Annotated in this window: 55 protein-coding genes and 1 pseudogene (2 of these 56 only partly in view); 37 read left to right on the top strand and 19 right to left on the bottom strand. The window is 66.3% G+C overall.

The genetic code is table 11. The annotated features are described in order from the left end of the window. The 10 genes from B0E47_RS10520 to B0E47_RS10475 all read left to right on the top strand — a co-directional run. On the top strand, positions 1-258 hold the end of the coding sequence (locus tag B0E47_RS10520; RefSeq protein WP_077514190.1) for an enoyl-CoA hydratase/isomerase family protein. 549 nt of this gene lie to the left of the window's left edge; 258 of the gene's 807 nt are visible here — the last part of the coding sequence; its start codon lies beyond the left edge, outside the window; it ends in the stop codon at positions 256-258. After that, positions 255-773, top strand: a complete 519-nt coding sequence (locus tag B0E47_RS10515) for a cupin domain-containing protein (protein WP_077514189.1) — start codon at positions 255-257, stop codon at positions 771-773. The genes B0E47_RS10520 and B0E47_RS10515 overlap by 4 nt, the downstream gene beginning before the upstream one ends. A 102-nt stretch (positions 774-875) precedes the next feature. Beyond that, positions 876-2,864 (top strand): acetyl/propionyl/methylcrotonyl-CoA carboxylase subunit alpha, encoded by a 1,989-nt coding sequence (locus B0E47_RS10510; RefSeq protein ID WP_077514188.1) that lies wholly within the window; start codon positions 876-878, stop codon positions 2,862-2,864. A gap of 147 nt (positions 2,865-3,011) precedes the next feature. Next, positions 3,012-3,905, top strand: a complete 894-nt coding sequence (locus B0E47_RS10505) for a hydroxymethylglutaryl-CoA lyase (protein WP_077514187.1) — start codon at positions 3,012-3,014, stop codon at positions 3,903-3,905. Positions 3,906-3,970: 65 nt separating this feature from the next. Continuing rightward, positions 3,971-4,774: an SDR family oxidoreductase gene (locus tag B0E47_RS10500; RefSeq protein ID WP_217318920.1), complete on the top strand. Its 804-nt coding sequence runs from the start codon at positions 3,971-3,973 to the stop codon at positions 4,772-4,774. A gap of 21 nt (positions 4,775-4,795) precedes the next feature. Then, a complete protein-coding gene (locus B0E47_RS10495; RefSeq protein ID WP_217318919.1) occupies positions 4,796-5,821 on the top strand; it encodes a hypothetical protein in 1,026 nt (341 codons plus the stop codon). Positions 5,822-5,956: 135 nt separating this feature from the next. After that, positions 5,957-7,219, top strand: a complete 1,263-nt coding sequence (locus B0E47_RS10490; protein ID WP_254422901.1) for an amidohydrolase family protein — start codon at positions 5,957-5,959, stop codon at positions 7,217-7,219. After that, on the top strand, positions 7,216-7,704 hold the full coding sequence (locus B0E47_RS10485; protein ID WP_077514183.1) for a GNAT family N-acetyltransferase: 489 nt from the start codon (positions 7,216-7,218) through the stop codon (positions 7,702-7,704). Before B0E47_RS10490 ends, B0E47_RS10485 begins: the two co-directional genes overlap by 4 nt. A gap of 9 nt (positions 7,705-7,713) precedes the next feature. After that, on the top strand, positions 7,714-8,316 hold the full coding sequence (locus B0E47_RS10480; RefSeq protein WP_077514182.1) for a YdeI/OmpD-associated family protein: 603 nt from the start codon (positions 7,714-7,716) through the stop codon (positions 8,314-8,316). A gap of 13 nt (positions 8,317-8,329) precedes the next feature. Next, on the top strand, positions 8,330-8,905 hold the full coding sequence (locus tag B0E47_RS10475) for a GNAT family N-acetyltransferase (protein ID WP_077514181.1): 576 nt from the start codon (positions 8,330-8,332) through the stop codon (positions 8,903-8,905). A 78-nt stretch (positions 8,906-8,983) separates the two neighbouring features. Here the strand turns inward: B0E47_RS10475 and B0E47_RS10470 are convergent, their stop codons facing one another. Both B0E47_RS10470 and B0E47_RS10465 read right to left on the bottom strand, forming a co-directional pair. Further along, positions 8,984-9,382 carry an RcnB family protein gene (locus B0E47_RS10470; RefSeq protein WP_077514180.1) on the bottom strand — a complete coding sequence of 133 codons (399 nt, stop codon included), beginning with the start codon at positions 9,380-9,382 and terminating at the stop codon, positions 8,984-8,986. A 177-nt stretch (positions 9,383-9,559) separates the two neighbouring features. Next, positions 9,560-10,045 (bottom strand): RcnB family protein, encoded by a 486-nt coding sequence (locus tag B0E47_RS10465; RefSeq protein ID WP_254422894.1) that lies wholly within the window; start codon positions 10,043-10,045, stop codon positions 9,560-9,562. Positions 10,046-10,251: 206 nt separating this feature from the next. On the opposite strand from B0E47_RS10465, the gene B0E47_RS10460 reads away from it, so the two are divergent. The 10 genes from B0E47_RS10460 to B0E47_RS10415 all read left to right on the top strand — a co-directional run bounded on the left by B0E47_RS10460 (position 10,252) and on the right by B0E47_RS10415 (position 22,142). Continuing rightward, a complete protein-coding gene (locus tag B0E47_RS10460; RefSeq protein WP_077514178.1) occupies positions 10,252-11,019 on the top strand; it encodes an SDR family NAD(P)-dependent oxidoreductase in 768 nt (255 codons plus the stop codon). Positions 11,020-11,132: 113 nt separating this feature from the next. Continuing rightward, complete coding sequence (yeiP, locus tag B0E47_RS10455; protein WP_077514177.1) at positions 11,133-11,696, top strand: elongation factor P-like protein YeiP; 564 nt, start codon at positions 11,133-11,135, stop codon at positions 11,694-11,696. A gap of 164 nt (positions 11,697-11,860) precedes the next feature. Beyond that, complete coding sequence (locus B0E47_RS10450) at positions 11,861-13,960, top strand: FUSC family protein (protein WP_077514176.1); 2,100 nt, start codon at positions 11,861-11,863, stop codon at positions 13,958-13,960. Positions 13,961-14,023: 63 nt separating this feature from the next. Further along, complete coding sequence (locus B0E47_RS10445) at positions 14,024-15,058, top strand: amidohydrolase family protein (RefSeq protein WP_077514259.1); 1,035 nt, start codon at positions 14,024-14,026, stop codon at positions 15,056-15,058. After that, positions 15,055-15,573 (top strand): hypothetical protein, encoded by a 519-nt coding sequence (locus B0E47_RS10440; RefSeq protein ID WP_077514175.1) that lies wholly within the window; start codon positions 15,055-15,057, stop codon positions 15,571-15,573. Before B0E47_RS10445 ends, B0E47_RS10440 begins: the two co-directional genes overlap by 4 nt. Before the next feature lie 55 nt (positions 15,574-15,628). Further along, complete coding sequence (kynU, locus tag B0E47_RS10435; protein ID WP_077514174.1) at positions 15,629-16,909, top strand: kynureninase; 1,281 nt, start codon at positions 15,629-15,631, stop codon at positions 16,907-16,909. A 236-nt stretch (positions 16,910-17,145) separates the two neighbouring features. After that, entirely contained in the window at positions 17,146-18,582 is a 1,437-nt protein-coding gene (locus B0E47_RS10430) for a glycosyl hydrolase (RefSeq protein ID WP_077514173.1), read from the top strand. Positions 18,583-18,760: 178 nt separating this feature from the next. Beyond that, on the top strand, positions 18,761-19,606 hold the full coding sequence (locus B0E47_RS10425) for an SDR family oxidoreductase (RefSeq protein ID WP_217318918.1): 846 nt from the start codon (positions 18,761-18,763) through the stop codon (positions 19,604-19,606). 6 nt (positions 19,607-19,612) lie between these two features. Continuing rightward, positions 19,613-21,175 carry a GMC family oxidoreductase gene (locus tag B0E47_RS10420; RefSeq protein WP_077514172.1) on the top strand — a complete coding sequence of 521 codons (1,563 nt, stop codon included), beginning with the start codon at positions 19,613-19,615 and terminating at the stop codon, positions 21,173-21,175. Between the two features lie 124 nt (positions 21,176-21,299). Beyond that, entirely contained in the window at positions 21,300-22,142 is an 843-nt protein-coding gene (locus tag B0E47_RS10415; RefSeq protein WP_077514257.1) for an SAM-dependent methyltransferase, read from the top strand. Positions 22,143-22,163: 21 nt separating this feature from the next. On the opposite strand, the gene B0E47_RS10410 is transcribed toward B0E47_RS10415, so the two are convergent. Continuing rightward, entirely contained in the window at positions 22,164-23,348 is a 1,185-nt protein-coding gene (locus tag B0E47_RS10410) for a serine hydrolase (protein ID WP_077514171.1), read from the bottom strand. A gap of 245 nt (positions 23,349-23,593) precedes the next feature. On the opposite strand from B0E47_RS10410, the gene B0E47_RS10405 reads away from it, so the two are divergent. From B0E47_RS10405 to B0E47_RS10395, 3 genes are all read left to right on the top strand, one after another. Further along, entirely contained in the window at positions 23,594-24,325 is a 732-nt protein-coding gene (locus B0E47_RS10405; protein ID WP_077514170.1) for a class I SAM-dependent methyltransferase, read from the top strand. Between the two features lie 159 nt (positions 24,326-24,484). Then, on the top strand, positions 24,485-26,491 hold the full coding sequence (locus B0E47_RS10400; RefSeq protein WP_168171048.1) for a M48 family metalloprotease: 2,007 nt from the start codon (positions 24,485-24,487) through the stop codon (positions 26,489-26,491). A 169-nt stretch (positions 26,492-26,660) separates the two neighbouring features. Further along, positions 26,661-27,953, top strand: coding sequence for a Xaa-Pro peptidase family protein (locus B0E47_RS10395; RefSeq protein WP_077514168.1), 1,293 nt, complete (start codon positions 26,661-26,663; stop codon positions 27,951-27,953). Between the two features lie 76 nt (positions 27,954-28,029). On the opposite strand, the gene B0E47_RS10390 is transcribed toward B0E47_RS10395, so the two are convergent. From B0E47_RS10390 to B0E47_RS10380, 3 genes are all read right to left on the bottom strand, one after another. Next, positions 28,030-28,872: an endonuclease/exonuclease/phosphatase family protein gene (locus B0E47_RS10390; RefSeq protein ID WP_077514167.1), complete on the bottom strand. Its 843-nt coding sequence runs from the start codon at positions 28,870-28,872 to the stop codon at positions 28,030-28,032. 98 nt (positions 28,873-28,970) lie between these two features. After that, positions 28,971-30,938 (bottom strand): M61 family metallopeptidase, encoded by a 1,968-nt coding sequence (locus B0E47_RS10385; RefSeq protein ID WP_077514166.1) that lies wholly within the window; start codon positions 30,936-30,938, stop codon positions 28,971-28,973. 428 nt (positions 30,939-31,366) lie between these two features. Then, positions 31,367-31,717: a hypothetical protein gene (locus B0E47_RS10380; protein ID WP_077514165.1), complete on the bottom strand. Its 351-nt coding sequence runs from the start codon at positions 31,715-31,717 to the stop codon at positions 31,367-31,369. Positions 31,718-31,905: 188 nt separating this feature from the next. On the opposite strand from B0E47_RS10380, the gene B0E47_RS10375 reads away from it, so the two are divergent. The 5 genes from B0E47_RS10375 to B0E47_RS10355 all read left to right on the top strand — a co-directional run bounded on the left by B0E47_RS10375 (position 31,906) and on the right by B0E47_RS10355 (position 37,586). After that, positions 31,906-32,589 carry an SDR family NAD(P)-dependent oxidoreductase gene (locus B0E47_RS10375; RefSeq protein WP_077514164.1) on the top strand — a complete coding sequence of 228 codons (684 nt, stop codon included), beginning with the start codon at positions 31,906-31,908 and terminating at the stop codon, positions 32,587-32,589. 197 nt (positions 32,590-32,786) lie between these two features. Further along, positions 32,787-33,563 (top strand): class I SAM-dependent methyltransferase, encoded by a 777-nt coding sequence (locus B0E47_RS10370; protein WP_168171047.1) that lies wholly within the window; start codon positions 32,787-32,789, stop codon positions 33,561-33,563. A 115-nt stretch (positions 33,564-33,678) separates the two neighbouring features. Further along, complete coding sequence (locus B0E47_RS10365) at positions 33,679-34,227, top strand: peroxiredoxin (RefSeq protein ID WP_077514162.1); 549 nt, start codon at positions 33,679-33,681, stop codon at positions 34,225-34,227. Between the two features lie 200 nt (positions 34,228-34,427). Beyond that, on the top strand, positions 34,428-36,119 hold the full coding sequence (locus B0E47_RS10360; protein ID WP_077514161.1) for a D-aminoacylase: 1,692 nt from the start codon (positions 34,428-34,430) through the stop codon (positions 36,117-36,119). Between the two features lie 321 nt (positions 36,120-36,440). Then, positions 36,441-37,586 (top strand): membrane dipeptidase, encoded by a 1,146-nt coding sequence (locus B0E47_RS10355; protein ID WP_077514160.1) that lies wholly within the window; start codon positions 36,441-36,443, stop codon positions 37,584-37,586. 38 nt (positions 37,587-37,624) lie between these two features. On the opposite strand, the gene B0E47_RS10350 is transcribed toward B0E47_RS10355, so the two are convergent. The 5 genes from B0E47_RS10350 to B0E47_RS16865 form a co-directional block, all read right to left on the bottom strand. Further along, the gene (locus B0E47_RS10350; RefSeq protein ID WP_077514159.1) at positions 37,625-38,551 is read right to left on the bottom strand and encodes an alpha/beta fold hydrolase; all 927 of its coding nucleotides are present in this window, start codon (positions 38,549-38,551) and stop codon (positions 37,625-37,627) included. Between the two features lie 209 nt (positions 38,552-38,760). Continuing rightward, the gene (locus tag B0E47_RS10345; protein ID WP_077514158.1) at positions 38,761-39,171 is read right to left on the bottom strand and encodes a DUF1801 domain-containing protein; all 411 of its coding nucleotides are present in this window, start codon (positions 39,169-39,171) and stop codon (positions 38,761-38,763) included. Then, positions 39,168-39,581 (bottom strand): VOC family protein, encoded by a 414-nt coding sequence (locus B0E47_RS10340; RefSeq protein ID WP_077514157.1) that lies wholly within the window; start codon positions 39,579-39,581, stop codon positions 39,168-39,170. Before B0E47_RS10340 ends, B0E47_RS10345 begins: the two co-directional genes overlap by 4 nt. 29 nt (positions 39,582-39,610) lie before the next feature. After that, entirely contained in the window at positions 39,611-40,075 is a 465-nt protein-coding gene (locus B0E47_RS10335; RefSeq protein ID WP_077514156.1) for a helix-turn-helix transcriptional regulator, read from the bottom strand. A 176-nt stretch (positions 40,076-40,251) separates the two neighbouring features. Continuing rightward, positions 40,252-40,452, bottom strand: a complete 201-nt coding sequence (locus tag B0E47_RS16865; protein WP_139351425.1) for a hypothetical protein — start codon at positions 40,450-40,452, stop codon at positions 40,252-40,254. 113 nt (positions 40,453-40,565) lie between these two features. Between B0E47_RS16865 and B0E47_RS10330 the strand changes: the two genes are divergently transcribed. Next, positions 40,566-41,432: a hypothetical protein gene (locus tag B0E47_RS10330; RefSeq protein WP_139351424.1), complete on the top strand. Its 867-nt coding sequence runs from the start codon at positions 40,566-40,568 to the stop codon at positions 41,430-41,432. A 99-nt stretch (positions 41,433-41,531) separates the two neighbouring features. On the opposite strand, the gene B0E47_RS10325 is transcribed toward B0E47_RS10330, so the two are convergent. Continuing rightward, a complete protein-coding gene (locus tag B0E47_RS10325; RefSeq protein WP_254422893.1) occupies positions 41,532-41,738 on the bottom strand; it encodes a hypothetical protein in 207 nt (68 codons plus the stop codon). A gap of 333 nt (positions 41,739-42,071) precedes the next feature. Between B0E47_RS10325 and B0E47_RS10320 the strand changes: the two are divergent. Next, a pseudogene (locus tag B0E47_RS10320) lies at positions 42,072-42,440 on the top strand (polymer-forming cytoskeletal protein); the annotation flags it as partial. Further along, the gene (locus B0E47_RS10315) at positions 42,437-42,793 is read left to right on the top strand and encodes a hypothetical protein (protein WP_077514153.1); all 357 of its coding nucleotides are present in this window, start codon (positions 42,437-42,439) and stop codon (positions 42,791-42,793) included. The pseudogene B0E47_RS10320 and the gene B0E47_RS10315, both read left to right, overlap by 4 nt. Before the next feature lie 52 nt (positions 42,794-42,845). On the opposite strand, the gene B0E47_RS10310 is transcribed toward B0E47_RS10315, so the two are convergent. The 4 genes from B0E47_RS10310 to B0E47_RS10295 form a co-directional block, all read right to left on the bottom strand. Further along, positions 42,846-44,849, bottom strand: a complete 2,004-nt coding sequence (locus B0E47_RS10310; RefSeq protein ID WP_077514152.1) for a toll/interleukin-1 receptor domain-containing protein — start codon at positions 44,847-44,849, stop codon at positions 42,846-42,848. Positions 44,850-44,944: 95 nt separating this feature from the next. Then, positions 44,945-46,420 carry a D-serine ammonia-lyase gene (locus B0E47_RS10305; RefSeq protein ID WP_254422892.1) on the bottom strand — a complete coding sequence of 492 codons (1,476 nt, stop codon included), beginning with the start codon at positions 46,418-46,420 and terminating at the stop codon, positions 44,945-44,947. A 47-nt stretch (positions 46,421-46,467) separates the two neighbouring features. Then, positions 46,468-47,718 (bottom strand): DUF6596 domain-containing protein, encoded by a 1,251-nt coding sequence (locus tag B0E47_RS10300; protein WP_077514150.1) that lies wholly within the window; start codon positions 47,716-47,718, stop codon positions 46,468-46,470. Positions 47,719-47,720: 2 nt separating this feature from the next. Further along, positions 47,721-48,068, bottom strand: coding sequence for a YciI family protein (locus tag B0E47_RS10295; protein ID WP_077514149.1), 348 nt, complete (start codon positions 48,066-48,068; stop codon positions 47,721-47,723). A gap of 50 nt (positions 48,069-48,118) precedes the next feature. Here B0E47_RS10295 and B0E47_RS10290 point away from each other — a divergent pair, with 50 nt between their 5' ends. Together B0E47_RS10290 and B0E47_RS10285 are read left to right on the top strand one after the other, a co-directional pair. Beyond that, positions 48,119-49,321: a hypothetical protein gene (locus tag B0E47_RS10290; protein WP_139351423.1), complete on the top strand. Its 1,203-nt coding sequence runs from the start codon at positions 48,119-48,121 to the stop codon at positions 49,319-49,321. A 76-nt stretch (positions 49,322-49,397) separates the two neighbouring features. Then, entirely contained in the window at positions 49,398-51,341 is a 1,944-nt protein-coding gene (locus B0E47_RS10285) for a CocE/NonD family hydrolase (RefSeq protein ID WP_077514147.1), read from the top strand. A 122-nt stretch (positions 51,342-51,463) separates the two neighbouring features. Here B0E47_RS10285 and B0E47_RS10280 read toward each other — a convergent pair whose 3' ends face one another. From B0E47_RS10280 to B0E47_RS10270, 3 genes are all read right to left on the bottom strand, one after another. Beyond that, positions 51,464-52,756, bottom strand: coding sequence for an MFS transporter (locus B0E47_RS10280; RefSeq protein WP_254422891.1), 1,293 nt, complete (start codon positions 52,754-52,756; stop codon positions 51,464-51,466). 5 nt (positions 52,757-52,761) lie between these two features. Further along, a complete protein-coding gene (locus B0E47_RS10275; protein WP_077514145.1) occupies positions 52,762-53,103 on the bottom strand; it encodes a hypothetical protein in 342 nt (113 codons plus the stop codon). A 122-nt stretch (positions 53,104-53,225) separates the two neighbouring features. Further along, a complete protein-coding gene (locus tag B0E47_RS10270; protein WP_077514144.1) occupies positions 53,226-53,789 on the bottom strand; it encodes an isochorismatase family protein in 564 nt (187 codons plus the stop codon). A 226-nt stretch (positions 53,790-54,015) separates the two neighbouring features. On the opposite strand from B0E47_RS10270, the gene B0E47_RS10265 reads away from it, so the two are divergent. From B0E47_RS10265 to B0E47_RS10250, 4 genes are all read left to right on the top strand, one after another. Next, entirely contained in the window at positions 54,016-54,915 is a 900-nt protein-coding gene (locus B0E47_RS10265) for a patatin-like phospholipase family protein (protein WP_077514256.1), read from the top strand. 86 nt (positions 54,916-55,001) lie between these two features. Next, positions 55,002-55,340, top strand: a complete 339-nt coding sequence (locus tag B0E47_RS10260) for a hypothetical protein (protein WP_077514143.1) — start codon at positions 55,002-55,004, stop codon at positions 55,338-55,340. A 5-nt stretch (positions 55,341-55,345) separates the two neighbouring features. Next, complete coding sequence (locus B0E47_RS10255) at positions 55,346-55,756, top strand: DUF2231 domain-containing protein (RefSeq protein ID WP_077514255.1); 411 nt, start codon at positions 55,346-55,348, stop codon at positions 55,754-55,756. 9 nt (positions 55,757-55,765) lie between these two features. Then, on the top strand, positions 55,766-55,901 hold the 5' end (the start) of the coding sequence (locus B0E47_RS10250) for a M90 family metallopeptidase (RefSeq protein ID WP_254422890.1). Its footprint extends 722 nt past the window's final position; 136 of the gene's 858 nt are visible here — the first part of the coding sequence; the start codon lies at positions 55,766-55,768; its stop codon lies off the right edge, out of view.

Below are 55,901 nucleotides of genomic sequence, written 5' to 3'. Positions count from 1 at the left end.
TCCGCCAGCGAGCTGGACGAAGCGATCGAGCGCCAGTTGTACCTGCTGGCCAAGGCCGGCCCGCTGGCGCAGCGCGAAGCGAAACAGCTGGCCTTGCGCATCGGCGGCGCCGATCCGGTGCACGCCGAGCGCATCGACAGTGTCAACGCCGAACTGATCGCCCGCCTGCGCGTGTCACCGGAAGGCCAGCACGGCCTGGGCGCCTTCCTCGACAAGCGTGCGCCGGCGTGGGTCGCCGCCGCCCGGAACCTGCCATGAGCGGGCCCATCATCAACCTCGATCAGATCGAACTGCGCTCGGTCGATCCAGCCATGGTGCCCACCGGCAAGAACGCCGCGGACTACGACATCCGCTGGGGCGAGATCGCCAGCCGCATCGGCGCGCGCAAGCTCGGCTACAACCTCACCGTGGTGGCGCCGGGCAAGCGCAACTGCCCGTTCCACAACCACCGCGTGGAAGAAGAGCTGTTCTTCATCCTCGAAGGCAGCGGTGAACTGCGCTACGGCGATGCGCGCCACCCGCTGCGCGCCGGCGACCTCATCGCCTGCCCGCCCGGCGGTCCGGAAACCGCGCACCAGATCATCAACACCGGCGACGTCGAGCTGCGCTACCTGGCAATTGGCACCAACGAAGCGCCGGACATCTGCGAATACCCGGACTCCGGCAAGTACCTCGTGTTCGACGACAGCCTGCGCGACGCGGACGGCACGCCGCGGAAGTTCCGGGTGCTCGGGCGGCAGGAACAATCGCTCGATTACTGGGATGGCGAATAGCCGCCGCGCGCACCATGATGCTGCGCCGCGCAGCGGCGGCAACACCCCAATCTGTTAGCTTTGACGGCTTTGCATCGACACGAACGGTTCCAGGGATCCTGCATGTTCGAACGCGTACTGATAGCCAACCGCGGCGAGATCGCCTGCCGCGTGATCCGCACCTGCCGCCGCCTCGGCATCCACACCATCGCGGTGTATTCGGAAGCCGACCGCGACGCGCAGCACGTGCGGCTGGCCGACGAAGCGTGGCCGATCGGCGGGCCGCTGCCGGCCGAATCCTATTTGCGCATCGAGGCTATCCTCGATGCTGCGAAAAAGAGCGGCGCCCAGGCCATCCACCCCGGCTACGGCTTCCTGTCCGAAAACACCGCCTTCTCGCGGGCCTGCCAGGACGCCGGCATCGTGTTCATCGGCCCCGATCCCGAGAGCATCGAGGCGATGGGCTCGAAAGCTGCGGCCAAGCAGCTGATGGCCAGACACGATGTACCGCTGGTGCCCGGCTACGACGGCGACAACCAGGACAACACCTTCCTCGCCAGCGAGGCGCACAAGGTCGGCTACCCGCTCATCATCAAGCCCTCGGCCGGTGGCGGTGGCAAGGGCATGCAGGTCGTGCGCTCGGACGCCGAATTTCCCGAAGCACTGGAAACCGCACAGCGCGTGGCCAAGGCCGCCTTCGGCGATGCCTCGATGTTGCTGGAGCGCTACATCGAGCAGCCGCGCCATATCGAGTTCCAGATCTTCGGCGACCGCCACGGCAACATCATCCACATCGGCGAGCGCGAATGCTCGGCACAGCGCCGCTACCAGAAGGTGCTGGAGGAAACTCCCTCGCCCTTCCTCACCCCCGACAAGCGCGCCGCGATGGGCGAGGCCGCCGTGGCGGCAGCCCGCGCGGTGAACTACGTGGGCGCGGGCACGGTGGAATTCATCGTGGGGCCGGCCGGCGATTTCCATTTCATGGAGATGAACACGCGCCTGCAGGTGGAGCACCCGGTCACCGAGCTCACCCACGGCGTGGATCTGGTGGAATGGCAGTTGCGCATCGCCCACGGCGAACCGCTGCCGCTCACCCAGCAGCAGGTGATCTCGCACGGCCATGCCATCGAAGTGCGCCTGTACGCCGAAGATCCCGACCAGAATTTCCTGCCCGGCTCCGGCAAGCTGCAAACCCTGCGCCTGCCCGCACCCTCGCCCCACGTGCGCCTCGACGGCGGCGTGATCGAAGGCGACACGGTGACGATCTTCTACGACCCGATGATCGCCAAGCTGATCGTGTGGGACGAGGATCGCCCGAAAGCGCTGCAGCGGATGCGCGAAGCGCTGGCCGCCAGCGAAATCATCGGCCCGAAATCGAACATCGGTTTCCTCGAACGACTGGTGCGCCACTCCGCCGTAGTCGAAGGCCGCATCGATACCGGCTACCTCGATCGCCATCTCGAAGAATTCCTGGTCGGCGACGCGTCGCCGAGCGACGAGGTGCTGTTCGCCGCCGCCACCGCCGCGCTGCTGCGCGACGAGTCGCATGTGACCACCGCCGCGGCCGATCCGCATTCGCCCTGGTCGAGCGCCGATGCCTGGCGCATCGGCCACGCCGGCAAGCGCATCGTGGCGCTGACCTGGCGCGAACAGCGCTTCGAGATCGAGGCGCGCGGCCACGCTGGCGACTACCGGCTGCAGTACGGCGACACCGGCTGCGAGGTGCACGGCGCGCACCTGCTCGACGACAGCCTCAGCGCCCGCTTCGACGGCGAATCGCGCCGGGTGCCGATGCGTAGCGACGCCGCCCACGTCCTGCCGCACGACGCCAACGGCCAGCGCTACAGCTTCAGCCGCGCCGCCGCGTTCGCGTGGGAGTCCAGCGATACCGCCGGCGGCAACCAGGTGATCGCGCCGATGCCCGGCCGCATCGTGCTGGTGAAAGCCAAGGCCGGCGACGTGGTCGAGCAAGGCCAGGAACTGCTGGTGATGGAAGCAATGAAGATGGAACTGGCCTTGAAGGCACCGCGCGCCGGTACCATCGAAAGCATGAACGCCACGCAAGGCGAATTCGTCGAGGCCGACGCCGTGCTGGTGCGCTTCGCCGACTGAGCTTTTGAGCCCCTCTCCCCATGGGAGAGGGGTTGGGGTGAGGGTTCGGTTCCGCGCGAACGTCCACGCAGGCCCCGCACCCTCATCCGCCCCTTCGGGGCACCTTCTCCCAAGGGGAGAAGGATCTTGTGTCCTTCGGAGCTTTTCATGACCAACCACGTCCGCATCGTCGAAGTCGGCGCCCGCGACGGCCTGCAGAACGAGAAGACCCTGCTGCCGGCCGAGGTGAAGATCGCGCTGATCGACCGGCTGTCTTCGACCGGCCTCAAGACGATCGAGGCGACCAGCTTCGTCAGCCCGAAGTGGGTGCCGCAGCTGGCCGATGCGGCCGAAGTGTTCCGCGGCATCCGCAAAGTGCCGGGCGTGAGCTACCCGGTACTGGTGCCGAACCTGCAGGGCTACCAGCGCGCGCGAGAGGTCGGTGCCACGGAAATCGCGGTGTTCAGCGCCGCGTCGGAGGCGTTCAACCGCAAGAACATCAACGCCTCGATCGACGAGTCGATCGAGCGCTTCATCCCGGTAATCGAACAAGCCCAGGCCGACGAGGTGAAAGTGCGCGGCTATGTCTCCACCGTGCTCGGCTGCCCGTACCAGGGCGAGGTGCCGGTCGGCGACGTGGTGCGCGTGGCGCGCCGGATGCACGAGCTGGGCTGCCACGAAATCTCGCTGGGCGACACCATCGGCGTCGGCACGCCGGCGAAGGCGCGCGCGATGCTGCACGCGGTGGCCCAGGAAGTGCCAATGACGGCGCTGGCCGTGCACTTCCACGACACCTACGGCCAGGCGCTGGCGAACATCCTGGCCTGTCTGGAGGAAGGCGTGCGTGTGCTCGACAGCTCGGTTTCCGGCACCGGCGGCTGCCCGTATGCGAAGGGTGCGACCGGCAACGTGGCCAGCGAAGACGTGGCCTACATGTTGCACGGCATGGGCATGGAGACCGGCATCGACCTCGACCTGCTGGTTGCCACCGGTGCGTGGCTGGCCGCGCAACTGCACAAGGAAACCGCCAGCCGGGTCACCCGGGCGCGCACAGCGACTTGAGCCGCGCCAGGGTTGTTGCCGCCCGCGCCGGCAGACCGGGGCTGATCGAATCGAGGGGAATGATGATGCTGATATTGATCACCGGCGCTGCCAACGGCATCGGCGCGGCGATTGCCGCGATGGCCGCCAGCCAGGGCCACCGGGTTGTCGCCGCCGATCGTGATGGCGAGGTCCTGCGCGCACGCTGGCGCGAGCAGCCCGGCGTGCAGTGCGAAGTGCTGGACGTGACGGATGCCGCGGCATGGACGGCCTTGGTCGCCCGGATCGAGCGCGACATGGGTGCCCTGGACGTGCTGATCAACGTGGCCGGCGTGTTGCGCAGCGGCCAGGCCGGCGAGCTGAAAACCGAGGACATCGACCTCACCCTCGACGTCAACGTGCGCGGCACGATCTACGGCAGCAACACCGTCGCCGCGGTGATGAAACCGCGCCGGCGCGGCCACATCGTCAACATCGGCTCGGTCGCCTCGCTGTACGCCACACCGGGCACCACGATGTACGCGGCCAGCAAATTCGCCGTGCGCGGCTTCAGCATCGCGGCGGCCGGCGACCTGCGCCCGCACGGCATCGCCGTCACCCTGTTCGGCCCCGGCCCGGTCAAGACCGCGATGCTGGAACAACAACGTGGCGACGACGATGCCGCGCTGACCTTTTCCGGCTCCCGCGCGCTGAGCCCCGAGGAAGTGGCCGCGGCGATCCTCGGCCCGGTGCTGCGCAAGCGCCCGGTGGAATATTTCCTGCCGTTCCGCGACGAGGTGCTGGGCAAGATCAGCAACGCCTTCCCCCGCTTCTTCCTCAGCCAGCTCGACAAGGCGCGCCTGCGCGGCAAGCGCAACTTCTCGTCGCCGAACTATCGCCAGGAGCCATGATGAATCCGATCACGCATTTCGATGCGCGCGCGCAATGCCGCCGGCCAGCAGACCCGAGTCGAGGACACCCGTGCCGCCGCGCTCGATTTCCGCCGGCACATACTGGCCGGGCCCAAGGTGCGCTACTTCGAATCGTTCGACCTGATCAAGCTGATCTATCCCGCCCGCTACGGCCTGCGCAATGCCTATTCGGCGGAGCGGCTCAACGAATACCTGCACATCCACAACCGCCTGTTCGTGGTGCAGTACGACACGCCGGACGGCGTGAAGACCCTGCTGGTTTCGCCGTCCGACCACGAGCGCGGCGGCGAGACGCCGTTCTTCCGCCGGCTGCAGGACCGCACGCCGAAATTCATCGTCGATCGCGTGGTCACCCGCTACGCCAGCGTGCCCGGGGTGCTTGCGCGCATCGGCCTGAAGAACACCGACATCGACTACATCACTTACGACCACCTGCACACCCAGGACGTGCGCCGCTGGCTGGGCAGCGAGGGCCAGTCAGCCATGCTGCCCAACGCGAAACTGCTGGTGCACCGGCGCGAGTGGGACAACGCGCAGGATCTCAGCCCCTACCAGCGCGACTGGTATTGCCCGCACGGCGTGGCCGGCATCGACGCGAACAAGGTGATCCGCTTCGACGGCAGCGTGATGCTCGGCGACGGCATCGCCCTGGTGCACACGCCCGGCCACACCGAAGGCAACCATTCGATCGTGGTCAACACCGACGAGGGCCTGTGGGTGATCAGCGAGAACGGCATCAGCGTGGACGCCTACGCGCCGCAGCACTCCACGCTGTGGGGCGTGGCGAAGTACGCCAGGGCGATCGGCAGCGAGGTGATCATCAACGGCAACACGCTGGAAAACTCGGTCGACCAGTACATCTCGATGGTGCAGGAGCTGACCATCGCCGGCCCGTCGCAACGCGATCCGCGTTATCCCAACATGTTCCCGTCTTCCGAACTCACGCCGTTCTGGCTGTTCCCCGGCACACGGCCCGGCTTCCAGGTGAAACACGCCGTGCATGGCCGGCTGAGCCGGCCGGGTTGAGCGGCCCCGCCGCGGATCATCGACACCCGGCGCGGACTGGCTAGAATCGGGTTTCCCTCCGATCCGGAACCGGCCATGCGCAAGGCATCGAAAGGCTTCGCCGCCCTGCTCCCGCTGCTGTGCCTGCTGCTGTCGATGGCGGCGCACGGCACCGACACCACGGCGAAGGGCGACTGGCTGCTGCTGCCCGAACGCGTGTGGACCGCCGACGGCGACGCCGCGCACAGCGGCTGGGCGGTGCTGGTGCACGACGGCGCGATCGCCGCGGTGGGCCCGGCCGCATCGATCCAGGCACCGGCCGGCACGCAACGCGTCGAACTGCCCGGTGCCACGCTCACCCCCGGCCTGATCGACCTGCACTCGCACCTGTTCCTGCATCCGTACAACGAGACGCTGTGGAACGACCAGGTGCTGACCGAGCCGCAGGATTACCGCACGCTGGAAGCCGCCGCCCACGCGAAGGCCACGCTGATGGCCGGCTTCACCGCCCTGCGCGACCTCGGCACCGAGGGCGCGGGCTTTGCCGACGTGTCGATCCAGCGTGCGATCAACGAAGGGCTGATCCCGGGGCCGCGGATGTTCGTCGCCACCCGCGCCATCGTCGCTACCGCCAGCTATGGGCCGGGGCCGCGCGGCTTCCGTCCGGATCTCGACCTGCCGCAAGGCGCGCAGCCGGTCAGCGGCGTGGATGCGGCCATCGCCGCGGTGCGCGAGCAGGCTGCGCGCGGCGCCGACTGGATCAAGCTGTATGCGGACTATCGGGTTGGGGCGGGCGGTGAAACCGCGCCCACCCTCAACCCGGCGGAACTGAAGGCGATCGTCGACACGGCGCACCAGATCGGTCGCCCGGTTGCGGCGCACGCGGCCAGCGATGCCGGCGTGCGCATGGCGGTCGAGGCTGGCGTGGACACCATCGAGCATGGCTACGGTGCCAGCGAGGCGACCTTCCGCCTGCTCAAGCAGAGGGGCGTGGCCTATGAACCCACGCTCACCGCGGTCGACGCCACCTCGGAGTATTTCCAGCACTACGTGCCGGGCAAGAGCGAGCCCACCGAGCGCATGCGCGAGGCCGAGCGCGCGTTCCGCACCGCGCTGAAAGTCGGCGTCACCATCGGCAACGGCAGCGACGTGGGCGTGTTCGCGCACGGCACCAACTGGCGCGAACCCGCGGCGATGGTACGCGACGGCATGACCCCGGCGCAGGCGCTGCACGCGGCCACCGACGTGGCGGCGAAGATCCTGCGCCAGTCGCAGCACTTCGGCCGCATCGCGCCCGGCATGGCGGCCGACCTCGCCGCGTTCAGCGGCGATCCCAGCACGCAGATCGACGCTCTCAAGAAACCGGTCTTCGTGATGAAGGCCGGCGTTCCCTACCGCACTCCCGACATGACCCCATGACTGAAACCTTCCTGATCCGCCTGATCGAGCCATCCGACAACGCAGCGATGGCCGCGATTATCCGCAGCGTGATGCCCGAGTTCGGCGCCGACGGTCCCGGCTTCGCGATCCACGACACCGAGGTCGACACGATGTACCAGGCCTATGCGCAACCGCGTTGCAGCTACTTCGTGGTCGAGCGCGACGGCATGGTGATCGGCGGCGGCGGCGTGGCGCCACTGGAAGGCGGCGAGCCGGACGTGTGCGAGCTGCGCAAGATGTACTTCCTGCCTGCGGCCCGCGGCATCGGCGCGGGCACGGCGATGATGCAGCGCTGCCTCGACGCGGCGCGCGCGCACGGCTTCAAACGCTGCTACCTGGAAACGCTGACCGGCATGGATGCGGCGCAGGTGCTGTACAAGCGCAGCGGCTTCACCGCGCTGTGCAGCGCGATGGGCGGTACCGGCCACCACGGCTGCGACCGCTACTTCATCCGCGAACTGTGAGGTGACGCGATGGAGAACCACGATCCCCGCATCGATGCCTATATCGCGAAATCCGCCGAGTTCGCCCGGCCGATCCTGGAACACCTGCGCGCGCGGGTGCACCAGGCCTGCCCCGAGGTGGAGGAAGGGATCAAGTGGAGCATGCCGTTCTTCAGCTACAAGAGCGCGCCGATGTGCATGATGGCCGCGTTCAAGCAGCACTGCAGCTTCGGTTTCTGGCTGTCGAAGGAAGTCACCGGCGGCAGCGACGAGGACGGCATGGGCCAGTTCGGCAAGCTCGCCACGCTGAAGGACCTGCCCTCGGACAAGCAGCTCGCCACCCACCTGAAGAAGGCGATGGCGCTGAACGAGGCCGGCGTGAAGAAGGCGCGGCCGAAGGCCGCCGCGAAACCCGCACCGACGCTGCCGGACGACCTGTCCACCCTGCTCGCCCAACGGCAGCACGCCGCCGCACGCAGGGCATGGGAGGGCTTCCCGCCCGGCGCGCAGCGCGAATACGTCGCGTGGATCGCCGAGGCGAAAACCGACGCCACCCGCCAGAAGCGCCTCGCCACCACCCTGGAGTGGCTGGCCGAAGGCAAGCGGCGCCACTGGAAGTACGAAAAATGCTGAAGGCCATCGCCCGATGATCCGCATCGCCCGCGACGAGGACGCCGACGCCATCCACGCGATCTACGCGCCTTCGATCACCGACGGCGTAGCCACGTTCGAGACCGCACTGCCCGGCGTGGCGACGATGCGCGAACGCATCCACACCCGGCTGCAGCACTACCCGTGGCTGGTGTGGGAAGAAGCCAGCGAAGTGCTGGCCTATGCCTACGCCGGCCGCTTCCGCGAACGCGCCGCCTACGACTGGATTGCCGAAACCTCGATTTACGTGCGCGCCGATGCTCACCGCCGCGGTATCGCGCGCCGGCTTTACGGCGTGCTGCTGGACACGATGCGGTTGCAGGGCATCAATCAGGCCGTCGGTGTGATCACCCTGCCCGGCACCGTCAGCGTGGCGATGCACGAAACGATGGGCTTCTCCGCCGCCGGCGTATGGCGGCAGTGCGGTTACAAGCTCGGGCAATGGTGGGACGTGGGTGTATGGCAGAAAGAACTGCGGCCTGCCGCGTCCCCGCCGTACCCGGTGACACCTTTCCCGGAAATAATCGGATCAACCGCGCTGCAACGCTTGCTGACCGCTCCGCCGGGCTGATCCCATGAAAGGACAGGCCCGCCATGGGCGGGCCTGTCGTCAGTACTCACCGTACCGGCGAGCTCGCACATTCACGCATCAATGATTCGCAAGGATGCTCGCGATGATGCCGGTGGTGATCGCGACCAGCAGGAAGTCCCCATTGTCGCTGCGCACATAGCGATAGCCGCGCGGTGGCTGGCGCAGGTGATGGCTGCGCCAGTCGGTCACCACATAGGAACCGCCACGGTACTCGGCCGGCACATGACCGCCCCGCTTGTACCAGCCCTCGTGGCGACCACGGTCGTACATGCCGCTATAGCTCCGGTTGTGGCCGTGATTACTCCGATTCTGACCGTGATTACCGCGATCCTTGCCCTGGTCCTGATGCTGTTGCTGGTCGCGATAATCCTGAGCTGACGGCTGCGCCATCGCAGAGGCCGCGGAAAACATCAACAATGCGCCACAGACCACCCACATACTCCGCTGCTTGTTCATGACTCTTCACCTCTTGGATGGACAAGAGCCGGGAAGCGGCTCTTGCCGGGATGCGTTCGGAGAACTCCGAGGGACTGGCGATCTCGAAAGATCGCCAGTCCTGCTCGCACTATCCGTGTTGAGAAGCCTTGCGCGCGTGAATGTTTCCGTGAAACGATTTCACATCGGGTTTCGGTATCAGTGCGAAAGCAGGATGTCGGCGATGACGCCGCTGGCAATCGCAACCAGCAGGAACTGGCCGTCGTCACCGCGTACATAGCGATAACCATATGGCGGCTGGCGCAGGTGATAGACCTGCCAGTCCTCGACCACGTAGCGCTGGTCACGATATTCGACCGGAATGTATCCGCCACGCTTGTACCAGCCCTCGTGCCGGCCACGGTCGTGCCTCACGTAATAGCCGCGGTCACGGTCGTCATGATCGCGCCAGTCGCGGTTATCGCCCCGGTCGCCACGGTCATGCCAGTCGCGGTCATGGCCCCGGTCGCCACGATCATGCTTGTCACGCTTGTCACGCTTGTCATGCTTGTCGTGATCACCGTGGTCGCCGTGCCAGCCCTGGTCGTCCTGCTGGCCGTGATCGTATTGCGGCGACGGGCTGGCCGCCGCCGCGGTCGCGACGCACAGCAGGCCACCGGCAAGAAGGATCAGGTATTTTTTCATTGGCATGTCTCCTCGAAAAGCGGAACGTCGGCCGTGCTGCCCGGCAGCAAGGGTTTGCGTTGCTGAAGCCTAGCAAGCTTTCCTGAACGACGGCGGTCGAACAGCCCGCAAAACTGAACGACGCCCGTCAAGACAGATCGGCAAGCCGGAGCGCGGCGGGTGGGCGGCTCCGCTACTATGTGCGTTTTTCGGCCCCGGGATACCCAATGCAGTTGAATCAGGTCAAGGCGATCATCACCGGCGGCGCCTCCGGTCTCGGCCACGCGGTGGCGCAGCACTTCGTCGCCCACGGCGGCCAGGTCGCGCTGTTCGATGTCAACGACGAGAAGGGTCATGCCGCCGCGAAGGAACTCGGCGACGCCGCGCGCTTCTTCCGCACCGACGTCACCTCCGAGGACGGCGTGGCCACCAATGCGGCCGCCGCACACCACGCGATGGGTGGCCTCAACGTGGTGATCAACTGCGCCGGCATCCTCGGTGCCGGCCGCGTGCTGGGCAAGGACGGCGCGATGCCGCTGGCCACCTTCTCCGGCACCGTGATGGTGAACCTGGTCGGCAGCTTCAACGTGGCCAAGGCCGGCGCAGCGTTGATGCAGGCCAACGATGCCGGCGAAGACGGCGAGCGCGGCGTGATCATCAACACCGCCAGCGTGGCCGCCTACGAAGGCCAGATCGGCCAGGCCGCGTACTCCGCCTCCAAGGGCGGCGTGGTCGGCATGACCCTGCCGATGGCGCGCGAACTGGCGCGCTTCGGCATCCGCGTGGCGACGATCGCGCCGGGCATCTTCTGGACCCCGATGGTCGACGGCATGCCCGAAGCCGTGCAGCAGTCGCTGTCCGCCTCGATCCCGTTCCCGTCACGCCTCGGCCAGCCGAACGAATACGCCAGCACCGTCGCCTTCATCCTCGGCAACCGCTATATCAATGGCGAGACGATCCGGCTGGATGGCGCGGTGCGACTTCAACCCAAGTAAGCGAGGAGTGAGTGGAGAGGAGTGAGAGGTGAGAGAAAGCTCGCCTCATGCCGCTTCACCGCACGCCTTTGCCCTTCTCTCACTTCTCACTCCTCTGAACTCACTCCTGACTTATGAAAGCTTCCGACGTCAAGAAAGGCAACGTGGTCGAACACGACGGCACCGTCTACCAGGTGCGCGACATCGAGCGCAGCTCGCCCAGCGCGCGCGGCGGCAACGTCACCTTCCGCTTCACCCTGTATTCGATCCCGGGCGGTCGCAAGTTCGACCTCAGCCTGCGCGCCGATGACGAGTTGCGCGAGATGGACCTGGTGCGCCGCGCGGCGAACTTCTCGTACATGGACGGTGAGGCATTCGTGTTCATGGATGCCGAGGATTACACCCAGTACCTGCTGTCGCCCGAGCTGGTTGGCGACAACGCCGGCTACATCGTCGAAGGCATCGAGGGCTATTACGTGCAGGTGATCGACGAGGCGCCGGTCGGCCTGCAGGTACCGAGCAGCGTGATCCTGACCGTGGTCGACACCGCACCGGAAATGAAAGGCTCCAGCGCCACCAAGCGCAACAAGCCGGCCAAACTCGACACCGGCATCGAGGTACAAGTGCCCGAGTACATCAGCAACGACGAGAAAGTGTGGGTGAACACGCTTACCGGCGAGTTCGCCGGCAGGGCTTGAAAGCCGGAGGGTGAGTGGAGAGGAGTGAGGAGTGAGTAAAAGCCCGGCTCGCTCCACCTCATCCCTTCACTCACGCCTCATATCTTCCCGGGCAAGGAGCGCAAGCCCAGCGCTTCTCTCACTCCTCACTCCTCTCCACTCACTTCTCGCCCTTCGTTCCCCCCATGCCCTCCAGCGACTATTCGCTACGCGCCCATGCGATCGAAAGCCTGACCGTCATCAAGCGGCCGGACGTACCGTTGCGGGTGGTCGTGCGCAATACCGCCGCGGTGGTGCTGCCGTTGGGCATCGGGCTGGCCATGGGCTATCCGCAGATCGGGCTGGGCGTGGCGGCCGGTGCGCTGGACACGATGTTCTCCGATCAACCCGGACCGTATCGGCAGCGCCTGCGGCAACTGTTGCTGGCGTCGCTGGCCGCGGGCCTCGCCGCGCTGGTGGGTTTTCTGATCGGCGGCCACTTGCTGCCGATCCTGATCGCCACCGCCGCCTGCGGTTTCTTCGGCGGCATGCTGGTGGTGTTCGGCGTAGACACCGCGCGGGTCGGCATGACCAGCATGATCCTGCTGGTGATCACCGCGTCGACGCCGACCTCGTTGCACGAAGCGCTCGGCGGTGCCGCGCTGATCTTCGGCGGCGGCCTGCTGCTCACCGTGTTCTCGCTGGCGGCATGGCCGTTGCAGCGCTACTGGCCCGAACGCCAGGCACTGGCGAACGTGTACGCCGGCCTCGCCGTGCTGGCCCGGCAACAGGCGCATGACGACACCGATGTGCCGGCGCTGACCGAAGCGATGACCACGTTGCAACAGACCCTGCTGGGTCGTCACCGCGCCCACGGTCGCGCGATGGAAGCATTCGGCGTGCTGCTGGAACTGGCCGAACGGATCCGGCTGGAGCTCACCGCGATGACCGAGCTGCACGCCGATCCAACCACCCATGCGATGTTTCGCGACGACGCCGCACGCGTGCTGGCGGCGATCGCCGACGCGCTGAAGCAGGGCGAGTCGCCCGAGCAGGCCAGTCACGCGCTGCGGACCCTGCGCGCCAGCGAACAGGCGCTGTTCGGCAGCGACGGTCCCGCCGGTGGCCTGGCCGCGCACATCCACGCCCTCGCGGGCCAGCTGGCCGCGGCGGTGCGCAACGCCGACTGGGCCGGCAGCCGCGGCGAACTGCGTGCCAGCGCGGCGGAAACCCACTTGCCCAAGGCGCTGCGCAGCGGTTCGACCTGGGCCACTTTGCGCGCCAACCTCACGCCGCGCTCGGTGGCCTTCCGCCACGCCGTGCGCATGGCGGTCTGCCTCAGCGCCGCGCTGTGGATCTCGCGCCTGCTGCAGCTGCCGCACGGCTACTGGCTGCCGATGACGGCGGCGATCGTGCTGCGGCCGGACTTCGCCGCCACCTTCAACTTCGGCCTGCTGCGCGTGCTAGGCACCGTGCTCGGGCTGGTGCTCACCACCGTGCTGCTGCACATCACGCCGAACGAGCCGTGGGCGCATCTGGTGCTGATGACCCTGCTGTGCATGGCGTTCCGTTACCTCGCCACCGCGCACTACGGCTTCGCGGTGGCGGCACTGACCGGCACCGTGGTGATCCTGCTGTCGTTCGAGGGCGTCAATTCCGGTGCGGCGGTGTCGGACCGGGTGATCAACACCGCGCTCGGCTGCGGCATGGCCCTGCTCGCCTACGTGGCATGGCCGACCTGGGAACGCGGCCGCGCGCGCGCCGCGCTGGCGGTGATGCTGGATGCCTATGCCAGCTACCTGCGCGCCTTGGCGCAACCCGGCCAGGCCGGCGCCCAGCGCGACACCCGCACCGCCGCACGCACCGCACGCACCAACGCACAGGCCTCGATCGACCGCATGCGCACCGAGCCGGCCACTCCGCCGGAACTGCTGGCGCTGGGCCGCGCCCTGTTCACCAACGGCAACCGGCTGGCGCGCACCGCGATGACGCTGGAAGCCCTGCTCGACGACCTCGCCACGCTGCCCGCGCAGGACGAGATCAACCGTTTCATAGGGTACGCCGCCGATGCCCTGCAGACGATCGCCACAGCACTGCGCGAGCAGCGCGCGATGGCTACCTTGCCGGAACTGCGAGCCATGCAACGCACCCTGGTCAGCAGGATGCACGGCGCCGAAGACCATGCCACCAGGGAGTTGCTGGTGCGGATCAGCGATCGGCTGGTCGACAACATCGACACGCTGGCCCACGTGACGAACCGCAATCGACAGGAACTGGCTGGCGCGATGGATCCCTCCGCGGCGTAAATCGGTGCGGGTCATGTGCAAGCGCAACGCGACGGCGCTGCGCAGAGGTTTTACACTGCGCGGATGCTCAAGATCGATACCCACGCGCACATCCTGCCCCGTGACTGGCCGAACCTGGCCGCCAAGTACGGCGACGACCGCTTTCCGGTGATGACCCATACCGACGGGCGCCACCGCATCTACAAGGACAGCAAGTTTTTCCGCGAGGTGTGGGACTCGGCCTTCGACCCGCAGACGCGGATCGACGACTACGCCCGTTTCGGCGTCGACGTGCAGGTGATCTCTACCGTGCCGGTGTTGTTCTCGTACTGGGCGCCGGGTTATCAGGCGCTGGAATTGCATCGCCACCTGAACGACCACATGGGTACGATGTGCCGCGATTACCCGCGCCACTACGCCGGCATCGGCACCGTGCCGCTGCAGGCGCCGGACCTGGCGATCCGCGAGCTGGAGCGCTGCATCGACGAACTCGGCCTGCAGGGCGTGCAGATCGGATCGCATTGCGGCGACTGGAACCTGGATGCGCCGGAGCTGTTCCCGTTCTTCGAGGCCGCCGCCGATCTCGGCGCCGCCGTGCTGGTGCACCCGTGGGACATGATGGGCATGGCCAGCATGCCGAAGTACTGGATGCCGTGGCTGGTCGGCATGCCGGCCGAACAGTCGCGCGCCGCCTGCTGCCTGGCCTTCGGCGGCGTGCTGGAACGGCTGCCGAAACTGCGCGTGATGCTGGCCCACGGCGGCGGCAGCTTCCCGTCGACGATCGGCCGCATCGAGCACGGCTTCAAGATGCGCCCGGACCTGGTCGCCACCGACAACCCGCGCAACCCGCGCGACTACCTGCAGCGCTTCTACTTCGATTCCTGCGTGCACGACGATCAGGCGCTGCGCTATCTGCTGGATGTGACCGGCGTCCGCCAGGTGATGCTCGGCACCGATTATCCTTTCCCCCTGGGCGAGCAGGAACCCGGCAGCGGCATCGAGGCACTGCGCCTGGACGAGGCTGAGCGTGCCCGGCTGTTCCATGGTACGGCGCTGGAATGGCTGGGCCTGCCCAGACATCGCTTTGTCCCCGACATCTCTTCACCGGAGCCAGCATGAAACTTCTTCGCAGCGCCACCCTGGCGATCGCCCTTGCCACCAGCATGCTGACCGGCGCGGTACACGCCGCCGACGTCAGCATGGGCGACGGCAACATCACCTTCGCCACCCCGGACAGCTGGCTGGCGATCATGCAGACCCAGGGCGAGCCGGAGGCCCAGGTATTCCAGGTGCCCGACCCTTCGCCCACCGGCAAGAACAGCCTGGCGCGAGTCACGGTGACCGTGCAGCACGTGCCTGACATCAGCAGCTTCCACCAGTTCATGGCCGAGGCCACCGCCAAGGCGCTGGTGCTGCCCGGTTACAAGGCGGTCACCGCACCGCCCGAGCCGAACAGCAATCTCTACACGGCGCAGGAAAACGGCGTCCAGTTCAGCTATACCGAGCACTACTGGTTCAAGCGCGGCTACGCGATCCAGTTGCGCTGCATGCGCCCCAGCCAGAGCCAGGCGGGTGCCGCGTGGAAGGCGGAGTTCGACAAGGGTTGCGCCGCGCTCGCCGTACAACTGAAGTAAGCCACCCTGCGCTCCTGCCTGCAGGGGCGACAGCCGGTATCCGACGAGAATCCCGATGTCCGCAAGCTTCGAAGCCACCACCGCCTGGGCACGCGCCCGGGATGCCGCCGATCCGCTGCGCGCGTTCCGCGACGAATTCCTGATCCCTCCGCACGAAGGGCACGACAGCGTGTACTTCTGCGGCAACTCGCTCGGCCTGCAGCCGCGTGCGGTGCGCGAGGCGGTGAACGCCGAACTGGACTACTGGGGCGAACTGGGCGTCGAAGGCCATTTCAAGGGCCGTCTGCCATGGATGGACTACCACGAGTTCGTGCGCGACGACCTCGCCACCGTGGTCGGCGCACTGCCCGGCGAAGTGGTGGCGATGAATACGCTGGGCGTGAACCTGCACCTGATGATGGTGAGCTTCTATCGACCCACGGCCGAACGCCCGGCGATCCTGATCGAGGCCGGCGCCTTTCCCACCGATCGCTATGCGGTGGAATCGCAGGTACGTTTCCACGGCCTCGACCCGGCCAGCGCCCTGATCGAACTCGACGCCGACGAGCCGAATGGCGTCGTCTCGATGGCGGCGATCGAGCGTGCGCTGGCCGAACACGGCTCGCGCATCGCGCTGGTGATGCTGCCCGGCGTGCAATACCGTACCGGCCAGGCGTTCGACCTCAAGGCGATCGCCGCGCTCGGGCACAAGCACGGCTGCACCGTGGGCTTCGACCTCGCCCACGCCGTCGGCAACCTGCCGCTGCGGCTGCATGACAGCGGCGCCGACTTCGCGATCTGGTGCAGCTACAAATATCTCAACAGCGGTCCCGGCGCGGTCGGCGGTGCCTTCGTGCATGAGCGTCATGCGCACGCCGTGCTGCCGCGCTTCGCCGGCTGGTGGGGCCACGACAAGACCACGCGATTCCAGATGGGCCCGGCGTTCCGGCCCACGCCCGGTGCCGATGGCTGGCAGCTGTCCAATCCGCCGATTCTTGCGCTGGCCCCGCTGCGCGTCTCGCTGGAGATTTTCCGGCGTGCCGGCATGAAGGCGCTGCGCGAAAAGTCGCTGCAACTCACCGGCTACCTGGAGTGGCTGGTGCAGAGCCAACTGGCCGACGTGCTGCAGGTGGTCACCCCGGTCGAAACCGATCGCCGGGGTGCCCAGCTGTCGATCCGCGTGATCGACGGGCGCGCACGCGGTCGTGCCCTGTTCGAATACCTGATGGATCACGGCATCATCGGCGACTGGCGCGAGCCCGACGTGATCCGCATCTCGCCCGCACCGCTGTACAACCGCTTTGCCGATTGCCTGGCATTCGCCGAGGCCGTGCGCGAATGGAACCACGCCAGTTGAATCCGGTGCGGGATCGCCGGTGGCGTGCCGGACGATTCACCCGCTGACCTCGGCGCGCACGGACATCCGGACGGCCGACGGTGGGTCGCCGCAGCGCCGCGACAACGCAAATCCGTGCGCTCACCGGCCGTAGACGCTCGACCGGCCATAGTCGGGTGTGTGCCGCGGAGCACGTCGCTCGCGAGGTGACATTCACCGCGGCGATCGTTTCCTCCAGTGCGACAAGGCTCCCCGTCATGGCAGCAAGCTTCAGCGGCAATCTCGCCGGTCAGGTCACCGAGCTCCCCCATTTTTGGGAACATACCGTCGGCAGCGGGCATGCCACCCTGGCATTGCGCGCCGACTGGCAGGCCCAACTGAAACGCGCCCACGACGAACTGGGCATGCGTCACGTGCGCTTCCACGGCATCCTGTGCGACGACATGGGTACGCTGATCGACCAGAGCGACCAGTTCATCTATTCGTTCTTCAACGCGGACCAGATCTTCGATTTCCTGCTCTCGATCGGCATGAAGCCGTTCGTGGAACTGAGCTTCATGCCGTCGTGCCTGTCGTCCTCCGGGCAGCTGCAGTTCCACTACCGCGCCAATGTGAGCCCGCCGCGGGACCTGTCGCAGTGGTCGGTGCTGATCGAGAAGATCGTCACGCACTGGGTCGAGCGCTACGGCGTGGACGAGGTACGCCAATGGTTCTTTGAAGTCTGGAATGAGCCCAACCTCACCGCCTTCGGCAGCGGCAAGCAGGAAGACTATTTCCCGCTGTATCGCTATACCGTCGAGGCGATCAAGAACATCGACGATCAGCTCAAGGTCGGTGGCCCCGCCACCGCGGACAATGCCTGGGTGGATGATTTCCTGGCCTTCTGCAAGAAGAACGCACTGCCGGTCGACTTCATCAGCACGCATCACTACCCCACCGATTCGTTCGGCAAGCCCGGCGACGACACCGAAACCGAGCTGGCCGACAGTACGCGCAGCGCGTTGCGCGATGAAGCACGCGAAGTGCGCAGGCAGGCAGGCGACCTGCCGGTCTACTACACCGAGTGGTGCACCTCGTCGAACCCGCGCGACGTGATGCACGACGACCCGTATGCGGCCGCCTTCATCATGAAGACCGTGCTGGAGCAGAACGGCCTGGTGCAGGGCTACAGCTACTGGACGTTCTCCGACATCTTCGAGGAGAACTACTTCCCATCGGTGCCGTTCCAGGGCGGCTTCGGGCTGATGAACATCCATGGCATCGCCAAGCCGGCGTACCGTACCTTTGAAATACTGCACGCGCTGGGCACCGAACTGATGCCGGTGGATGGCCAGCACGAGACGGTCGACGCCTGGCTGGTGCGCGACGGCAACAGCGCGACCATCGTGCTGAACAACTTCGCCCTGCCGCGCCACCCGATCGCCACGGAAACCGTGACGTTCGCGCTCAAGGGCGCCAGCGCGGTGAAGTCGGCCACGATCCAGCGCATCGACCTGGAGCATGCCAATGCCAAGCGTCGCTGGGAGCAGATGGGCAAACCGGAGTATCTGAGCGCCAGGCTGGTAGCCGAGCTGCACGAAGTGTCGGAGCTGAAGACCGAACCGCTTGCGGTTGCCAGCAAAGAGGGGCAGGTCGTGTTCGAAGTGGAGATGCCCGCGCAAGCCGTGGCGGCCATCCGCTTCGACTGGTCTTGAACCGATCGGGCAACCCCGCGCACCCGTACATCGCGGATCAGTCGCGCATCGCCAGTCACGCTCGATGCTCCGGCATCGCGAGAAATTGCGCTTGCTCCACCCGTTTTGTCACGTGCACATGACGGCATGGCGAGCACGCTGCTGATTCCGCAAAGGCACCAGCATGAGGGATGTCGTCTTGACCCAATCCGATCCGAAGTCCACCGCGCCGACGCTTGCCGTTCCGGGACTGCTGAAGGGCCAGAAGGCGCTCGTCACCGGCGCCAACTCCGGCATCGGACGTGGCGTGGCATTGGCGCTCGCCGAAGCCGGCGCCGACGTCGCCGTCAACTACGTCGTGGACGACGATGCGGCGCAGGCGGTGGTGGAACAGCTCGAAGGCTTCGGCGTCAAGGCGATCAGGATCAAGGCCGACGTGTCCGACGAGGACCAGGTCGCGGCCATGTTCAAGCAGGCCTGCGATGCGTTCGGCACGGTCGATATCCTGGTCGCCAACGCCGGCCTGCAGCGCGACTCGGCGTTCAAGGACATGACCCTGGCCGAATGGAACAAGGTCATCGGCGTCAACCTCACCGGGCAGTTCCTGTGCGCGCGCGAGGCGGTGCGCGAGTTCAGCCGGCGCGGCGTGGTGCCAAGCGTGTCCTGCGCTGCCGGCAAGATCATCTGCATGAGTTCGGTGCACCAGGAAATTCCGTGGGCCGGACACGCCAACTACGCGTCGTCCAAGGGCGGCATCAAGCAATTGATGGAAAGCCTGGCGCAGGAGGTGGCGCCGCTGAAGATCCGCGTCAACGCGATCGCCCCCGGCGCGATCCGCACCCCGATCAACACCAGCGCGTGGAATACCCCCGACGCCTACAAGTCGCTGATGACCCTGGTGCCATATGGCCGCATTGGCGAGCCGGAGGACATTGCTCGTGCCGCGGTATGGCTGGCGTCCGACCAGTCCGACTATGTGGTCGGCACCACCTTGTTCGTGGACGGCGGCATGACGCTCTACCCCGGCTTCGCGACCGGCGGCTGAGCCGGCATGCCCGACAACCACTACGACCTCATCGTCATCGGCAGTGGCCCCGGCGGCGCTTCGCTGGCACAGCGGCTCGCGCCCACCGGCAAGAAGATCCTGCTGCTGGAGCGCGGCGACTACCTGCCACGCTCGGTGGACAACTGGGATTCGCAGAAGATCTTCGTCGAAGGCATGTACCAGACGAAGGAGACCTGGTACGGCAAGGACGGCAAGACCTTTCAGCCCGGCCTGCATTACTTCGTGGGCGGCAATTCCAAGATGTACGGCGCCGCGCTGTTCCGTCTGCGCGAGCGCGACTTCGACGAGATTGCGCACAAGGACGGCATCTCCCCGGCGTGGCCGCTCAAGTACGACGCCTTCGAGCCCTGGTACGCCGAGGCCGAGAAATTGTTCCACGTGCACGGCCAGCGTGGCGAGGACCCGAACGAGCCGTGGTCCAGCGGTCCGTTCCCGTACCCTCCGGTGTCGCACGAGCCGCGCGTGCAGGCATTGCACGACAGTCTGCAAAGCGACGGCTTGCATCCATTCCACCTGCCGATGGGCATCCTGCTCGACGAGAAAGACGGCAAGACCCTGCCCGACAGCATCTGCATCCGCACGCCATTCTTCGACGGCTACCCGTCCCCGCTCAATGGCAAGGCCGACGCCCAGGTGATGTGCGTCGACCCGGCCCTGAGGGCACACCCCAACCTCACCCTGCTCACCGGCGCCTATGTGTCCACACTGGAAACCGACGCCTCGGGCAAGACCGTTTCCGCGGTCAACGTCACCCGCAATGGCGAACGGGAACGCTACAGCGCCGACATTGTGGTCGTCGCCTGCGGCGCGCTGTCCTCGGCGCTGCTGTTGTTGCGCTCGGCCAACGACAGGCATCCGCACGGCCTGGCCAATGGCTCGGACCAGGTCGGGCGCAACTACATGCGGCACAACCAGTCGATCCTGATGGCGTTGCTGCGCGAGCCGAACGACACCGTGTTCCAGAAGACGCTGGCGGTGAGCGACTGGTACTTCGGCAGTGACGACTGGGACTACCCGCTGGGCCTGATGCAGATGTGCGCGAAGTCGCAGGAGGCGCAGATCCGCGGCGAAGCGCTGCCGTCGTGGCTGGAGTGGTTGCCGAAGATGCCGTTCGAACAGATGGCCCGCCACTCGATGGATTTCTGGCTCTCCAGCGAAGACCTGCCGCGTGCAGAGAACCGCATCCGTTACGACGGCGACAAGGTGACCCTCGAACTCACCGAGAACAACATGGAGGCGCACCAGCGCCTGAAGAAAAAGCTGGAGCAGATGCTGGACAGGATCGGGGCGCATCCGGTGCTGCTCGAACGCCACCTGTACCTGGGCAAGAACATCCCGATCGGCGGCACCGCGCACCAGGCCGGCACGGCACGCTTCGGCACCGACCCGACCAGCTCCGTGCTCGACCTGGACTGCAAGGCGCACGAGCTCGACAACCTGTACCTAACCGACGCCAGCTTCTTCCCCTCGATCGGCGCAGTGAACCCGACCCTGACCATCATCGCCAACGCCCTGCGCGTGGCCGACCGGATCAAGGCGCGGCTGTAGATCGAACACGTGACACGCGGCGCCGGAACCCGTCGCTCGTCCGCACCGAGGGCCGGTGATCGGAGCTACGATGTTGCGCCCCGACCACGCGCTGCGCGCATCACCCATCCTGGAGTTGCCATCCGTGTCGCACTATTCCGGCCCCCTGTTCGCGCGCCCCGACGCCGAGGCCTTGCTGGCTGCGCGTGATGCCGGCGCAGGTACATGGACCGGTTCGCTGGATCTTGGCCGCTCGATCGACACTGCCGCGTTCGAAGCGGATGTCTGGCGTTGGCGCGACCACAGCTACCCGTATCCGTCCGGGCTGAAGGACCGCACGATCTATCATTGGGACGGCGACGAATTCGCGCCGGTGGCCCGCTTCGCCGGTTCGCTGATCAAGCTGGTGCCGACCGAATGGGGCGCGCCCACGTTCGAGATCGATGGCATCAAGATGTTGCCGACGTCGAAGGAGTCGCCGCTCGAGGATGCGCGACGCAAGGTGGCGCTGGTCGAGCCGCGCGGCAGGGTGGTGCTCGACACCTGCGGCGGGCTCGGCTATTTCGCCGCGTGTTGCCTGGAGGCCGGCGTGGCGCGCATCCAGTCGTTCGAGAAGAATGCCAACGTGCTGTGGTTGCGCACGCTCAACCCGTGGTCGCCGGATCCCGGCGCGGCCACCAGCGGCGGCCGGCTGCAGTTGGAGCATGCCGACGTGGCGCAGGCGATCACGCAGATCGCCGACGCCTCGATCGATGCGCTGCTGCACGACCCGCCCCGTTTCGGCATCGCCGGCGAGCTGTACTCGCAGGCGTTCTACGGCCAGCTGGCGCGGGTGCTGCGTCGCGGCGGACGGATGTTCCACTACACCGGCAGCCCGAACAAGCTGACCAGTGGGCGCGACGTGCCGCGCGAAGTGGCGAAGCGTCTGGAGCAAGCCGGCTTCACGGCGCAGCTTGCTCTCGATGGCGTGCTGGCCGTGCGGCGCTGAACGAAAGGCCGGGACAGCGGCTCAAGGCGCCGCGTCTGCCCCGCGCTTGACGGCGGCGACGAAGGCCTGGCGCGCTGCCATCAAGGCCTTCGACGTCGCCTGCGGCCACGCACCCACCTGCACGATGACCAGTTGCCGCGCCGGATCGACATAGACCAGCTGGCCGAAGATGCCGATCGCCGCATAGCTGCCGTCGGCATCGGTCCACCACAGGTAACCGTAACCGCGACCGGGATCGTCCACGTCCTGCTGGTGACGCAGGGCGCCGCGCATCCATGCGTCGGCGATCACCTGTTTGCCGTCGATGCGTCCGCCATCGAGCATGAACTGCCCGATCCGGGCATAGTCGACAAGCGTGGCGGACAGGCCGCTGCCGCCGGTGTCGCTGCCGTCGCATTCGTCCTTCAGCCAGTAGGCATCCGACGCCATGCCGTACGGCTTCCAGATCGTCTGCGACAGATAGCTCGCCAGCGATTGGCCGGTGGCGCGCTGGACCAGGATGCCGAGCAGGTCGGTCTCGGCGGTGTTGTAGTTCCAGTGCGTGCCGGCGGGATACGCGCGCGGCAACTTCGCCAGATACGAGATCACGTGCGGCTGGCCATTTTCGCATTTGCTCCGATACATCTGCGCCACATCGGAATGCGGGTCGGCGTAATCCTCATTCCAGCGCACGCCGGACGTCATCGTCAGCAGTTGCTCCACAGTGACCTTGGCGTAGGCTGTGCCGCGCAACTGCGGAATATAGGTATCCAGCGTGTCATGCATGCTGTGGATGTCGCCCCGGCGCAGGGCGATACCCAGCAAAGCGGAGGTAACCGACTTGGCGACCGAGAACGAGGTCCAGCGCTGCTGCGGACCGAACCCCGGCGCATACCGCTGCAAACGGATGCGGCCATGCTGCAGCACCATCACGCCGGCCAGGTGGTGTTGCGTCATGTAGCCGGCCAGCGTGGTGGAGCCGTCCTCCCACTTCGGCGTCAGCGCCCTGCCCTGCGGCAAGGCTTGGACGTGCGCGCCATGCGCCACGCGATCGGCGGGAAATATCCGGTACATGCGCGAGAAGCGCGCCGTGCGTTGCGCCTGCGTCCAGAACAGCACGTCTTCGCGCTGCTGGCCCACGCTGGATGAATCCCTGGCCGGCAGTGGCAGCGACACGACCAGGCACAAAAGGGTGGTGAGCAGACGCAGGCAGATGATCGAACGCATGGAACTCCCGATGCCCGATGGCATATAGCCTGGCATGCGCCCTGGGCCAGGGCGACACGGATTGCAGGCAAGCCGCACGCGGAAACCGTCCACGCATGCGGAAACCGCATCATTCTAGAACGTCCGGGCAGACAGGTGTGGCGAACGGCATCGACGCTGCAGGTTTTTTGCATGACAAGCGTCACTGCCGCCGCGGTTCACGCCAAACGGAAAACACGACATCAGGCAACACCACGAGGGGAAACATGACCACTTCACCACGCCGTGGGCATTACGGCGTCGATGCGCCTTACGTGCCCTTGCTCACGGCCGCAGGCTTGCTGGTTTGCCTGGGGCTGATGGTGTTCGCGCACATGCATGGACTGTGGATCACTGCTGTCCTTCTGGTTTTCCTCCTCACGCTCTACCTGCACACCACCTTGCGCGGCAAGTTCGCGGCATGGCGGGATCTGCTCGACGCGCAGGCCTGGCGTGGCGACGAACAGGTCCTCGACCTCGGCTGTGGCCGCGGTGCGATCCTGCTGATGGCCGCCGCATACGTACCGCGAGGTTGCGCTACCGGCGTCGACATCTGGAGCAGCAAGGATCAGTCGGGCAATGACATCCGGGTGGCCACCCGCAACGCCGAAGCGGAAGGCGTCGCCGAGCGCATCGAGCTGAAGACCGCCGACATGCGCGAGCTGCCATTCGCCGATGCCAGCTTCGACGTGGTGGTCTCCAACGTGGCGATCCACAATATCAGCGCCACGGCCGGTCGCGAGCGCGCCATCGACGAGGCCTGGCGCGTGCTGCGCCCCGGTGGAAGGCTGCTGATCGCCGACATTTCCCGGAGTCGTCAGTACCGGCAGCGGCTGAGCGCGCTCGGCGCGCGGGTCGAGCGTCGCAGCCTGGGCTGGCGCATGTGGTGGGGCGGTCCATGGATGCCGACCATGCTGATCACGGCGCAAAAGCCGATCGATGGCGATGCCGCGGGTTGAATCGGGGGCCACCGAAAAACCGACGGCCCCACCTCGCTTCCGCCAGCATGACGCCCGCCCTCTCCCGTCGGGGCGCGGCTCGCGCGCCTTCTCGCGTATTGCACCCACCCCGGGATGGACTCATCATCCATGCGCATTGGCGTACAGGGGAAGCTGAGCATGTCAGCACAATTCGGCGGGCCGCCAAGCGGCCGGTCGCCGACGGATTTCTTCGGGCGGCAGGACAGCGCGCAGCGCGCGACGCGACGCATGCTGGTGCTGTTCGCCGTTGCCGTGGCGTCCGTGGTGGCCATGCTGCTGGGCGCGCTGGCGCTGGGCAAGTATGCCTTCATGCATTTCTACGGGCTCGCCTATTTCGGCTATTCGCCATGGCCGCACGCAAGGACCCTGATCTGCGTCGGCGCGGTCATCGTCGCCGTGATGGCCTGGGTTTCGTGGTCGCGCATACGCGAGCTGGCCGATGGCGGCAGGGTGGTGATGCAGGGCATCGGCGCGCTCGAGATCGCCCCCGACACGACCGATCCGGTGCACCGCCGGCTGAACAACATCGTGCAGGAAATGGCGATCGCCGCATCGGTACCCGTGCCCGACGTCTTTCTGCTTGAGCACGAAGCGGGCATCAATGCGTTTGCCGCCGGCCACGGCACGGCCGATGCCGCCATCTGCGTCACCAACGGCTGCCTGGAAAAGCTCGCGCGCGACGAACTGCAAGGGGTCATCGCGCACGAGTTCAGTCACATCGTGCACGGCGACATGCGCCTCAACATACGCCTTGTCGGCCTGCTCGCCGGCGTGGTCTTCGTCGCATCCACCGGACGCTCGCTGCTCGCCGGCAACTCTGACGGCAATCGCCGGGGTTACGTTCTGGGCCAGATCAGCCTCGGCCTGATGATGCTGTGCGTCGGCTCCATCGGGCATCTTGCCGGCCGACTGGTCCAGGCCGCGGTGTCGCGCTCGCGCGAGTTCCTTGCCGACGCCGCCGCGGTGCAGTTCACCCGGGAGCAGCTGGGCATCGTCGGCGCCCTGCGCAAGATCCAGGCGCTCGCCGAAGGCTCGCAACTGAACAACGTCGACAGCAACGAAATCGCCCACATGCTGTTCGGCGAAGGCGGGCGCTGGTCGCGGCTGCTGGCGGCGCATCCGCCGGTGCCCACGCGCATTCGTGCGCTCGGGATGCCCTACCGCGAACAGGACATCAAGCACGTCAGCGAGGCCTGGCAGGAGCCGGTGCAAGCCACCGACCCGGACGGCCGCGGTGTCTCGATTGCCGGTTTCGCTCCTGCCACGAGCGTGCCGCCGACCGTGCACGCCCGTGCCGAGGTGCCCGCTGCGGATGTTCCACGGGTGGCGACGCCTTCGATGCTGACCGCCAGCGTCGGGCATCCGGGCGAGGCCGCCACGACGGCCGCCGGCAACCTGTTGCAAGCGATTCCTGCCGCGCTTCGAGATGCCGCCGCAAGCCTCGACGACGCACCTGCCCTGGTGCTGAGCCTGACCATCGCGACTCCCTCGGCGCAGCGCGCCACCCAGTTGCAACGCATCGAACAGGATCAGGGCACGGCGATGCGCGCGCGGGTCGAGACCTTGCTGGATGCCGCCGGCCAGCTGGCGCCGATGGCCCGCCTGCCCCTGCTCCAGCTCGCGCTGCCACGGCTGCGTCGCCTGCCGCCAGCGCAGGCACCGACCCTGCTGCAGACCATGGATGCGCTGGTGCGCATCGATGGAGGCGTCGACCTTTACGAGTACTGCCTGGTGCGAATGGTGCGCATCTACCTCGACGAAGCGGCCCGACCCGCCGGCGCAAGCACCGCCGGCCCGGGCCGCCTGTTCGACCAGCGTGCCGACTTCGCCACGCTGTGCGCGATCCTGGCCGGAAGGGGCAGCGATGACGGCGTCGCCGCGCGTCGGGCCTGGCAGCAGGCGATGGACCAGGTGCTGCCTGACCATGGCCTCGACTACGCCGTGGCGCCGGCCTGGCAAACCTCGCTCGACCCGCTGCTGCAGCGACTCGATGGGCTGCGCCCGATCGACAAGGAACTGGCCGTGGAGGGATTGGCCACGGTGGTGCTGGCTGACGGCCGCGTGACGATCGAGGAAGCCGAATTGCTGCGGCTGATCTGCGCCTGCCTGCACTGCCCTCTGCCACCGTTCCTGGCGACGACCTGAAAGAGGCCGGGCCGATCAATCCGGCAAGCAGCCGACCGCCCGAGTCGGGCCGATCAGTCGATCAGCATGGAGTCGACCGACGGGCATTCGGTGGATGCCGGGGCCCGATCCGGGGCCCGGCGCATTCTTTGGTGCAAGAATGCCTTTCCTCACATCCAGGGAGCCACCCATGACGATCGACGAGACCGTGCGGCCAGACCGGCGTCGCTTCCTGCAGGCCACCGCCCTGGGTGCGGCGGCGCTGCCGCTGCTGGGTAGCGGCGTCGCACGGGCGCGCGAGGGCGCTGCGGAATTGCCGCCCTCGATCATGGCCCTGAAACCGGTGGCGCCACTCGCGGTGCCGATCACCAATGTCGAGCACGAGAGCCGGCTGCGCAAGGCGCAGCGGCTGATGACGGAACACAAGATGGATGCCGTCTTCATGGGCGGGGGCACCTCGCTGGAATATTTCACCGGCATCGACTGGTGGGTCAGCGAGCGCACCACCGGCATGCTGCTGCCCAGGTCCGGTGATCCGGTTTTCATCACGCCGGCGTTCGAGCGCGAGCGCACGCTGCAGCAGATCACCTTCGGCAAGAAGGACGTGCGCACCTGGCAGGAAAACGAAGACCCCTACCGCATGATCGCGGGCGTCCTCGCCGAATGGCACCAGTCCACCGGCACGCTGGGCATCGAGGAGCAGCTGCGCTCGGCCACGCAGTTCGGCATCGCCCGGGCCGCGCCGCACGCGACCCTGGTCAGCGCCACGCCGGTCACCGCCGGCTGCCGTTCGATCAAGAGCCCGGCCGAACTGGCGTTGATGCAACTGGCCAACGACGCCACCCTGGCGGTTTACCACGCCGTGTGGAAGGCGCTGGAACCGGGCATGACCCAGCAGCGCATATCCGATCTGGTCGACGCGGCCTACGCGCGTCAGGGCCTGCGTGGCGAAGTGAGCATCAACGTCGGCGCATTCACCGCCTCGCCGCACGGCTCGCCCTTGCCGCAGCACATCAGCGAAGGCACCGTGATCATGCTGGACGACGGCTGCAAGGTCGGCGGCTATCAGAGCGACATCACCCGCACCTTCGTGCTGGGCAAGGCCGGCGACAAGATGAAGCGCGTCTTCGATATCGTGCGCAAGGCGCAGCAGGCCGCGCTTGCGGCTGCGCACCCGGGCGCCAGCATGGAATCGGTCGATGCCGCGGCGCGCAAGGTCATCACCGATGGCGGCTACGGTCCCGGCTACAAGTACTTCAGCCATCGCCTCGGCCATGGCATCGGCATGGACATGCATGAGTGGTATTACCTGGTGCAGGGCAATACGCGTCGAATCGAGCCGGGCATGACCTTCAGCGACGAGCCGGGCATCTACATCCCCGGCGAATTCGGCGTGCGTCTGGAAGACGACATGCACATCGGCGCCGATGGCGCGCACTGGTTCACGCCGCAGAGTCCGTCGATCGAGCAACCCTTCGCTTAGGAGCCTGGGCAGATCGCTGCCGCTCATGCCGCCACTGCCCTGATCGCACGATGACCGAGGCGGGCCGTCGCGAACCCTATGGCCGCACCAGATCGGCCACGACCGGAAAGTGGTCGGACGGGTAGCGCGCACCGTCGTGGGTGGTGACCGTGCGCACCGCGAGTGCCTTGAAACCACGCGTCAGGATCCAGTCGATGCGCTGGTCGGGATTGCCCGTGAAATTGTGGAACGTCTTTGCCGGGCCCGAGTGCGAACCCGCCTGCATCCATGCATCGTGCAGGTTCGCCGTCAGTTTCGCGTGGACTGGCGTATCCGGAGCGCAATTGAAATCGCCGGCCAGGATCACGCGCGCGCCGGGTGGCAACTTGCCGATCCGCTGCAGGATCTCGTCCGCGCTCAGCATGCGCGGGCGGACATCCTGGGGCAGGTAGGGGAAGTGGGTATTGAAGTAGTCGAAGGTGCCGCCGCCGTCGCGCAGGCGAAACCGCGCCCAGGTCACCATGCGCGGATACGGCTGGCCCCAGGTCCGGCTGCCGGGCACCTGTGGCGTATCGGAGAGCCAGAAATCGCCGGAGCGCAGCACCTTCAAGCGATCCGTGCGATAGAACACGCCCATGTGCTCACCCTTGGTGCCGCCCTCCCTGCCCTGCCCGAACCAGGCGTAGCCGGGAAGATGCGCGGCGAGATACTCGCCCTGCTCTTCGGTCAGTTCCTGCGTGCCTAGCACGTCCGGATGCTCCGCCTTGATCACCTGGACCATCAGGTCGCGCCGGTTCACCCAGGCGTTCATGCCGGTGTCGACCGGCACGCGGACGTTGAAGGTCATCACGCGAAGCGGCGTGGCGGCCGCGACGCCGGCGCCGGCCGTGCCGAGCGACAGGACAAGAACCAGCATGGAAAACCAGCGACGCATGTTCATCACACACCCTCGATGCGGAAAAGATGGCGGGCTTCGCGCCTTCCTGGCGAACCGGACCCGCGTCCGCCGCGCCGGGTCCGGGCACAACCGGCTTGCTGCTACTTGCGTGCCGTAATGATCTGGCTCAGGTAATCCGGCGTGCCCACGATGCGCTCCAGGTGGGGATACTGCAGGCCGCCGCGATAGTCCACCGGCACGGTCCGGTATCCGCCCTGGTATTTCAGCAGCAGCCTGATCGGTGCCTTGCCACTCTTCGCCGCGGCGATCGCATCCGTCAGCACGTCGCGCGTATAGTCCTGGCCATTCACCGAGACCAGGGTGGCGCCGGTGCTGACCCCGGCCTTGAACGCGGGGCCGTTCCAGCGCACGTCGTTGATCTGGCCCTCCTTGTTCAAGGTGAGGCCGATCGACCAGGTGAAGTTGAACAGGTGCCGCGGCGATTCCGGTCGGCTGTTGTACTGCTTCTCGTAGGCGCTTTCCTGGTCGGTGTACACCAGCTTCCAGCCGGAAGCCGCCAGGCCATCCTGCAGCGGCGGATCGAGCGTGTCGACGCGTGCGCGCAGGAAGCCGGCCCAGTCGTTCTTCACCACGCCGTCCAGTGCCGCCACGACGTCGTCGAAGGTGTAGGTCCTGGTCACGAAGCTGCCGTTGTCGACACCGAAGAACGCGCGCGCAAAATCATCCAGCGATTTGCGGCCGTGGGTCAGGGCGCGGATTTTGGCATCCACCGCCAGCCACATCATCTGGCCGCCGCTGTAGTACTCCTCGCTCATCTGCCAGCTGCGGTACGGCAGGCCCGCACGCCTGGCGGCGGTCGGATCGTTGGTGGTGTCCTCCAGCGTGCGCCAGCCGAAACCCGGGCGATTGCGCTCGTAATTCGCCGCGACCATGGCCAGCGCATCGCGGAACTGCTGCGGCGTCCACATGCCGGATCGCGCGGTCAGCACGAAGCCCCAGTACTGGGTCTGCCCTTCGTACACCCACAACAGCGAGTCGCCCATCGGCACGTTGAAGTTGGGCGTCCACAGATCGGCCGGACGGCGGAACTTGCCGTTCCACGAATGGGTGTACTCGTGCGCCAGCAGGTCGCGGCCGGGCGCGTTGTCGGCCCAGGCGGTGAAGTAGTCGGCATCCATGCCGTCCTCGCTGGACTGGTGGTGCTCGGTGCCGTTGCCAGCCAGCACGTCGGACAGCGAGAACAGAAAGTCGTAGTGGTCGTAGTGCTGCGAGTCGAACAGCTTCACCGCCTGCGTCACCAGCGCGCGATGCACCTTCAGCTGCTCGGGCGTCATCTCCAGGTACTTCGGCGCGTCGGCGACGATGTCCAGATGCACCGGGACCTTGCCACCGGGATTGAGATCGACGCGCTTGAAATAGCGGCCCGCGTAGATCGGCGAATCGACCAGGGTGTTGAACGTGACCGGCTTGAAGGTGGTGGTGTCGCCCGCATGCGAAGCCGGATTTTGATCAGCACGTTCCAGCGCGGTGCCGAGCTGCCAGCCCGCGGCCAGCTTCACGCTGGGCGCGAACGTGATGCCGCGCGAGTAGTAGCCAGCCGGGTACAACGACATGCTGCTCCATTCCATGTCCATCATGCGGTCGGTGATCTCGAACCCGCCCGTGCGTGGCGACAGGTACTGGAAGTCCGCATCGATCGCATCCACGCCCGCCGGCACCTCGACATGGAAGGCGTATACGTTGTACTTGTCGCGCTTCCATCCGATCGGCTTGCCGTTGGCGCTGAGCCTGAGCCCGGCGAGCATGTCGATCGGGCCGGTCGGCGAGTGGCTGCCGGGAATCCACTGCGGATACAGCAGGGTCAGCGGGCCGGCCGTGACCGGAATCCTCTCGTGCACCCGGAAGATGCCCTGGGCCGTATCGCTGGCATCGACCTGCAGCGTGATCGTGCCCGGATACGGCGTGTCCTGCGGCGACGGCACCTCGCTGCTGCGCTGCTGCTGCGCGCATGCGACGCCGGTGGCGAGCGCCAGCGATACGGCCACGGCAAGGCACGCAGCCGTGCGTCCCGCGATCGACCACGCGTGAGTGGGTGAAGCAATCGACATGACAAACTCCGGCAGGAACGGGCCAGACAAATTAGCACCACGACGCCGGTTTTACAGGGCCGGGCAATAAACGGCACTTACTTAGGCCCGTTCGCCCCCGGATCGGGTCCGGGGCAGGCTCTGAGCGTAGGCCGAAGGCCGCACGCGGGGAGTGGCCATGGATGGCCACAGCTTTGAGGAGCGAGGAAGTCGAAGGGCACACAGGCGATAGGCTGTCCACGTGAGGGGGCGCTTCGACTCCACCCGCTGCGCGGGCTACGCTCAGCGCGAACGGCTGGAGATCGACGCCCTTAAGTAAGTGCCATTCGTCCGGGCAACCCCAACCCCGCGAGCCGCCTTCCATCAGCAGCCAGCGACAGCCGATCGAAACTTGGCGCGGAGGCACGTGTCCGGGACGCACCTCCGATCCGTCGTTCTCCGGCGACGCCCTACTTCGCCTGAAGCGTGCTCAGCACCTTTTGTGCATCCGCATGGGCGCTGTCGAGCTCGCTGGTCTTCAATCCCTGTTCGGCCTCGCTCAGCGCCGTGTGCAGGCGGGCCTCGGTGGTCGCATCGCCCTTGGCGTCAACGATGGCGCCGTCACCCATGCCCTTGCACGGGTCCGCGGCCTTGGCATCGAAGGCCTTGCCGGACGGGCCGACCAGACAGTTCACGACGTGCTGCAGGTGCGCATGCACCATCTTCAGATCGGTTGCGCCAAGCGCCATCCCGGCGTGCGCGGCGGCGGTCGCGACCTGCTTGCTGGCTGCGGCGTTCGCGTCCGCCGCCTGCGCGGCCATCGGCAAGGCGCAGGCAAGCAACAAGGCAGGCATGAAATGAGCGAGGTTCTTTCGCATGACACCACTCCCGAGTGACGCGGCGACCGCCGCAGTCCGCGAAAAATAGCCCGCCACGGGTTGCGAAAGCGTGATTTGGTGGCGCGGGTCACGCGGGCTATGCTGCCCCATCGACAGCAGCGGAGATCACCATGCAACTGGACCATCGACGCATTGCGGTAACCGGCGCGTTCGGCGCGCTGGGTGCCGCCACCGTACAGGCAGCGCTCGCGGCGGGCGCGCGGGTCGTGGCGATCGATCGCACCGATGCGCCCAGCGGCGGACTCGGCCAGGCCACCTGCCTCGGCGGCGTCGATCTGGCCGACGCGCGAGCTGCGAAAGAGGCGCTGGCCGCGGCGGCGCAGGCGCTCGGCGGCCTCGATGCCCTGGTCAACATCGCCGGCACATTCCGCTACGAAACCCTGGCCGACGGCAATCTGGATACCTGGGACCTGCTCTACCGGGTCAACCTGCGCACCGCCGTGGCCGCCAGCCAGGCCGCGCTGGAACATCTGCAGACGGGCGGTCGCATCATCAATATCGGCGCCGCTTCCGCCCTTAAGGCAGGAGCCGGCGTCGGTGCGTACACCGCATCGAAATCCGGCGTGATGCGCCTCACCGAGGCCCTGGCCGAGGAACTCAAGGAGCGCGGCATCACCGTCAACGCGTTGCTGCCAAGCATTCTCGACACGGCGCCCAACCGTGCCGACATGCCCAAGGCGGACTTCGACCGCTGGGTCAAACCGCAGCAACTCGCCGACGTGATCCTGTTCCTGCTGTCCGACCAGGCCTCCGCCATCACCGGCGCGCTGATACCGGTGACGGGGCGCGTCTAGCGCGGGACACTCACGGCGCATCGCGCCGGGGCGCGACGCGAAAGACAGGCCGTCCGTGCCGGACCCGCCGCATCAACCAGTGCAGTGTCGGCAATCATGCAGAGACACCGCTCCCGCCTGCCGTGCGTGTGCAGAATGCCCGTGGCACGGCTGTTACACTCGGGACTTGCGCACGTGGCGCCACCATGACCCAGGCCATGCCCGTTTCCACCCCACCGGTCACCGATCAGGTCAGCGCCCGCGCCGAGAACTTCCGCACCGGCTTTGGCGGGCAGCCCATGCACGAGTACAAGGGCCTGCCGATCTACGCCGCCCCCGGGCTGCACGATGCCGCCGCGCAGATGCTCTGCACCGCGCTGACTGGCGGTGCCCGCGTGCTGGAGTTCGGTGCCGGCAGCGGAGCGATGTCGTTGCGACTGGCCGACCTGGGTTTTGACGTCACCGCCAGCGACCTGTTCCCGGAGAGTTTCAAACCGGCACAGATTCCCTTTGTTGCTGCCGACCTCAATGGCGCTTTCGCCGCGCATTGGCCGCAAGGGTTCGACGCGGTCATGGCGCTGGAAATCGTCGAGCATCTGGAGAATCCGCGCGAGGTCCTGCGGCAGATCCGCGCCCTGCTGCCGATCGGCGGCCAGCTGGTGCTGTCGACCCCGAACATCGCCAACCCGGTCTCGCAGGCGTTGTTCCTGCGCAGCGGCCAGTTCCAGTGGTTTCGCGATATCGACTACCGCGAGCAGGGTCACATCACCCCGCTCAGCCCCTGGGTACTCGAAAAGGCGTTGCAGGAAGCGGGCTTCACGATCCGTGCCGAACACGCGGTGTCCAGCCCGTTCCGCCGCGTGCGCAGACTGGGTTGGGCGGTGCGACTGCTCGCACCCTGGTTCGCCCTGCTCAGCGGCCTGCCGCGCGCCCGCCGCGGCGAACTGTGGCTGATCCGCGCCGAAGCGACGGCCGTATCCGGGGACGGATCCTGACGCCTTGACCGCGGGATGGCGCGCGCCGATCCCTCGAGGCATGTGCATGGCATCCATTCCCGCCGTTCCGGCGTATAACGTTCGCAGCTCCTCACCTCACCCCAGGAACCTCGTCATGAAATCATTGATGAAGCTCGCCGCGCTTACGCTCGTGGGTACCGCCCTCGTCGCGATGCCAGCTTTCGCCGCACTGAAAACCGGCGCGCAGGCACCCGATTTCCGCGCACCGGCCTATCTCGGCGGCCAACCCTTCACGTTCCACCTCGCCGATGCGCTCAAGCAGGGACCGGTGGTGGTGTATTTCTTCCCTGCTCCGCACACCAGCGGCTGCAACGTCGAGGCACATCTGTTCTCGCAGGCGATCGACCAGTTCAAGGCGGAACATGCCACCGTGATCGGCGTCACTGCCGGCCACCTCGACCAATTGGCGGCGTTCTCGAAGGAGGCCGATCACTGCAGCGGCAAGTTCCCGGTGGCCGCCGATGAGGGCGCGAAGATCGCCAGGGAATACGACGCACTGCTGCTCATGCGGCCCGGCTGGTCCGATCGCACCTCGTACGTGATCGCGCCGTCGGGCAAGATCAGCTTCGTCTACTCCAGCCTCAGCCCGTCCAGACACGTCCAGGAAACGCTGGATGCGGTGAAGGCGCTCGAAAAGAATTGATCCAGCAGCAAGTCGGTCACCGAACGAACCCGGTTCCGACGGCGAGTCAACCTCCATCGAAAGACCGGGTAAGGCGCGGTTGCCGGACCTCTCTCCCATGATCCAGGAGCGCAGCGTGCAGGCGACTTCCTGCCCGTCGCCTCGGTTCCAAAATGGCCGCTTCACGATGGCCACCGTCACGCAATCAAGGGGAAACTGACATGGTCTTGCGCCTGGCCTGCCTGCTGCTTTGTCTAGGTCCGCTGCTTGCTCGTGCGGCACCACCGCCCGCGAACGCCGGCTACGACCTCATCATCCGCAACGGCCACATCATCGATGGCACGGGTTCACCGTGGTATGCGGCGGATCTGGCGATCAAGGATGGCCGCATCGCGGCGATCGGCCAGCTGGCCGAAGCTCACGCGAAGCGCAGCATCGATGCGCACGGAATGGTGGTCGCACCCGGTTTCATCGACATGCTGGGGCAATCGGAATTCACCGTACTGGTCGATCCCCGGCTGCCGTCGAAGATCTACCAGGGCATCACCACCGAAATCACCGGCGAGGGCGAGTCGATCGCACCGCTAGACGACGCCATCCTCAAGGCGATGCGGCCCGGGCTCGACCACTATCACCTCAAGGCGGACTGGCGCACGTTCGATGGCTACTTCGCCCGGCTGCGCAAACAAGGCATCGGCATCAACATGGGCACGTACATCGGTGCCACCACGGTGCGCGAGATGGTGATCGGCTACGACAACCGCGCGCCGAACGCGGACGAACTCCGGCGGATGCAGGCTCTCGTCGCCGACGGCATGCGGCAGGGCGCGATGGGGCTTTCGACCGCGCTGCAATACGCACCGGCACCTTACGCGAGCACCGACGAACTGATCGCGCTGGCGAAGACAGCCGCCCGTTACGGTGGCATCTATGCAACCCACATGCGCAGCGAAGGCAACGATGAAATGGCCGCGCTCGACGAGACCTTCCGCATTGGCCGCGATGCACGCATCCCGGTGGAAATCTTCCACCTGAAGGCATCGGGCAAGCCCAACTGGGGCAAGATGCCAACGATCATCGCCCGCATCGATGCGGCGCGGGCCGACGGCATCGACGTGGCGGCGGACACCTACGCCTACACCGCGTGGCAGAACACGTTCTCCGCCATCATTCCGCCGTGGGCGCACGAAGGCGGCGACAGCAAGCTGCTTGAACGCCTGCACGATCCCGCGATGCGCGCCCGCATCCGCAAGGACATGACGACCCCGGATGCCGGCTGGGACAACGAATGGCTTGCCATCAACGGCCCGCACGACATCCTGATCAGCGTGGTCAGCAATCCGCAGCTGGCCAGATACCAGGGCATGCGCATCGACGAAATCGCGAAGCAATGGCACGAGGATGCCATCGACACGATCATGGATTTCCTGATCAAGGACAACGCCGGAACCTCGGTGGTGATCTTCGGCATGGACGAGCACGACGTGGAACTCGCGCTGGAGCAGCCGTGGGTATCGATCGACAACGACTACCCAGGCACGTCACCCGAAGGAATCCTCGGCAAGGATCACCCGCACCCACGCGCATACGGCACGTTTTCGCGGATCCTGTCGAAGTTCGTGCGCGAGCGGAAACTGCTCACCCTGCCGGACGCGATCCGCAAGTTCAGCGCGTTGCCTGCGCAACGGATGCACCTCGACGATCGCGGCGTGCTCAAGCAGGGCTTGTGGGCGGACGTCGTCGTGTTCGACCCGCAGGCCATCCACGATGTCGCCACTTACGAGAAACCCAATCAGCTGTCCGTGGGCATGCAATACGTCCTCGTCAACGGCGTGCCGGTGATCGATGGCGGCAAGATGACCGGGAGGTTGCCGGGCAAGGTGTTGCTCGGAGCTGGATACGTGGCGCACTGATACGGAATGGCGATCGATCATCGAGGGCTGGCGCCACGGCGCCCTGGGTCAGGCGCGCCGCCATCCGGGATGGATCGTGGTGGTGTCTCGATCCACGCCACTCGTGCCACCCTTGTAGGAGCCCGCTCGCGGGCGACGCTCTTCTCACGGGAATCGGGAATCGCAAGAGCAAAAGCATCGCCCGCGAGCGGGCTCCTACAAAAGTTGCGTGGCGCCTCGCGTTGCGTAGCGCCTCGCAGGAATGACGGAAAGTGGAGGTTTTGTGCTTAAGTCAATGCCATTCGTCCCGGCCACCTTATTCCCCTCGAACGGAGACACCCAATGACCCTCAACCGCCGCCAGTTCCTGACGGGCTCCGTCGTCACCCTTGCTGCCGCCAGCCTTGCCGCCCCTGCCCTGGCCGGGCCATCCGGGCTGGCCCGGCGCAGCGATCCGCTCAAGGGCCTGACGGTGATCAACGCCCTGGGCGGCATCGACGATCCCAACCTGCCGGACACTCCGACCGGAGCACTGACGCCGCGCATGATGGCCGACGCCCGCGCCTCGGGCGAGACGGCGGTGAACTGCACGCTGGGCTATGTGGCCGGCCCGCAGGAACCCTTCCAGAAATCCGTGGCCGACATCGGACTGTACGACGCCATGATCCGCAGGAACCCGCACGACCTCCTCAAGGTGCTCTCGGTCGCCGACATCCGCCGCGCCAGGGCCGAGAACAAGATCGGCCTGATCTACGGCTTCCAGAACGCCGCGCAGATGGGTGATGACGCCACGCGCGCGGACATCTTCGCGAACCTTGGCGTGCGCGTCATCCAGCTCACCTATAACGTGCGGAACCAGCTCGGCGACGGCTCGATCGTTCCGGAGGGCCGTGGCCTGACGCCTTTTGGCCACCAGGTCGTCGAACGTCTCAACGCCAACCGCGTCATGGTCGACCTCAGCCACTCCGGCCGCCAGATCTGCCTGGACGCCGCGCGAGCCTCCAGCCAGCCGATCTCGATCAATCACACGGGTTGCCGTGCGCTTGCCGACCTGCCGCGCAACAAGACCGACGAGGAACTGCGTCTCGTCGCCGAGAAGGGCGGCTTCATCGGCATCTACTTCATGCCGTTCCTGAACCTCTCGGGCCACCCGACAGCGGTCGACGTGATCGCCCATATCGAACATGCCATCAAGGTTTGCGGCGAGGATCACGTCGGCATCGGTACCGATGGTGGCACCACGCCGGTCGACGATCTGGACGCCTACAAGATTGCCTTGACCAGGGAAGTCGAGGATCGCAAGGCGAAGGGTATCTCCGCCCCGGGCGAAAGAGACGACACCCACCCCTTCGTGGACGACCTGCGCGGCCCCGACCAGTTTCGCAAGCTCTACCGACTGCTGGCCGCGCGAGGCCACAAGCCGGCGCGCATCGAAAAGATCCTGGGCGCGAACTTCATGCGCTATGCCACCGAGGTATGGGGCGCATAGCAACCCTCTCCGGGGGTCAGCGTGCCCGCCATACGCCTCTACTTCGGCAACCCTGCCAGCCACTTCAACACGGCTTTCGACAGTTCAAGCCGCTGATCCGAATACGCATGATCGGTGGGCAGGTGCACGGTGCTGACGCGGCTGTCGCCGGCCTGGCGAAGGGCAGCGGCGAAGGCGAGGTTTGTTTGCGCAAGGCCGTCGTCGGAAGTGATGACGAGCGCGGTGCGATCCTTCAATGCATCGACTTTCGAGGGGAAGGTCCAGTCCGGTGCGTGCTCGACCAGCTCCCGCGCCAGGCCTTCCGGCGTGCAGCCGCTCAGCGGAGCCATGCCTTCGTCGGCCAGGCCCGTACTCATGGCCTTGATGCCGGCGACTTCTCCGTCCGTGCGAACGAGCGCCTGCGCGCGGCCGGCCATGTCGGCGGCGGAGATGGTGGCGAAGGCCTTGATCGCCGGATCGGCAGCAGCGCTTTCGACCGTCATGAAGCCGCCCATGCTGTGGCCGATCAGCACGATGCGTGCGGGATCGAGACGCAGCGCCCTGGCGACGTCCGGCTGGCGCAGGTAGGCGATCGCCGCCGCCGTATCCTCGATGCTGTGCGCGAACGAGAAGTTGCCCGGCGTGCCCCACGAGCCACGATAGTTGAAATAGAGCACGTCCCAGCCGGCGCGACGGATGGCCTGCGCCAGGTCGAGATTCCGCTCGTTGCCGGGAAAGCCATGCAGCAGGATCACCGCCGGATGCGGCCCGGCACCGGCAGCCACGTAGACCAGGGCGTTCATCAGCGCGCCATGGCTGGGGATCTGCATCGTCTGCATTTCGGCACGGTCCGCGCGTTTCGGTGTGCTCAGGAGACTGCTGCCGTGGGCGGACACTGGAGGCTTCGACCAGGCCGGACTGGTACCGACCAGCAGACCCAGGGCAAGACCGCTGGCGACGACAGCGCAGAACAATGGACGCTTCATGGTGATCCCCGACTGGATGGCTGGAACGACGGCAAGGTCGTCGGGAGCGCAAGCCGGTCGATGCCGGGACGATCCCCGGCGGAATGTAGCGCGTTCGCGATGACTTCGCGCGGTGCGATGAATTCGTGCATGCCCGGGAACCAGATTGTCGGGGCGGTTTGATGAGCCGACGGCCGCCTGACCGGTCGCACCAGCGTTGCCCCCGGCCGCTAACCAGCCCTGGACGTATTCAGCGCCACGGCAGCACGAATCAGCGCCTTCAACGCCTTCTCATCGATCTTGTCGCTTTCGTGAAAATCGATGGCGCGCCGGGTATTGCCTTCGAGGCTGGAGTTGAAAAGGCCTGCAGGGTCATCCAGCGCGGCGCCCTTGGCGAAGGTCATCTTCACGGCCTTCTTGTACGTCTCGCCGGTGCAGATCATCCCGGCGTGATACCACACCGGCACCCCGCGCCACTTCCATTCCTCGACCACGTCGGGGATGGCTTGCTTGATCAGCGCCCGGACCCGAGCGAGCGTCTCGCCGCGCCAATCGCCGAGTTCCCTGATCCGCGCATCGATCAGCTTGGCGGGAGCCTCGCCTGCGCTTGCTTCTTTTCCGCTGCTCTTCCCGTTCTTCATGAACGCCGCTCCTGCACGCGCAGCAGGTTGCCCGCGGGATCGCGCACGGCGCAGTCGCGGACTCCGTACGGCTGCTGCGTCGGCTCCTCGACGATCTCGGCACCGCTGGCCTGGATCCGCTCGAAGGCCGCGTCGAGGTCCCTGGTGGCCAGCAGCATGATCGCGTAGGTGCCCTTGGCCATCATCTCGGCGATGGTGCGTTTCTCGTCATCGGTGACGCCGGGACTTGCCGCTGGCGGGTACAGCACGATGGACGTGCCGGGCTGGTCGGGCGGGCCGACCGTGATCCAGCGCATCCCGTTGTAACCGACGTCGTTGCGCACCTCGAAGCCCAGGATGTCGCGATAGAACGCCAGCGAGGCATCCGGGTCGGTTTGCGGAAGAAAGCTCGCGTGAATATTGATGTCCATGGCCGTCGTGCCCGATATGGAAGGAGCCGTCATGCTAAGTCCGACTCGGGGGCCGGCGCTTCTCCATTCCTGATCGGTTGCGTCCTGACCGGTCGCGTCACCTGTCTCGCCACGCAGGACGGCATGCCTGCCGTCGCGGCCGCCGCCTCTCGCCGATACACGCTGGGCGGCACCCCGGCCAGCTCGGTGAAGCGCGTGCTGAAGGTACCCAGCGACGCGCAGCCGACCGCGAAGCAGATCTCGGTGACACTGAGGTCGCCACGACGCAACATCGCCATCGCGCGCTCGATGCGCCGGGTCATCAAATAACTGTACGGCGACTCGCCGAAGGCCAGCTTGAACTGGCGGCTGAGGTGCCCGCCCGACATGTGCACGCCGTGGGCGAGCGCCTCGACATCCAGCGGCTGCGCGTACTCCCGGTCGATCCGGTCGCGCACACGGCGCAGCCGGGCGAGATCGCGCAGATGTTGTACTGCGGCGGGTCGGCTGTTCATCTGCGCGATCGTCCCACGTGGTGCCGGAGTGCTCAAGCCTGCCGTATGGCGATCGGGACTGGCGCGCTGCCCGCAGCGTCATGGTCTGAACAAACGCCCGGTCGGGAGCAGGGACACCCCCCCGGTTGAGCGCAAGACGTTCAAGGACCACGCGCCGGGCTTCGTTCACGTCAACGTCAAGTGCCTGTCGTGGATGCCGGACGAGACGGTGCGGGCAACTCATCCCCGGCCAAGTCCGTATCTTCAACCGCCAAGGCGCGCTCGAACACGTGATCCGAAAAGCGAAACATCTTGCGGTTGCACTCGACCTCGGCACTGTCCCTGCGGCTGCCGGGTTTCTTGCGCGATCCGGTTTCGGCCCTGATTACTTTTTTCAACTCCAGGTGCAATCCGGTCCATCCCGCAAAGTAGTATTGAGCTTTATCCGGTATCAACCGATGCTCTCTTTGGCGAACGCGAATCCGGCCAATAACTGCGCCCGGGAATGCCCATGAATGGCGTGTCAATCCGACTGAAGCAATGGCACGCACAGCTCGCCAGCAAGGCTTTCATTGCCACTGAACTGGCCCGGGCGTATGCATTGCCCGGTGGCGGGATGAGGATCCTGATTTCCGATCGGGACGGCTGGACGGACGTCATGAGGAGGAAATTCCGCCTCACCCGGCACGCAGTGACTTTCGGCGATCTCACCAGGGCAAGCCTGGAGGACTACGACCTCGTCGTGCCCCTGACCATCGAGGATCTGAAATTCCTCGACACCGTACGTGACCGGATCGCCGACAACCCCATCCCCATTCCGAGCATGCAAAGCGTCCTGTTGTGTGATGACAAGCAGCAGTTCAACCAGGTGCTTGTCCGCAAGGGGTTCGGCGAATACATTCCGCGGACAGGCAGCCAGATTGGCTATCCGTACATCCTGAAGAAAAGTATCGACGAAGCCGGCCAGCACAGCCACATCGTTGTCGACAAGGCGCAGGAGGAAGGTTTGTCGGACAAACGGACGGACCCTGATTACTTTGCACAGGATTTCGTCGTGGGACCGGTCGAATATGCCACGCACGTGTTGTTCAAGGACGGCAGGGTCGTGTTTTCGTTGAACATCGAGTACGGCTTCGACACCGACACTCCGATCAAGGGTCGGAACTCTCCGAGCTACAGACTGCTGGGCCACTGCCCGCACCAGGAACTGTTTGCGGCCGTGCTCTCGGCGATTGGTTTCGAAGGGCTGTGTTGCTTCAATTACAAAATCCGCGATAACCGGCCACTGTTGCTGGAGATCAACCCGCGGTTCGGGCGCAGTTTGTGCGGTTATTTCTTCGCGTACATCAGACACTTCGCCCGCGAAAGGGCCCTCTAGGGATGCCCTGATCTATTCAACGCAGGCGTCACCGGTCATGTCTGCCTGCAGCTGGGTGGCGCGAAGGCGAAGGCAGGCTGGCCGCCTGTGCTGAATAGATCAGGGCATCCCTAAGTCAAACGGGCAACACGGGTTGCGGCCGGCTCGGTGGAGCGCGTGCTGAAAGTGCCCCGCCGACATGTGCACGCCGTGGACGAGCGCCTCGACATCCAGCAGCTGCGCGCATCCCCGATCGATCCGGTCGCGCACGCGGCGCAGCCGGGCGAGATCGCGCAGGCGCTGCACGGCGACGCGCTTGCTGGTCATAAGAGTGATCGCCCCGCTTGGCGTTGGAGCGCTCAAGTCCATGACAAACAGCCAATTAGGAGGCGAACCTGAACCTAACCCTGCTTTCGCACAGGTAAGTGACCCCGACCCCGTTTTTGTGCGCCGTTTGGGAGGTAGGCTGACCCTCCGCCTGACCGAAACCGGAGTCCCGCCATGGCCCTGTGGAAAGAACCCGTCAAGACCTCCGCCGCAACACCCGAAGCCACGGACCTGGCGCACATCGGTATCCCGGAGACCAAACCCGTAGCCGAAACGCCGGTGCAGCCCGCACCCCGTCCCGCACCCGCGCCCGCACCGGGCAAGCCGAAGGCCGAATCGCTGATTGCGCCCGATATCACCATCGAGGGCAAGATCGAAGGCGCAGGCCATGTACGCATCGCCGGCAGTTTCAAGGGCGACGTCAACGTGCTCGGCGACCTCACCATCGAACCCGGCGCCAAGGTGACCGGCAGCGTGCGCGCCGAGAAGGTCACCATCGCGGGCGAACTGATCGGCAACATCGAATCCGCGGCGCACGTGGAGTTGCAGCAAAGCGGCGCGCTGACCGGCGACCTGAAGGCAGGCTCGCTCAGCGTGGCGGCGGGTTCGCGCATGCGCGGCCAGGCCGAGTTCGGCTGGGACGATGCGAAGAACGGCAACAGCGCGCACAAGACCCATGGGCACGACGGCACCGCTTCATGAGCAATCCGGGGACCGCCGGGGCGACACGCACCTGTCCGCACTGCCGGGAGACCATCCTGGAAAGTGCGGCCGTGTGCCCCGCCTGCCGCCACAAGCTGCGCTTCAGTGAACCCACCAACGCGATTGCGGCGCCGGCGTCCGTGCCGCTGCGCGTGGAAGGCAGCTTTCGCAACCCCGCCGACAGCGGCGCGTGGGAATACTCGATGGTACTGACCATCCGCAACGAACACGGCGAGGAGATCGCGCGCAAGCTGGTCGGCGTCGGCGCCATGCAGGCGGACGAACAACGCACCTTCACCTTGAATGTCGAGATGCAACCCGCCAGCGCGGGCAGCAAGCGCACACGGCATTGATGCCCGCAGCGCACTCACGCAGACCTGCGTCCCGGACAAAATCGCGGAGCGATTACCGGGAAGAACCGACGCTGATCTCTTTGCCTTGTTTTGCGCGGCAATCGTAAGGCGCGTCGCTCGCGGTGCAGAAATCCGGCCACTTCGTCGTCTTCCAGATCGCGACGAGTCCGAGCTTCGCGGCCAGCGTCATGAAGTGCGGATCGGCGCGAAACTTCGCGGCATAGGGCCGGAAGAAAGGCGACGGGTTTTCGACATAGGGCGCATTCATCAGATGCGCTCGCATCTCGCCGATGCTGGCATAGGCATCATCGATGCGACCGATCAGCATGAAGTGGAGCGCCGCGTCGAAAGCTTTGTCCGGGCCGATATAACGCGCCTTGATCGCGCTTGCCGCCGCTTCGATCGTGGCTTGCGACGGATTCGCCCTGGCATCCGCCTCAAGCCGGAGCAGATGCTGATACGCCAAACTTTGCCCCGCCGTGAGTACGGGATCATCGAGCGTTGCAGCGGCCTTGGTCGGGTCGGCGTAATGCACCGCCAGAATCACCGCGAAATCCTTGAGTCCGTCGTTATCGGGCCATGTCTTCAATGCGGTGGCCAGCATCGCCTGCGCCTCGTCGACGCGATCGAGGTCCGCCAGCGTCATGATGACCTGCAGCGTCTTGGGCCAGAACTGCGGTCCCGAATTTGCCGCGCGCATCGCATAGTCGAGCGCTTCGCTGCTGCGGCCGACGTTGATGAGGTTGGAGGCGTAGAAATAATTGCCGATCGGATCGTCGGGGTTGAGCGCCAGCGCCTGGGCCAGATCGGCCTGGGCCGCAGGCCATTCGCCGACCTGCGTCCTGGTCATGCCGCGTGCCACCCAGGCGGCCGAGTTGCGTGGATCGATCACGAGCGCGCGTGCTGCCGCATCAAGCGCCTCCTTGCGCGCGGCAGGCACGTCGTCGCCACCTTCCCCGACGAGAAAGCCATTCCATTCGGCAAGTGTGCCCCAGCCTTGCGCGAAATCGGGGGCAAGCCGGGTGACGTCACGCAGGAGCTTGCGGGTGTGCAGGTCGTCGCCGCTCGGCAGCGCTTCGCACGCCTGCAGATAAACCTTGAGCGCGTCGAGGCTGACGATGGCGCGGTCACGTGCGGTCTCGTCGAGCGCGCAGACGAACACCGCGCCCATGCGCACCTCGGCTTCGTGATGCATGGCTTCGGCCTCGGCGACCGGCCGTGCCAGGCCGGTCGACCAGATGATCGCGCCATCCGCTGCGGAGTTCAGCGTCAGCGTCGCGCGCAGGCTGCCCGCCACGCTGCGCACGCTGCCGTTCAAGGTGAAATCGGAGGCGCCTGCAGGAGCCCCGGCGGCTGTCCCATCGAGCACCCGCAGCCTGGAGCCGCCGGAGGTGACGATTTGCGCGAGATCGGCGGCAAAGCCCTGCGAGAAGGACGCTGCCGCCTGATCGCCAGGCAGCGTATCGAACGCAGCGACACGAATGCTCGACGCTCCGCCGTGATCGACCTTCGACCGGTAGACGAAAAACGCGGCCAGCAAGGCAGCGATGGCGAACGCGGCGACGATCAGTGTCTTTCGACCCGGCCAGCGGATCCAGCGAGCGCGTCGGTCGCGCAACTGCGGCGGCTCGGTCGCGGGTCCCTGGGTGTCCAGCCATTCGATCAACTTGCGCCACGCCGGATCGTTCGGCGACTCGCGCCAGTGCGACAGGTCGATGGACTGTTTCAGCATGAAGGCCAGCGGGACGGTGCACGGTTCGATGAGGACCGGCACCAGCTTGGAACGGTCCTGTGCGTAGTGCGCCTCGCTGCGAACCCAGTCGGACGCGACCGAGCGCGTCGACCACAGGACGATGACGCTCGCCGCCGCCTCGATCTCCTGCTCGATCGTCGCATCCCAGGCCTGGCGCGGAGTCAGGCCTTCGTCCCACCACACCGTCCGTCCGCTCTTGCGCAGCGCGACGACGATCTGGCCGGCCCGGGCGCGGTCCTCTCGCTTGTAGCTAAGAAAGATATCCGCCACGCCGATGCCCGCGTCCCATTGTTCCCGGATCATCCTAGCAGGCCCATGCCATCGCCAACCGCCGGAGAACGCAAAAGGAGCCAGCTCACTTTGCCACCTTGTTTGCGTGTCTCAGGAATCGAGGCATCTCACCCCGTGGTTGAATCCTTCGCAAGCAATCGCCGGCCCTTGTCCAGATAGGTTTGCATCTCGTCCGGTGGCACCAGGTTGCCACCGGTGGCCCAGACCAGATGCGTCGCTTGCGCCATGGCCTGACTGTCCAGGCCTGCACGAGCCCGATAGCCCTGGTCACCATGCACTCTGGCGATGCCCGGCACGCCGGCGAGCGCGGACGGTTCCAGGCGCACGCCCTCGCTGCGCTCCATCAGCGCCAGCAAGCCGTACATCTCCTCATCGCTGACGGTGTAGTAGCCATCCACCAGGCGCTGCATGGCTTTCCCGACAAAACCCGAGGCGCGTCCGACTGCCAGTCCATCCGCAGCCGTCAGGTTGTCGATGCCAAAGTCCTGCACGCAGACCGCGTCGTGCAGCCCGGTATAGACGCCCAGCAACATGCACGGCGAGTGCGTGGGCTCGGCGAAGATACAGTGGACTGCGTCGCCGTAGACCAGCTTCAAGCCGAAGGCCACGCCACCGGGCGCGCCGCCGATGCCACAGGGCAAGTAGACGAACAGTGGATGTTGTGCATCCACGGCAATACCGGCTTGTGCCAATTGCTTCTGCAGTCGCTCGGCGGCGACCGCGTAGCCCAGAAACAGGTTGACCGAATTTTCATCGTCGACGAAATGACACGCAGGATCGAGCTCGGCCTGCTTGCGGCCTTCGGCAATGGCCACGCTGTAATCAGAGGCATACTCGATGACCGTCACGCCGCGCGAGCGCAACATGGCTTTCTTCCACTGCCGCGCATCCGCGGACATGTGCACCGTCACCTGAAAGCCCAGCGCCGCACCCATGATGCCGATGGACAGGCCAAGATTGCCGGTGGAACCGACAGCTATCCTGTATTGGCCGAAGAAGGCCCGCGCCTTGTCGCTGTCCAGCACCGCGTAGTCGTCGTCAAGCGTCAACAAGTTTCCCGCCAACGCCAGATCCTCGGCATGCTTGAGCACTTCATGGATGCCGCCGCGCGCCTTGATCGAGCCGGAAATCGGCAGATGGCTGTCTCGCTTGAGCCACAGCGATCCGTCCAGGGTCCGACCGTAGCGCTCACTCAGCAAGGCATGCAGCTTCGGCAAGGGACGCACGTCCGACTCGATGATGCCGCCGCTGCTTTCCGTCTCCGGAAACGCGCGCCTGATATAGGAAGCAAAACGCGTCAATCGCGCACTGGCGTCGGCGACGTCCGCCGCCGTCAATCCCACATCGCCGATCGACTCCGCGACCGGAGCCACCGCGGGATTGAACCAGGTGGTTTCCTGCAGCGCGACCAGCTCGCGAAGCAAGGGATGGCTGACGTACCAGCTTTCAAGCGTTCGTCCAGAAATCACGACCTCGCCTCCGTGAACAGTCAGGAGTTGCCAGAGACGATGATGTTGGCAAAAAAACGAAACCATGTCAGTCAAACCCGGGCCAGTTCGCTCTGCCCCTCTGTTGCCTGACACTGCGCCATGACTCGACCCTGCATGAATCTCGTCGTGCCACAGCGAACTCAGCGTGGCAATACGGCCTGACGCACCTGCAGGAAACGCCGGACGGCGGGATCGCCGGCGAGACCGACCGCGATATCGAAGGCAGCACGCGCCTCGGGATAGGCATGGATTCTGGCCAGCAGCGCCGCGCGCGCGGCCCAGTAAGGCTGGTAGTCGACAAGCCGTCTGTCGGCACCGAGCGTATCCACGATCTCGAGTGCGGCGCGGGGACCTTGCAGTTCCGCGATGGCCAGCGCGCGGTTGAGGGCGACTACCGGCGAACCGGAAAGCGCGAGCAGCGCGTCGTAGATCTGCACCTCGGGCGTCCAGTCGGCGCGCCCGCTGCGACGACGCTCGACATGCGCGGACTGCAGCGCCGCTTCCAGCTGATAACGGCCGATGCGGCCCAGCGCACTCGCACGCAACAGCAGCGCTTCGGCCTCGTCGATCATCACTGCATCCCACAGCGCGACATCCTGCTCGGCCAGCGGCACGTAGTCGCCTTCCGCGTCGCGCCGCGCGCGACGCCGTGCCTCGGCGTGCAGCATGCAGGCCAGCAGACCCAGCGCTTCCGGTTCCTGCGGGAGCAACCCGGCAACCAGGCCGGCGAGGAACAACGCTTCCGCGGTGAGGTCGCGCCGGATCACATCGGTGCCGCCGGGATCGCTCCAGCCTTCCGCAAAGGCGGCGTAAATCGCATCGAGCACGCCGTTCAGTCGTCCGGCCAGCTCGTCGCGCGCGGGGATGGCAAAGCGGATGCCGGCCTGGCGGATCTTCTGTTTCGCCCGCCCGAGGCGTTTGCCCATGGCGCCCGGTGACGCGAGAAACGCCGAGGCAATGGTCTTCGCATCCAGTCCGAGCACGGCCTGCAACATCAACGGTGCGCGGATGCCGGCATCGATGGCCGGATGCGCGCAGGCGAACAGCAGCGCCAGGCGCTGGTCCGGAATCGCCGCGTCATCCATCGCCGCCGATGCAGCCTCGTCAAGCTCCGCCAGGACCTGCAACTGCACGGCGGCCGCCTCACCGCTGCGCCGGCGCCGGATGCCATCGATCCCTTTGCGCCGGGCCACGGTCAGCAACCACGCTTCCGGATTCGCCGGACAGCCGTTGCGCGGCCAGTCCGCCAGCGCCGCGGCAAACGCTTCCGACAACGCATCCTCGGCCGCCGCCACGTCGCGCATGGCGGCGGCCAGAAAGGCGACCAGCTTGCCGTAGCTGCGCCGCGCGACGGCGTCCGCGGTACTGCGCGCCTGCGCCGCGCTATCCAACGTTACATGCTCCACACCGGCCGCACTTCGATCGTGCCATGGCTCGCACCGGGGCAGCGCGCCGTCCAGGCAAGCGCCGCATCCAGGTCAGGTACGTCGATCAGGTAGTAGCCGGCCAACTGCTCCTTGGAGTCCACGTAGGGGCCATCCAGTACCTGCGATTTGCCGTCCGCCACATGCACGGTGGTCGCGGTCGCGCTGTTTTGCAGGCGGTTCGAGCCGACCAGTACACCCGCAGTCTTCAGCGCCTGCGTATACGCTCCATAGGCCGCCACGCCCTGCTCCTGTTCGGTCGGCGTCATCTGCGACCAACCGTTCTCGTTCGCATACAGCATCAGCAGGTATTGCATCGGGATTCTCCGCATTGAGTGATCGGCGGGCAGTGTGCGCCGCCACTCCCATGACGCGCGAGGTTTGGCGATTTGGACAGGGTCGATCCTGTCGGGGGTCGATCCGGGCAAACCAGGCGATTCCTTGTTTCCCGTATGGAGCCGATGCTCCGCCACGACGTCGCGGAAGTCGCTACATCGGAAGCGCAATCGTGACTGCCTCAGTCAAAGCGGGCCAGAAACTCTTCCAGAAGACATTGGGCCAGCAAGTAAAATGTATCCGAGATGGCTCGGATTTGACGAATACCGTTGCTGCCGTCACCCGCTATGCTGGGCCTGCACGGCGCGGGGGCGCCGATTATCGGGGGAGCGACAGCATGACGACACGATCCAGGGAACCGGCAGCCGGCTTTGGCTGGCTGACGCGCGGTATCAGCGTGGGCTTCCGCCACCCGAAGCCGTTGTTCGGCGGGGCAGCCTTCCTGATGGTGGCAGCCCTGTTGCCGTCACTGATCACACTGCCGGTGCAACTCCACGCGATCAGTGCGGGCACACCGCTGAGCCCGGCAGTCCTCGGCTGGATCACGGTGGGCTCGATGCTGCTTGGCCTGCTGCTGGTGCCGCTGTATGCGGGCTATCTGCAGATGATCGACGCGGCAGAGCGAGGCCTGCCGGCCCGCGCACTCGACATCTTCAAGCCTTATCGACAAGGCGAAGCGTTGCGCCTGATCGGCTATGGACTGGCGATGGTGCTGGTCTACATCGCCATGTTCGGCATCATCATCGCGGCGATTGGAGGCGGCATCGCCAGTTGGTACATGCAGGCGCTGACCGCACAGGCCAACCATCTACCGCCGGCGTTGCCCCACGGCTTCGGAGTCGCGATGGCACTGTTCCTGGCACTCGGTCTTTTGATGATGGGTTTCTATGCGATCAGCCTTGGCCAGGTCTCGCTGCGCCAGCGCAGCGTGTTCGGCGCCATCGGCGATGGCGTGATCGGCGCACTGAAAAACGCGCTGCCACTGCTCGTGTTTGCACTGATCGCCACCGTTGCCTGGATCGTCGTGATCATCGCCTTCGTGCTTGCGGTCATTCTGCTCGCCCTCCTTGGCAAGCTCGTTGGCATATGGTTGATGCTCGTGTTGATCGTTCCGCTGTATATCGCCCTGTTCCTGCTGATGTTCACGGTCATGTTCGGGGTGATGTATTACCTGTGGCGTGACGTATGTGGCGAAGACATCGTGCCCGGCATGCCTCCGCCGCTCGCCGCCTGATCCGCGCCATCCGTTCCCATCGTGGCGAACGGCAGCCAGCAAGGCTTGCCGACGTCCCCAAAGAGGACCCCCACCCATGAAAAAAGCTGCCCTGGCCTCGGTGCTGGTTTCGCTCGCTTGCCTCCTCTCAGTCGCCGCACCCGCGGCACCTGTGCCGGGCTCCGCTGCCGCGAAGGTCACGCCCGACATGATCCAGACCGCGTCGGACATTCCGGCCGACTGGAAGCCGCCGCAGGGCAACTTCGACTACGTCAAGCGCGAGGTGATGATCCCGATGCGCGACGGCGTGAAGCTGCACACCGTGCTGCTGATCCCGAAGGGCGCACACGACCTGCCGATGCTGCTCGAACGCACGCCGTACAACGCCAGCGGCTTCGTGACAAGCAACAGCCCGCACATGGCCGACGCGGTGTGGTCGGGCGACAAGGACTGGGCCGACGGCAGCACCATCCTGGTCTGGCAGGACGTGCGCGGCAAATACGGCTCGGAAGGCAAGTACGTCATGACGCGCCCGCCGATGGGGCCGCTCAACCCGACCACGACCGACGACACCACCGATGCCTGGGACACCATCGACTGGCTGGTGAAGAACATCAAGCAGTCCAACGGCAAGGTCGGCATGATCGGCTCCTCCTACGACGGCTGGACGGTCGCCATGGCCCTGCTGCACCCGCACCCCGCGTTGAAGGTCGCCGCGCCGGAAAGCCCGATGATCGACGGCTGGATGGGTGACGACTGGTATCACTACGGCGCCCTGCGCCAGGTGAACCTCGACTACTTCAGCGGCCAGATGAGCAAGAAGGGTGAAGGCGAGGACATCCCGCGCGAGAACTACGATGACTACAGCAATTTCCTCGACGCCGGTTCGGCCGGCGCCTATGCCGAGGCCAACGGCTTCAAGCAGTTGCCCTGGTGGAGCCGCTTCTCGGCACACCCCGCCTACGACGCGTTCTGGCAGTTGCAGGCGCTCGACAAACTGCTCGTCGCGCACCCCTCCAGCGTGCCCACGATGTGGCTGCAAGGCCTGTGGGACCAGGAGGACATCTACGGCGCCGTGCACGCCTGGGAAGCGCTGGACAAGGCCGGCCATGGCGCCAGCAATCATCTCGTGATCGGCCCCTGGTGGCACAGCCAGATCAACCGCGCCGGCTGGAACATGGGACCGCTGAAGTGGCCCGGCAACACTACCGCCCAGTTCCGTCGGCAGGTGATGATTCCTTGGTTCAATCACTACCTGCGTGGCACCCCGCTGCCCAGGCCACTGCCCGAGGCGATGATCTACAACCCAGTCGAACAGCACTGGGACAGCTTCACGAACTGGAAGCCGGCCAGCGAGCAGTCGCTGACTCCGCTCTACCTGCAAGCGGACATGGGCCTGGGCTTCCAGTCACCGGCCGGCGGCAGCGACAACTATGTCGCCGACCCGGCCAAGCCGGTGCCCTACCTGCCGCGACCGATCCCGCAGAAGAACGACCGCTGGCGCACCTGGCTGGTCCACGACCAGCGCTTCGTGGCGGATCGACCCGACGTGCTGTCCTACACCACGCCGGTGCTGAGCAAGACGGTAACGATCCAGGGCGCGCCGATCGCCGACCTCTTCGCCAGCACCACCGGCACCGACGGCGACTTCGTGGTCAAGCTTATCGACGTCTATCCCGGCACCGATCCCGGCGATCCCGCGATGGGCGGCTACCAGCTGCCGGTCGCGCTCGACATCTTCCGCGGGCGCTATCGCAAGAGCTTCGCCGAGCCGTCGCCGATCCCGGCGAACCAGGTGCAGGAATACAAGTTCCGCCTGCCCACGGTGAACTACGAGTTCAAGCCTGGCCACCGCATCATGGTGCAGATCCAGTCGAGCCTGTTCCCGCTCTACGACCGCAACCCGCAGACTTACGTGCAGAACATCCTGTTCGCCAAGCCGTCGGACTACCGCAAGGCGACGGTGACGATCAGGCACGGAGCAGATGGAAAAAGCGCCGTGCTGCTGCCGGTGGTGGCGGGCGCGACCGGTCGCGATTGAGCAGAATCCTGGCCGATTGGCGCAAGCCTGTCGGCCAACGGAACGGCCCGGTCGGCGGTTTCGCACGGATCGGACCTCGTTCTGATGGAGCAATCAACTGGTACGGCTTCGGTGTTCGCCGCTCAGGTGACACGCTCACCCGCCGCCACGCGAACGGCCACCAAGTCCACCGGCTCGGGGTGGATGACCAGGCGCAGCCGCCCGGCCTCACGGAACAGACGCAGATGGCGATGCCTGACCAGATAGGCCACCGCGACCCCGGCGGCGGCGAGGCCCGCCAGCGCGCCTACGCCCAGCGCCCAGCGTGCGCCGAAATGATCGACCACCCAGCCGACCAGCGGTGCACCGATCGGGGTGCCGCCCATCACCACGGCAATGCGCAGCGCCAACACCCGGCCGCGCATGGTGCGCTCGGTGGTGAGTTGCATCATCGAGTTGCTGGCGGTCATGAAGGTGAGCGCGGCGAGGCCCACGAAGAACAGCACGACCGCGAACAGCAAGGGGCTGGGCATCGCCGCCGCCAGCGCCATAGTGACCCCGAAGGCTGCCGCAGCGACGCCCATCAGCACCATGCCGGGGAATTGACGACGGGCCGAAAGCAACGCCCCGCTCATGGTGCCCGCCGCCATCGCCGAGGTCAGCAGGCCGTACTGGCTGGCGTTGCCGTGGAACACGGTAACCGACATGGTCGAGATGAAGATCGCGAAGTTGAAGCCGAACGTGCCGAGCAGGAACAGCATCACCAGCACCGCGATCAGGTCGGGCCGCTGCCACACGTAACGAAACCCTGCCAGCAGGCTGCCGCGCGTGCTGGCGGGGCGCGCTTCGGTATGCAGCTCGCGCACGCGAAGGAACCACAGCGAGACCAGCACGGCCGCGTAGGAACCCGCGTTGATTAGGAACAGCCAGCCCTCGCCGACCGCGGCGATCAACACGCCCGCCACGGCGGGGCCGAGCATCCGGGCGCCGTTGAAGGAAGTGGAGTTCAGCGCCACCGCGTTCGCCAGGTCGTCGTCGGTGACCAGGTCCGAGACGAACGCCTGCCGGGCTGGCGCATCGAACGCGGTGACGATGCCCAGCAGCAACGCAAAGCCATACACCTGCCAGAGCTGCACCACGCCCGTGATGGTGACCAGGCCCAGACCCAGCGCCAGCAAACCCGCGGCGCCCTGGGTGAAGAGCAGCAGCTTGCGTCGATCGAGGTGGTCGGCGGCCAGGCCGGTCAACGGCAACAACAGCAGCGGCGGCCCGAACTGCAGCGCCATCACCGTACCCACCGCCGTGGCGCTGTGATGGGTGAGCACGGTAAGCACCAGCCAGTCCTGCCCGACGCGCTGCATCCAGGTGCCCACGTTGGACACCAGCGCGCCAGCGGCCCACAGCCGGTAGTTGTAGCTCCTGAGCGAGTGGAACATGCCGTTCATGGCGTGCCTGACCACTCCGTCGGGGCATTGCCGCCATGCAGGCGACCGAAACTCCACGCCAGCCCGGCCAGGGCCATCAGCATGCCCAGCCCAAAGGCGCCGGCATCGACGGCGGACCTCGGATCGAAATCACCCACGCGCTCGACCAGCCACCACGCCGCCAACAGGCTCGCAAAACCCCACGGCCCATGGACCATCGAAGACAAAAGTCCCTTGCCTGGAGGCTTGGCAGACGGCGTCTGGAAGGCGCGACCGGTCACGCCGCGGACGAGATGGGGCATCGCGTTGACGAGCATGAGGCCTGCTGCGAACCAGGCGAGGTGGTGGAGCCAGAACATGATGAAAGATTCCAGTGTGGTGTGCCCAGGCAAAACCCGAACTTTAACCCCTCATCGGCGAAGTGCACATCGGATCGGTCGCATGCTTCGCGTGACGACGGCCGTGATGAAGCGCGGCCAGCTCAGTGCTCGCGGCGATCAAGCAGCGCCATGATCCCGGCACTGGTGCCGGTTTCACCCAGGCGCGGAAAGATCCGCTCGACGCTGTTCTCGTGCGCCTGCGCACTCATGTCCGTCATCGCATCCAGCGCCAGGGTGACGTTGAAGCCCAACTCGTAGGCTTGCCGAGCAGTGGATTCCACGCCGATGCTGGTGGCAACGCCGGCCATCACCACCTGGGTGACGCCAAGCGCTTTCAGGCGCGAGGCCAGGTCGGTACTCGCGAAGGCGCCCCAGGTCCGCTTGGTGAGGACGATGTCGTCGGGCTGCCGGCCCAGTTCGGGCACCAGCTCGGTCCAGTCGGCCGGACGCTCGCCGCCACGCGGCGGCTGCGCGGTGCGACCGGGCGCGCCTCCATCCACATTCACCAACACCACTGGCAAGCGATGGCGACGGAATGCCCTGGCCAGTTCGCCGGCGCGGGCAAGCACCGGCTGGATCGGGTGCGCAGTGGGGTACGCCACGATGCCCTTCTGCAGGTCGATGACCAGCAACGCGGTGTGCGGGTCCAGGATGGTCATGCCCATGGCTGTCTCCTCGTGGGAACTGAAGTGTCGGATCGGTCCGTTTCTGTGTTGCCGCCGACCGGACGCTACGCGATACATGGTCGGACTGGATGAACATACCGCGGTTTCCCGCTGGGCAGTCATGGTCGGGCCCGCTGCATCGCGCGGGAACGCCACGGGGGCGACTTGCATCCCATCGGCAGACTGCCTGCCGGTTTGCGGTCGGCAGGGGATGGCGGAGGGTGCGATGGCGGTGCCGAAGACAGCGATGGTGCTCAGCGGTGGCGGCAGTCTCGGCGCGGTGCAGGTCGGCATGCTGCAGGCGCTCAGCCGCGCCAATGTGGCGGTGGACATGGTGATCGGCGCTTCGGTGGGCGCGCTGAACGGCGCATTCTTCGCCGACGATCCGACTCCCGCGGGCGTCGACCGGCTGGTCGAACTATGGCGCGGCCTGCGCCGCCGCGACGTGTTTCCGTTGACCTTGCTGGCGGGCATCAAGGCGCTGCTGTTCGGCCAGGATCACCTGATCGAGCCCTCGCGGCTGCGCGCCATCGTGCAACGTTCGCTGCGCATCGAACGCATCGAGCAGGCGCCACTGCCGCTGCATGTGGTGGCTACCGATGTGCTAGGCGGCGAAGCGGTGCTGCTTTCCCGTGGCTCGGTGGAGACCGCGCTGCTGGCGAGCACGGCGATCCCGGTGGTGTTTCCGCACGTGGCACTGGACGGCCGCTACCTCGTCGACGGCGGGGTCGCCAACAACACGCCGATCGCCAGCGCGGTCGCGCTGGGTGCCGAACGCATCCTGGTGTTGCCCACCGGCGTGAGCTGCGCGCTGCGCGAACCGCCGCGCAACATGGCGGCGCTGGCGCTGCACGTGATGGGACTGCAGAACATGCGCCAGCTCGACCGCGACGTGGAGCGTTACGCGGCGGATGCCCGGATCGCCATCGTGCCGCCGCTGTGCCCGCTGGGCGTCTCCGTCTTCGATTTCTCGCAGACCGCCGCGCTGATCGAGCGCGCCGCCGCGCAGACCCGCGACTGGCTTGACGCAGGCGGCCTGGCGAGCAACGGCCCGTTGCATGTGCCGCTGGTCCATCACCACCACCGCGCGGCAGCCGCGCACGGGGCGTGCCATGCTCATGCCTGACCGATCCACGGTACGGCGTTTCACCGCTGCACCGTCCACCCGACGCGCCATCCGGCGTGCCGGTTTTCATTGCCAGGGAGAATGAAATGTTCAATACCGCCTTGATCGTGTTCGCCATCGCCGCCGTGGGCGGCCTCATCCTTGCCGCCCACGTATTGCGCGGCAAGTTCGCACCCTGGGCCTTGTCGGTGCTGCATGCGCTGCTGGGCGCCGCCGGTCTGGTGCTGCTGATCGTCCTGTTGCTGCAGGGGGCGACGACGCAGCGGGTGCTGGCCGGCTTCGTGCTGCTGCTGGTGGCCGCGCTGGGCGGCTTCTTTCTCGCCTCGTTCCACCTGCGCCGGAAGCTGCCACCGAAGGCGGTGGTGCTGGTGCATGCGAGCGTGGCGGTGATCGGCTTTCTCACCCTGCTCAGCGTGCTGATGTGAGCGCCATGCGCCATCCGCTGCACCCCGCGCTGGTGCATTTTCCGGTGGCGTGCTGGTCGCTGGCGGTGCTGGCGGATTTCGCCAGCCTGCGCTTCGGCGCCGCGGCGTGGTCGTGGTCGGGCGGTCTGCTGGCGGTCGGCTGCGCGATGGCCGTGCTGGCCATGCTGGCCGGCATGATGGAACTGGCGCGGGTGCCGGAGGGTGCCGCGCTGCGCGATGCCTGGTGGCACATGGGCGCCATGCTCACCGCGTTTACCTTGTTCACTGCCCGCCTGCTGTTGCGGCTGGATCACTTCAAGCCGCTGGAACCGGACGTCACCTCGCTGCTGCTGGACGCGGGTGGGCTCCTCGCGCTGGCGGTGGGCGGCTGGTTCGGTGGCCGGCTGGTCTACGGCCACGGCGTGGGTCGCGAGTGAAACCCGGTTGTGCCGCCGGCCCGGCCCGGCGGCGCTTCCGATCCGGGGAGCTTGAGAAAGTGCACTTCGGCCCAGATGCTCTTGGCTCTACGCTTCCCCCAGCATGTGGCCATGTTCGACAAAATCAGAAACTGGCGCGTACGGC

The organism is Rhodanobacter sp. B05 (assembly GCF_002001085.1).
In the GTDB taxonomy this organism is placed as follows: Bacteria; Pseudomonadota; Gammaproteobacteria; order Xanthomonadales; family Rhodanobacteraceae; genus Rhodanobacter.
Note: the sequence above shows the minus strand (reverse complement) of the source record. Positions and strands in the feature narration are given on the sequence as shown.

Bases quoted from the DNA above. Each gene is read 5' to 3' on its own strand.
- B0E47_RS10515 (WP_077514189.1), top strand. From the start codon at position 255: ATGAGCGGGCCCATCATCAACCTCGATCAGATCGAACTGCGCTCGGTC.
- B0E47_RS10510 (WP_077514188.1), top strand. From the start codon at position 876: ATGTTCGAACGCGTACTGATAGCCAACCGCGGCGAGATCGCCTGCCGC.
- B0E47_RS10505 (WP_077514187.1), top strand. From the start codon at position 3,012: ATGACCAACCACGTCCGCATCGTCGAAGTCGGCGCCCGCGACGGCCTG.
- B0E47_RS10500 (WP_217318920.1), top strand. From the start codon at position 3,971: ATGCTGATATTGATCACCGGCGCTGCCAACGGCATCGGCGCGGCGATT.
- B0E47_RS10495 (WP_217318919.1), top strand. From the start codon at position 4,796: ATGCGCGCGCGCAATGCCGCCGGCCAGCAGACCCGAGTCGAGGACACC.
- B0E47_RS10490 (WP_254422901.1), top strand. From the start codon at position 5,957: ATGGCGGCGCACGGCACCGACACCACGGCGAAGGGCGACTGGCTGCTG.
- B0E47_RS10485 (WP_077514183.1), top strand. From the start codon at position 7,216: ATGACTGAAACCTTCCTGATCCGCCTGATCGAGCCATCCGACAACGCA.
- B0E47_RS10480 (WP_077514182.1), top strand. From the start codon at position 7,714: ATGGAGAACCACGATCCCCGCATCGATGCCTATATCGCGAAATCCGCC.
- B0E47_RS10475 (WP_077514181.1), top strand. From the start codon at position 8,330: ATGATCCGCATCGCCCGCGACGAGGACGCCGACGCCATCCACGCGATC.
- B0E47_RS10470 (WP_077514180.1), bottom strand. From the start codon at position 9,382: ATGAACAAGCAGCGGAGTATGTGGGTGGTCTGTGGCGCATTGTTGATG.
- B0E47_RS10465 (WP_254422894.1), bottom strand. From the start codon at position 10,045: ATGAAAAAATACCTGATCCTTCTTGCCGGTGGCCTGCTGTGCGTCGCG.
- B0E47_RS10460 (WP_077514178.1), top strand. From the start codon at position 10,252: ATGCAGTTGAATCAGGTCAAGGCGATCATCACCGGCGGCGCCTCCGGT.
- yeiP (WP_077514177.1), top strand. From the start codon at position 11,133: ATGAAAGCTTCCGACGTCAAGAAAGGCAACGTGGTCGAACACGACGGC.
- B0E47_RS10450 (WP_077514176.1), top strand. From the start codon at position 11,861: ATGCCCTCCAGCGACTATTCGCTACGCGCCCATGCGATCGAAAGCCTG.
- B0E47_RS10445 (WP_077514259.1), top strand. From the start codon at position 14,024: ATGCTCAAGATCGATACCCACGCGCACATCCTGCCCCGTGACTGGCCG.
- B0E47_RS10440 (WP_077514175.1), top strand. From the start codon at position 15,055: ATGAAACTTCTTCGCAGCGCCACCCTGGCGATCGCCCTTGCCACCAGC.
- kynU (WP_077514174.1), top strand. From the start codon at position 15,629: ATGTCCGCAAGCTTCGAAGCCACCACCGCCTGGGCACGCGCCCGGGAT.
- B0E47_RS10430 (WP_077514173.1), top strand. From the start codon at position 17,146: ATGGCAGCAAGCTTCAGCGGCAATCTCGCCGGTCAGGTCACCGAGCTC.
- B0E47_RS10420 (WP_077514172.1), top strand. From the start codon at position 19,613: ATGCCCGACAACCACTACGACCTCATCGTCATCGGCAGTGGCCCCGGC.
- B0E47_RS10410 (WP_077514171.1), bottom strand. From the start codon at position 23,348: ATGCGTTCGATCATCTGCCTGCGTCTGCTCACCACCCTTTTGTGCCTG.
- B0E47_RS10405 (WP_077514170.1), top strand. From the start codon at position 23,594: ATGACCACTTCACCACGCCGTGGGCATTACGGCGTCGATGCGCCTTAC.
- B0E47_RS10400 (WP_168171048.1), top strand. From the start codon at position 24,485: ATGTCAGCACAATTCGGCGGGCCGCCAAGCGGCCGGTCGCCGACGGAT.
- B0E47_RS10395 (WP_077514168.1), top strand. From the start codon at position 26,661: ATGACGATCGACGAGACCGTGCGGCCAGACCGGCGTCGCTTCCTGCAG.
- B0E47_RS10390 (WP_077514167.1), bottom strand. From the start codon at position 28,872: ATGAACATGCGTCGCTGGTTTTCCATGCTGGTTCTTGTCCTGTCGCTC.
- B0E47_RS10385 (WP_077514166.1), bottom strand. From the start codon at position 30,938: ATGTCGATTGCTTCACCCACTCACGCGTGGTCGATCGCGGGACGCACG.
- B0E47_RS10380 (WP_077514165.1), bottom strand. From the start codon at position 31,717: ATGGCCGCGCAGGCGGCGGACGCGAACGCCGCAGCCAGCAAGCAGGTC.
- B0E47_RS10375 (WP_077514164.1), top strand. From the start codon at position 31,906: ATGCAACTGGACCATCGACGCATTGCGGTAACCGGCGCGTTCGGCGCG.
- B0E47_RS10370 (WP_168171047.1), top strand. From the start codon at position 32,787: ATGCCCGTTTCCACCCCACCGGTCACCGATCAGGTCAGCGCCCGCGCC.
- B0E47_RS10365 (WP_077514162.1), top strand. From the start codon at position 33,679: ATGAAATCATTGATGAAGCTCGCCGCGCTTACGCTCGTGGGTACCGCC.
- B0E47_RS10360 (WP_077514161.1), top strand. From the start codon at position 34,428: ATGGTCTTGCGCCTGGCCTGCCTGCTGCTTTGTCTAGGTCCGCTGCTT.
- B0E47_RS10355 (WP_077514160.1), top strand. From the start codon at position 36,441: ATGACCCTCAACCGCCGCCAGTTCCTGACGGGCTCCGTCGTCACCCTT.
- B0E47_RS10350 (WP_077514159.1), bottom strand. From the start codon at position 38,551: ATGAAGCGTCCATTGTTCTGCGCTGTCGTCGCCAGCGGTCTTGCCCTG.
- B0E47_RS10345 (WP_077514158.1), bottom strand. From the start codon at position 39,171: ATGAAGAACGGGAAGAGCAGCGGAAAAGAAGCAAGCGCAGGCGAGGCT.
- B0E47_RS10340 (WP_077514157.1), bottom strand. From the start codon at position 39,581: ATGGACATCAATATTCACGCGAGCTTTCTTCCGCAAACCGACCCGGAT.
- B0E47_RS10335 (WP_077514156.1), bottom strand. From the start codon at position 40,075: ATGAACAGCCGACCCGCCGCAGTACAACATCTGCGCGATCTCGCCCGG.
- B0E47_RS10330 (WP_139351424.1), top strand. From the start codon at position 40,566: ATGAATGGCGTGTCAATCCGACTGAAGCAATGGCACGCACAGCTCGCC.
- B0E47_RS10325 (WP_254422893.1), bottom strand. From the start codon at position 41,738: ATGACCAGCAAGCGCGTCGCCGTGCAGCGCCTGCGCGATCTCGCCCGG.
- B0E47_RS10315 (WP_077514153.1), top strand. From the start codon at position 42,437: ATGAGCAATCCGGGGACCGCCGGGGCGACACGCACCTGTCCGCACTGC.
- B0E47_RS10310 (WP_077514152.1), bottom strand. From the start codon at position 44,849: ATGATCCGGGAACAATGGGACGCGGGCATCGGCGTGGCGGATATCTTT.
- B0E47_RS10295 (WP_077514149.1), bottom strand. From the start codon at position 48,068: ATGCAATACCTGCTGATGCTGTATGCGAACGAGAACGGTTGGTCGCAG.
- B0E47_RS10290 (WP_139351423.1), top strand. From the start codon at position 48,119: ATGACGCGCGAGGTTTGGCGATTTGGACAGGGTCGATCCTGTCGGGGG.
- B0E47_RS10285 (WP_077514147.1), top strand. From the start codon at position 49,398: ATGAAAAAAGCTGCCCTGGCCTCGGTGCTGGTTTCGCTCGCTTGCCTC.
- B0E47_RS10280 (WP_254422891.1), bottom strand. From the start codon at position 52,756: ATGTTCCACTCGCTCAGGAGCTACAACTACCGGCTGTGGGCCGCTGGC.
- B0E47_RS10275 (WP_077514145.1), bottom strand. From the start codon at position 53,103: ATGTTCTGGCTCCACCACCTCGCCTGGTTCGCAGCAGGCCTCATGCTC.
- B0E47_RS10270 (WP_077514144.1), bottom strand. From the start codon at position 53,789: ATGGGCATGACCATCCTGGACCCGCACACCGCGTTGCTGGTCATCGAC.
- B0E47_RS10265 (WP_077514256.1), top strand. From the start codon at position 54,016: ATGGCGGTGCCGAAGACAGCGATGGTGCTCAGCGGTGGCGGCAGTCTC.
- B0E47_RS10260 (WP_077514143.1), top strand. From the start codon at position 55,002: ATGTTCAATACCGCCTTGATCGTGTTCGCCATCGCCGCCGTGGGCGGC.
- B0E47_RS10255 (WP_077514255.1), top strand. From the start codon at position 55,346: ATGCGCCATCCGCTGCACCCCGCGCTGGTGCATTTTCCGGTGGCGTGC.